The organism is Algibacter luteus (assembly GCF_900141715.1).
Lineage (GTDB): Bacteria > Bacteroidota > Bacteroidia > Flavobacteriales > Flavobacteriaceae > Arenitalea > Arenitalea lutea.
The window spans coordinates 341,852-399,522 of sequence record NZ_FQYK01000002.1; the positions used below are offsets into that span (position 1 = coordinate 341,852).

Consider the following 57,671-nt stretch of genomic DNA (forward strand, 5'->3'; position numbering starts at 1 on the left):
CAAAGAATTGCGTTAGCATTAAGCCAGATTATGGTTATTTCATCAAACTCAAACGTTGGTGATTATGGTGTAGGCTTAGGCGATTATTATGATGTTTTAAAAGATAATGCCTTCGGGAATTTCAAAAATCTTTTGAAAGACATGATTTTACACCCAATGATGGGTATTTACCTAAGCCATTACAACAACCCAAAAAGTATCCCAGAGCAAAACATTCATCCTGATGAAAATTTTGCTCGAGAAATCATGCAATTATTTACCATAGGACTTTACGAATTAAATCAAGATGGAAGTTATGTTTTAGACGGCAACGGAGACAGAATCCCAACATACGATAACGATGACATTAAAGAATTTGCAAAAATCTTTACTGGTCTTGGAGCTGCCGAAGTTATGGATAATCCGTGGGGAGTAACTGCTGAATTTGGCGTAAACCATTATTTAGCCATGAAAAATGTGCCTATGGATATGTATGACGAATGGCATGAACCTGGAGCAAAATATTTACTAAACGGTGTTGTGGTGCCAAATGGACAATCGGGCATGCAAGATATTGAGTCTGCCATTGATAATTTATTTAATCATCAAAATGTAGGTCCGTTTATAGCCATTCGGTTAATTCAACAACTCGTAAAATCAAACCCCTCGCCTGCTTATATCTCTAGAGTTAGTGCAGCTTTTAATAATACTAAAGGTGTTCGAGGCGATATGAAAGCAGTGATAAAAGCAATTCTTTTAGATGAAGAAGCAAGAAGTTGCAGTTGGATTGAAAATCCGTCGAGCGGTAAATTAATTGAACCTATGCTTCGATATTTTAATGTAGTCAGACAACTTGATTTAAACAACGACACCAGCGAAAATTGGAATGTTGGCTATAACTTTTATCAAGCTACAGGCCAGTTGCCTTTAAGTGCACCGCACGTGTTTAATTTCTTTCTACCAGCATATGTGCCTAACTCAGAGTTTGCTGCGGCTCATTTGGTTGGTCCTGAATTTGAAATTCATAATTCAGCTTCAAGTATAGATTATATAAACGAAGTGGATTTGATGACATTTCCTCAGTATTATTCAGTACTCACTACATGGGATTTAGAAATGGAGGGGCGCGCTTTAGATTTTGAAGCCTTAAACTATTACGCCAAAGACAGTGAGGTTCTTGTAAATCAATTGGATAAGTTATTTACACGAGGTCAACTATCTGCAGAAACCAAACAAATTATAATTGATACTATAGACCCCATTGTGAATGGATGGAATGAAGATTTTGAATACACCGATTTAAGAGTAAAATTAGCATTGTATCTCATTTTAATAAGTCCGGATTACACTATCTTAAAATAACCCCAAATGACGAAACATAAAAATCATATATCAAGAAGAAAGTTTATAGGAGATACCTGTGCGGCTTTGGGTTATACAACTTTATTTTCTTCTTTAATAAACCTGAAAGCTATGGCAGCATCAGCTATGGATAATTCAGCTCTAGCTTTTGGTGGCGATTATAAAGCTTTAGTTTGTGTTTTACTTGGTGGCGGTAACGATTCGTTTAATATGCTTATACCAAAAGGCGACAGCGAATACGGTGAATACGCAACTTCGCGATCGAATTTAGCTATTCCTCAAAATGATATTTTACAGATAAACCCTAATACAACTGATGGCAGAGTTTTTGGTTTACACCCATCAATTCCAGATATGCAACAATTATTTGAGAGTGGTAATTTAGCTTTTCTTGCAAATGTAGGGACGCTCATTGAGCCTTCTTCAAAGACTGATGTTTTGAATGGCGTTGTAAAAACGCCGCTTGGTTTATTCTCACATGCCGACCAAATTCAGCAATGGCAAACAGGAAGACCACACGAAAGGACCAATACAGGTTGGGGTGGTAAAATAGCCGATTTGGTGCAATCCATGAATTCCAACCAGAATATTTCTATGAATATTTCCTTGCAAGGAAGTAACATTTTTCAACGAGGCGATCAAATAACACCTTATACCATAAGTAATAACGGTAGTATTGGTATTAATGGCTACGGAGAATCTGGTTACTTTAACGAGCTAAAAACCGCGGCTTTGAACTCCATGCTAGAAAGAGATTATCAAGATATTTTTAAAAATGCCTACAAGGAAACCATAAAAACATCAAACGATGCCAATTTAGAATTTCAAGCTGCTATCGATAATATTTTAGAATTTAGTACACCACGGCCTGAATTAAATAATTTGGCTTCGCAGTTAAGAATGGTTGCAAAAACCATTGCTTCAAGAGATACTTTAGGTTTTTCAAGACAAATATTTTTTGTTCAAATTGGAGGTTGGGATCATCATGATGAACTTCTAATCAATCAAAGCAATAAACTAGAACAGGTAAATCAGGCATTAAAATATTTTAATGACGTGATGACCGAACTTAATGTGAGTGATTGTGTAACCACTTTCAGTATTTCAGATTTTGCAAGAACCTTAACCTCTAACGGTAATGGAACAGACCATGCTTGGGGAGGAAATGCCTTTATGATGGGAGGTGCAGTAAACGGTAAAGAAATTTATGGTAATTACCCTTCACTTGCACTCAACAGCGATGATACCATTCAAGATGGTGTGATGATACCAACAACCGCAGCAGATTCATATATGGCCGAACTTGCACTTTGGTTTGGGGTGCCAGCATCAGAATTACAAACCGTTTTACCAAACATTTCAAATTTTTACGATACAACGTCTAACGTGCCGCCAATCGGTTTTATGAATATGCTATAATGAAGACGAAAAACACATACCTATTGCTACTCGCCGTATTATGCTTCAATGTCTTGATATCGCAATGCTACCCAGACCGCCATAGTACCACATGGTATGATGGTTGGGTGTCTTGTGAAAAATCGCCAAATCCTAAAGTATCATACGGTGAAACTCACTGGATTATGTACGACTTAGGATTTGAATATGTTTTAAACGAAACTAAATTCTGGAATGCGAACGAACCCAAGCATTTAGATTATGGTATCAATGAGTTTAATCTCGATATTTCAACCGACGGAGTTACATGGACAAATTTAGGTGTCTTTAATTTGGATCGCGCTTCAGGATTATCGACCTATGAAGGTGATGAAGGACCCGATTTCAATTCCGCGAAAGCGAGATATGTATTAATAACTCCAAACTCTAACCACGGGGGCGATTGCTACGGATTAAGTGAATTAAAAATAACGATAACAGATCCATTCTTAGTAATAGATGATAAAGAAGGCTTCAATGCTTCGGTATATCCCAATCCTTTTGTGAATGATTTATCGCTAAGAATAGTAACTTTAGATGAAAGTTTACCAATTAAATATGCCCTTTATGATATTTTGGGTCGTTCCGTATTAGCAAACACATTAACTATGACAGAAGATAACGAAACTTATAGCTTACCGTTAAACGGTAACGTATTATCAGTTGGAATCTATATATTAAAAATAAGACAAGATGGGAAAGAGCGTACTTTTAAATTGATTAAGAATGAATAAAATTTAAATTACGTACAAGAAAATCATAAAGAAGTGACAAATGGCTCCTGCCAACACAAATAAGTGCCATATAACATGATTGAATGGTATTTTATGAATAGCGTAAAAAACGATGCCCACCGTATAAGCTAAACCACCTGCAAATAAAAAAAGCACACCGCCATCTCCTACAGTATCTGATAAATTAGGGAAATCGAATACAATTAACCAGCCCATAACGAGATAGAGCAACGTTGAAAATATCTCGAATCTGCCAGTAAAAAACAATTTCAAAATAACACCGAAAACGGCAATACCCCAAACTACAAAAAAGAGAGTCCAGCCCAAACTTTGTTCTAAAGAAATTAAACAAACAGGCGAATAGGTTCCGGCAATTAGAAAGTAAATACTAATGTGGTCTACAATTCTAAAATAATGCTTGCGTTTCTCCCCTTTTACTGCATGGTAAAATGTTGAAGCCGTAAATAAAATAATGATTGAAATCCCGTAAACAATTACACTAAATAAACTCCAATCGCTTTTTTGTGTATTGTAAACAATGAGTAAAACCAAGGCAACTATTCCAAATAATGCGCCAATGGCATGCGTTATTGCATTTAGTCGTTCTTCAAAAGGCGATTGTATACGCATTTACTCAGGAGTTTTGTTATAAATCCACTTTTCGGTTAAGTCGTAAAAGTCAATTTTAAAAGCTGATTTTTGTCTTTCTAATACACCACTCTGGAAATTGCGCTGCAAGATATCTTCAATTAAGTAATCTTCTTTCTCATTCAGCGGGTCGAACTCACGTTTTAATGAAATATCAAACATACTTGCCGTAGTATTGTACCAAAAAGCACGCCAACCACTACGGAGTTCTTTTATTAAATCAAAAGCCGTGGTTCCTGTTTGTCGATGTATGAGTTTGACTAGTATTTGGCCTTCAGTACGGGTTAGTTTTTTAAGTTCATCTGAAAATTCACCTTCAATGTATTTTTGAACACGCTTAGTATATCGCTTCTTATCACGGGCTCTTTTCAAAGTTGCCATGCGTTGATTCATAGAATCTAATCGATCAGCAGCAAGTTTTGCATAAGGATACACTTTTATGGTTTTTCGTCTTAAAATCAAATAACGAATGCGTTGTTGCTTACTATCAAATTTGAGCCTATGCAGTAGCATCACTTCATCCAAATCAATAGTTACTCGAGGTACAGAATCGCCTTCAATTATAAGATATTCCCTAGGTATTGAATCCTTTACCGTTTCCAATTCTTGCGCAAGCAATACCAAAGGAAATAATAGAAATATGTACTTTAAATAGTTCATTAAAATATACTGGAGCATTTAACATGCCAAAATTACTAATTTACATCCTGTTTAACCTTAAAATAAGGCGAATATTGTTATTTTAGTTGAAAATTTTAAAACATGGCAAAAAAGAGCATACTGAACAAAAAGTCGATGGACTTTTTAGCAAAATACTTAAATAACGCATCTCCAACTGGCTACGAATGGGACGGACAAAAATTATGGATGAATTATTTAAAACCCTATGTAGATGAGTTTATAACAGATACTTACGGAACCGCTGTTGGGGTTATAAACCCAAAAGCAAAATACAAAGTTGTTATTGAAGGACATGCCGATGAAATTTCATGGTATGTTAATTATATTTCAGATAACGGATTGATTTATGTGATTCGTAATGGCGGAAGCGACCATCAAATAGCGCCTAGTAAAATAGTGAACATCCACACCAAAAAAGGCATTGTAAAAGGTGTTTTTGGATGGCCAGCCATTCATACCCGAAACAAGTCAAAAGAAGAGCCCCCTAAACTTGATAATATTTTTATCGATTGTGGCTGTGCAACCAAAGAAGAAGTAGAAAAATTAGGTGTACATGTTGGTTGTGTTATTACCTACCCAGACGAGTTTCATATTTTAAATGGAGATAAATTTGTTTGTCGTGCTATAGACAACAGAATGGGCGGTTTTATGATTGCTGAAGTGGCACGATTGCTTAAAGAAAACAAAAAAGAATTACCGTTTGGATTATACATAACCAATGCCGTACAAGAAGAAATTGGCTTACGTGGTGCCGAAATGATCACCCAAACCATAAAACCTAACGTAGCTATTGTTACCGATGTCACTCATGATACCACAACACCAATGATTGAAAAGAAAACTGCCGGACATCTGGAAATTGGCAAAGGCCCTGTGGTGGCCTATGCCCCTGCCGTTCAGCAAAAACTGAGAGATTTAATTACCGACACTGCCGATAGCAAAAAAATACCTTTCCAGCGTTCTGCCTTATCAAGAGCAACTGGAACAGATACCGATGCATTTGCTTACAGCAACGGTGGTGTAGCTTCAGCCTTAATTTCATTGCCGCTTCGATATATGCATACCACTGTAGAAATGGTGCATAGAGATGATGTAGAGAATGTTATTAAACTAATATACGAAACACTTCTTAACATAAAAGAAGGCGAATCGTTTAGTTACTTTAAATAAAATTTAAGCCTTCAGTTTCGAGGGCTTTTTTGGGCATTACCACGCCTTTATGGCGTGGTCGGGCTTTTCGCGCTACACGGTAGCTTGCTGCAATCCCTAATGCAAATTCACCAATTTTAATCATGCAAGAAGAATATATCGACATTGTAGATTCAAAAGGAAAACCCATCGGGAAATCCGAATTAAAATCAATAATCCACCAAAAAGGGTATTACCATCACACGGCACATCTTTGGCTTTATACAAAACAGGGCGAGATTTTACTATCACAACGTTCTGCTAAAAAGAGTATATGCCCATTAATGTGGGACGTCTCGGTGGCAGGACATATTGATGCTGGTGAAACACCAAAACAAGCCGCTATTAGAGAAACCAAAGAAGAAATTGGCTTAACACTTATCGAATCCGATTTAAATCCAATTGGTGTTTTTGAATGTTTCCAATCTTACAAAAATGGTATTGTAGACAATGAATTCCATAACACATTCATAGCGCATTTAAAGGAGCCGCTTTCAAAATTACAGCCGCAAGAGGAAGAGGTTGAAGCTTTAAAATTAGTAACACTTCAACATTTTGAATCCCTCATAAAAAGCATAGGCAATAACGGCAACCATTTTGTACCGTCAAACAAAATGTATTACGAGCTCATTTTTGAAAAAATTAAGAACGCCATTGATTAAATGAATTTATTTCTTGTAGCAGTCGCCCCCGTTTTTGTTATTATATTATATATATATTTTAAAGATAAATATGAGAAAGAACCAAAGCATCTCCTCGTCTATAATTTTATTTTAGGCGCTATAGTTAGTATAATCATTACTTCTATTTTATATTATGTTTTCGATTTTGTTTTACCGCTCCCTAATAAAACAAGTGTATTCCAACAATTTTTAAAAGCCTTTTTTGTTGTAGGTTTAATTGAAGAATTTAGTAAATACGTAATTATTAGATATTATTCCCAAACTAAAAATGCATTTAACGAACCCTTCGATGGTATTGTTTATGCAGTTATGGTTTCTATGGGTTTTGCTGCCACCGAGAATATCTTTTATGTCTTAGAAGGCGGTTACCAAACCGCATTGCTAAGAGCATTTACTGCAGTTCCTGCTCATGCTACTTTTGGTGTATTAATGGGGTATTTTATGGGAAAAGCTAAATTTGCAAAAAATAGAATAATTTTAAATCTATTCGGATTATTTCTCGCGATTGTATTTCATGGTACATATGATTTTTTCTTGTTTATAGACTTTATTCCTGGTATTTGGGTGGGAGCCTTCTTATCCTTATTTGTAGGGATTATGTTATCAAGAAAAGCCATAAAAAAGCATCAGGAGAATTCGTTATTTAAAACGTAAATAAATTAAGTATTTCAAAATGTAATTGTGTTTTTCGAGATTGAAATACCTTTATAAATTCCCTATATTTACTACATTCAAATTATAAACTATGAGCAAAAGTTTTAAAGTTTTAGTAAATAGTAATTCTGAATTTAAGATTACGGAACCCGATGTTTCCAACTTAGATGCACTTCAAACTTCAAACAACAATTACCATATTCTTCACAACAACAAATCGTATCAAGCTCAAATTACCGAAGCAAATTTCAACACGAAACAATATCAAGTAAACGTTAATAATAATACTTACAATGTTAATATTTTCAATGCTTTAGATGTGCTCATAAACGACATGGGATTTGAAGTTGGAAAAGCAAAACAAATCAATTCTATTAAAGCACCCATGCCTGGTTTAATTCTTGAAATTAGTGTAAAACCCGGACAAGAAGTTAATGAAAATGACCCCTTATTTATTCTTGAAGCCATGAAAATGGAGAATAGCATTACATCTCCAAGACAAGGTGTTATTAAATCTGTTAATGTAAAAAATGGTGATGCCGTTGAAAAAAACCAACTTTTAATTGAGTTCGAATAAGATGAAAAAACTTTTAGTCGCTAACCGAGGTGAGATTGCCATTCGAGTAATGAAAACTGCACACAAAATGGGCATTAAAACAGTTGCTGTGTTCTCCACTGCCGATAGAAATGCACCACACGTAAAATATGCAAATGAAGCTGTTTGCATTGGTGAAGCCCCATCAAGTCAATCGTATTTACGTGGCGACAAAATTATTGAGGTCGCTAAAAACTTAAAGGTAGATGCTATTCATCCAGGATACGGATTTTTAAGTGAAAATGCTAGTTTTGCCGAATTATGTGAAGATAATAACATCATTTTTGTTGGTCCAAAATCCAAAGCCATAAAAATTATGGGAAGTAAACTAGCAGCAAAAGAAGCCGTTAAAGCATATGATATACCTATGGTTCCTGGCATTGATGAAGCTATTACCGATATAAAAAAAGCCCTTGAAATTGCCAAAGAAATTGGATTTCCTATTTTAATAAAGGCATCCGCTGGTGGTGGTGGAAAAGGTATGCGTGTTGTTGAAAAAGAAAGCGATTTAGAATCTCAAATGAACCGCGCCATAAGTGAAGCTACTTCGGCCTTTGGCGATGGCTCTGTTTTTATTGAGAAATATGTCACTTCGCCCAGACATATCGAAATTCAAGTTATGGCAGATAGTCATGGTAATGTGTTACACTTTTTTGAGCGCGAATGTAGTATTCAAAGACGTCATCAAAAGGTTGTAGAAGAAGCACCCTCTTGTGTTTTAACACCTGACATCAGACAAAAAATGGGTGATGCCGCTATTAAAGTGGCTAAATCTTGTGATTATTTAGGTGCAGGTACTGTTGAGTTTTTATTGGATGCCGATCATAATTTTTACTTCCTTGAAATGAATACAAGATTACAAGTAGAACATCCTGTTACAGAATTGATTTCAGGCGTCGATTTGGTAGAACTGCAAATTAAAGTGGCTCGAGGTGAAGCACTCCCCATGCAACAAGACGAATTAAAAATTAACGGGCATGCTTTAGAACTCAGAGTTTATGCAGAAGACCCATTGAATGATTTTCTGCCAAGTGTTGGGCATTTAAAAAATTATAAAATTCCTGTTGGTGAAGGTATTCGTGTAGATAATGGTTTCGAAGAAGGTATGGATATTCCTATTTATTACGACCCGATGCTTTCTAAATTAATCACTTACGGAAAAACTCGAGAGGAAGCCATTCAACTTATGATTAAGGCTATAGAGAATTACCAAGTTAAAGGCGTAGAAACCACCTTACCTTTTGGTAAATATGTGTGCGAGCATGACGCTTTTCGGTCTGGGAATTTCGACACCCATTTTGTGAAAAACTATTATTCACCAGAAGCGTTAAAACAAGAAGCCGATAACGAAGCCAAATTAGCAGCACTAATTGCAGTTAAACAATATATTGAAGACCAAAAACTCTTAAGATTACCTGTTAAGTAATTTATTTTTAAATAATTATAACTTCTTAACGCTACACAATTAAATATGGATTCAAAGCAAGATAAGATCGACAAACTCAATAAGCACATTGCACTTTCAAAATTAGGGGGCGGTGAAAAACGCATCGCAAAGCAACATGCCAATAAAAAACTAACTGCAAGAGAACGCATTGATTATCTTTTAGACGAAGGCTCATTTGAAGAAATTGGTGCTTTAGTAACACACCGAACCACAGATTTCGGTATGGAAAACCAAATATATTATGGCGATGGAGTAGTTACTGGTTACGGTACCATTAACGGACGATTAGTTTATACTTATGCCCAAGATTTTACGGTTTTTGGGGGCTCACTTTCCGAAACACATGCTGAAAAAATCTGTAAAATTATGGATATGGCCGTTAAAGTTGGAGCACCTATTATTGGTTTGAATGACTCTGGAGGTGCGCGTATTCAAGAAGGTGTACGTTCACTTGGTGGTTATGCCGATATCTTTTATAGAAATGTTCAAGCTTCTGGGGTAATACCACAGATATCCGCTATTATGGGTCCCTGTGCCGGTGGAGCTGTGTATTCCCCTGCCATGACCGATTTCACATTAATGGTAGAAAATACTAGCTACATGTTTGTTACAGGGCCTAATGTTGTAAAAACAGTAACTAACGAAGAAGTTACTAGCGAAGAGTTGGGAGGCGCTCAAACCCATGCTTCAAAATCAGGTGTTGCACATAAAACATCCGAAAATGATGTAGAATGTCTTGAAGATGTTAAAAAGTTATTGAGCTATCTACCACAAAACAATACGGAAGCTCCAAAAAAAATTGAGTTTAAAATAGAAGATGAAATAAGAGATGTTTTATCTAATATCGTTCCAGATTCTCCGAACAAGCCATACGATATGCACGATGTTATTTCTGGAATTATTGACGAAGACTCTTTCTATGAAATACATAAAGAATTTGCAGGAAGTATTATTGTTGGTTTTGCAAGACTTGGAGGAAGAAGTATAGGCATTATAGCGAACCAGCCAATGGCTTTTGCTGGTGTTTTAGGAGTTAACAGTTCTAGAAAAGCAGCAAGATTTACACGATTCTGCGATTGTTTTAATATACCACTATTAGTTCTGGTAGATGTTCCAGGATTTTTACCAGGAACCGATCAAGAATGGAATGGTATTATTGTTCATGGTGCAAAATTATTATACGCCTTAAGTGAAGCCACGGTTCCAAGAGTTACTGTTATTACTAGAAAAGCTTACGGTGGAGCTTATGATGTGATGAACTCGAAACACATTGGCGCCGATTTAAACTACGCATGGCCAGGTGCAGAAATAGCTGTTATGGGTGCCAAAGGTGCGAGTGAAATTATATTCAGAAAAGAAATTTCGGAAGCTGAAAATCCTGAAGAGAAATTAGCCGAAAAAGAAGCAGAATATGCCGAAAAATTCGCTAATCCATATAGGGCAGCACGCCGAGGGTTTATAGACGAAGTTATATTACCAGAAACGACCAGACGTAAGTTGATTAAGGCTTTTGCTATGCTTGAAGATAAAAAGGTTGAACGACCTAAACGTAAGCATGGAAATATTCCTTTATAAAAAAAAGGAGTCAGAAAATTTCCGACTCCTAATTTTACTTCAAAATTTTGAACTTAAACAAGTTCTTAACTAATCACCGCAAAACTTGTTGAATAATAAAATTTATTTGAGATACAACCAACCCAAGTATATCAAATAATGTTTTTATAACCTTAATAACATTTAGTTTTTTTGGTAACTAATATAATTGATAATAGCTACTCCAAATATCACTAAATTTTCTAGATTACAAATAAATCGCACTACTCAATCACTACGCAAGTCATAAAAAGTCGATAAAAAGCATTATAAGGGTAAATTTAAATTCAAAGTATCAGAAAACTTTTCATGTAAATGTTCAAGTAGTGAGGTTTCTTTTGAATTAATATGAATTTTTTTTGCGATACGATAGCGTCTACTTTCTACAGATCTTAACGTCGTATTTAAGAAAAGCGCTATTTCTTTATTAGTAAATCTCATAAACAAATAATAACAAATAATAATTTCAGACTTATTTAATTGTGGATATGCATCTTGAATATTTTTAAAAAAATCAATATTCAAATTATTTATGATATCTAAATGACTATCACTTTTATCAAGTAATGTGGAAGAGTTTATGTGTAAATTTTTATATAATTCTTTTATCTTATTCTTTTGCTTATCAACAGATTCTGTTCTGGATATATGCTTTACCTCGTCTTTTAATTCCTTTATATAGGCTTCCAAACCATGCACCTTAACATTTAGTTGTTGATTATTAGATTTCAAATAATTAAGGCTATTAATGGCTTCACTATTAAAAGTACTGAATTTGTTTTTCTGTTTATGATAATAAAGGTAACTGAGCAGACCAAAGAGTAACAATACAAATACTAAAATTCCAAATAAGCTACTTAAGAATGATTGTTCTTTATTTTCAAAAATTAGTTCATTTTCAGCTTCAAGAAGCGCTTCGTTAATTTCAAAACTAGCTTCAACTGTATTTTTATGCATCTTGTTTTGAAATAGTAAGAGCGAGTCTACATAAGCTTTTGATATTTTTATTTCACCTTTATATTTATGAACATCCGCATAAATTTTGTAATAATCTTTTAATGCGTCTTCTGCCATATAGGCTTTTAGTTTGGCAGCATTTTCTAATTGAATGAGTGCGCGTTCTATATTCTTGTCTTCAAAAAACACATCGGCAAAACAAAGATTAATATTAGCTTCAAAAGAGAAGAAATTGTATTTTACAATAGTCGCGTTATTTTTTAATTTTTTAAACTCTTCATAATAAAACTGGGCTTGATCTAAATTACCCAAATAGATATGATTTGAGGTAAGCATATACAAGGCAAACATATAATAATATGCATCATCTTTAATAGCTTTATAGTTTTCTAAACTTTGTGCTAAAAGTGCGTTACAGGATTCATATTCGCCATCTAAAAATTTGGCATACGCTAGGTGTTGTTCTATTATTATTGGACCATTTACATCGTCACATTTAGTGTAATAGGTTTTTGCTTCTTCTAAATATTTGAAAGCTAGAGAGTCTTTTTTAATGTAATATAAATTTGAAAAAATAGCGATACATGCTTCACCTGCAACACAATAATTATTTTCCTTTAAAGCGTATTTATGTGCTAAAATATTGCATTGATATTGTTTGGCATACTCATTAAAATCGTCATGAATGAGCGATTTAATAATGTAATAATCGGCAACCCTTCCTTTTATGTTATCTTCTATGGGATCCGGTATTGCGTTAAGAAAAGTTAACGCTTTATGCGAATTGTCGTCAATATAAGCATCAGCAGAATCAACTAAATGATGATACTGATTTTTAGACTGTGAAAATCCAGTTAAATTTAATGCAAAAAGACAAATGCATACGCACATGCTTTTAAGTGAGACGTAAATTTTTAGCATGGATAAATCCTAAATAGTTTAATAATAGCACAGTAAAAATATGCAATTAAAAATAGAATGTGTAAAGGATTACAATTAATTTGCTAAAATACTATAGCTTAAATAAAACTGAAAACTCAGTATTAGTGGTATTATGTCCCCCATTGGGTTGCTTCATTTCTAGATTGGAAGTATGCCTTAAGGAATACCTAAAATCTAATTGAATTTTATTCATTTCAAAAGAAAGCCCTAAACCTAAAATATCTGAGAATGCAAATCCCTTAGCAAGTCTTTCGGTTTCTTTATTAGAAATCATAGGGCCAACACTTCCTATGGCATATGTACTTAAAGCATCATAAATTTTATATCTGGCAATCAAACCACAGTTTAGAACGTATTCCTTTATAGTTCGTTCCTGCATGTAAAACTCGTTTTGCTCACGATAATCGTCCGCATCACTAGGTTTTACATAATATTTATTCAATAATTGATGTTTGGCAACATTAAAACTAGGCTCTAGATTGACTTCAAATGCCCATTTCGTATTGTTTTTGAATCTGTAATTTAAAACAACTTTATAAAACGAAACTTCATGTTTATAATCGGGTAAATCAAAAGGAAACCTATCTTGAGCGCCCATTCCAAAGGAGACACCCCATTTCAAATTTTCTGTTTTTATTTGAGCGTATCCATCTAACCCGCCTAAAAGTACGATGTTAGTAATAACAAATAGTAAACTCCATTTTAACTCTCTTATCATTTTTATTTAAAATTTCTAACTAGCGAAACAGTCTTAAATATTCTTCAAATCTCTGTCAAATATAAATTAAAAATTCTAGCCAGTTTTTAGCTAATTTATTAACACTAGTGTAGGGATAAGGTTAAAAAAAGGTAAAGTTAATTGGTATAGATGTTTACAATAATATGATTGTATTATTAAATGAAGGTTGCATTGCATTCGAAATTAAATCGTCTACTTTTGCACCATGGAAGAAAACCAAAAATTTAAACCAGAGTTTGTAGCACTTATGGCATCGTTAATGTCTATCGTCGCCCTGTCGATTGATGCTTTATTACCGGCGATACCACAAATTAGTAGTGCCTTGGGAGTTACAAATCCAAACGACAATCAACTACTTATTACGATGATTTTTTTAGGTTTAGGGTTTGGGCAACTTCTTTTTGGTCCGCTATCAGATAGCTTTGGGCGTAAACCCATAGTTTATATTGGCTTTATTGTATTTATTATAGCCAGCATCGTTTGTGTTAGTACTAGAAATTTCGAGGTTATGATTGTTGCAAGAGTATTTCAAGGCATTGGTTTATCATCTCCCAGAAGTTTGGCACTCTCTATGATTCGTGATTCTTATAGCGGTAATTATATGGCGAAAATTATTTCAATTGTAGTCATGTTTTTCATTTTAGTACCTGTTATTGCACCAACTTTAGGGCAAGCTTTAATAACCTTTTTTAATTGGGAATCTATCTTTTATTTTAATTTACTCTTTGGAGTAATCATTATGCTTTGGTTTTGGAAACGTCAGCCAGAAACCTTAGCAAAACATAATAGAATTAAATTCTCATCACATCTTTTTATTGATGGAACCATTGAGTTTTTTAAGCATAAACAAGCCGTAGCATTTACATTTGTTTCAGGGTTTATAACAGGCTCGTTTATGGTGTATTTAAGTACATCACAACAAATTTTTCAAGAGCAATATCAATTAGCAGAAATGTTCCCTTATATTTTTGCAAGTTTAGCAATATCTGTTGGACTTGCTACATATTTAAACAGTCGATTAGTTGTTAAATATGGCATGCTCCAAATCGCTTATAAAGCATGTATCGCATACGCTATAATTTCCGTATTGTATGTTGTTATGTTTTGGTCTGGAAATAATCCAAGTATTTATGTGTTGCTCGGTTTTTTCTCTCTACAATTTTTTGCAGTTGGATTTTTGTTTGGAAACTTAAGGGCCATTGCAATGCAACCTCTGGGGCATATTGCAGGTATTGGTGCAGCAATAAATGGTTTTATCTCTACAGTTATGGCAGTTCCTATTGCGAATTTTATTGGCAATTATGTAAACACATCGGTGTTACCTTTATTTATTGGCTTTTCGGTTTTTGGTATCCTTTCGTTTTTAGTATTCTTCTTGATGAAAGAAAAAACGAAAACAATAAATGCTTAATTTAATAAGTTATAGATAGCGGTTTTTTATAACCTCTATATGATGAATTTCATGGCCCAGAATTATAAATGCAGCTGCTCTTGCAGACAATGGGTTACCACTTGCATGACCAAGACATTGCAAATCAACGTTATTTAAACTTTTAAGTAACACTATAAAACTTTGTCTCACAGATTGATACTCTTCAATTAATAATTTAAGCGATTTTTCATCAGCTCGTGAAGGTTTGATAAAATCGTCCTGTTCGAATCCAACTAAAGGTGTGCTATCATGTCTCGCTATTCTAAAACAGCGATACATAAAAACACGTTCGGTATCAATAATGTGCTGAAGTACCTCCTTGATGCTCCATTTATCTTTGGCGTAGCGATACCCTAATTTATCTTCAGGAATGTCTTTAAAAAATTTTAGAATATTGTTTTGTCCGTTGATAAATCCATCCATTAAATTAACTTCTTTTGAAACCTTATCAATATAGGTTTTATAATAGATGTTGTATTCTGAAGGGTTTAAATCTGAAACTTTCATTTGGTTTTAAATTTTTGCTTGGTAAGTATATAAATCATAATATCTGCCACCAAGATTGATTAACTCGTCGTGGGTACCACGTTCTACAATACGTCCACTTTCAATAACTAAAATTTGATTTGCTTTTCTGATAGTACTCAATCTGTGTGCAATAACAATGGTAGTACGGTCTTTTACTAAGGTATTCAAACTTTTTTGAATAAGCGCTTCACTTTCGGTATCTAAATTTGAAGTGGCTTCGTCTAATATGATGATTTTAGGGTTTGCTAAAATGGCACGCGCGATTGCTAAACGCTGACGCTGGCCTCCTGATAATTTTACACCACGTTCTCCAATTAGCGTGTCTAAACCATGATCAAATCTATCAGTAAATTCGTTAACATAGGCGGCATTAACCGCGTTTTGTAATTCTTCTTCGGTAGCATCTGGTCTGGGAAACATGATGTTCTCTCTAATGGTCCCCTCGAATAAAAATTCGTCTTGCAACACAACACCCAAATACTTTCGGTAACTATTTAATTTCACTTTCGATAAATCTTGATTATCGATAGTAACTTTTCCAGATTTAGGATTTAAAAAAGTTGCCGATAACCCAGCAATGGTTGATTTACCAGATCCCGAACTACCTACTAAAGCCGTTACAGAACCTGCAGGCGCTTTAAAACTAATATTATGTAACACCTCTTTATCTTCTTCGTAGGCAAAAGACACATCGTGAAATTCTATATCTCCATTCAATTTTTCAAGAGTGATATTTCGATTTTTATCATCCTCTTCGGCAGCCATATTCATTAGTTCTTCGGTTCTATCTAAACCAGCTAGTGCTTCTGTGAGTTGACTTCCAATATTACTCATTTGAACAATGGGTGCTATCATAAAGCCAAGTATGAGGGTAAAAAACAAGAAATCTCCTGTGGTCATCTGTTCTTGAATCATATAGTAACCACCAATGCCCATAATACCAGTGGTGGCAACCCCAATTAAAAAAGTTGAAGAACTTGTCATTAAAGCCGTAGCTGTTAAACTCTTTTTAACGTTTTGAAACAATTTATCGACACCTTTTTCGAAAATTTCATGTTCTTGCTCTTCAGCGTTAAACGCTTTTATAACGCGAACACCTGCTAAAGTTTCTGTGAGTCGCCCCTTAACTTCGGCATTTATTTTTCCTCGAACTCTAAAAATAGGCCTTATGTATTTAAACGCACGTAACGCGATATAACCAAATATGGAAATAGGAACAAACACAAAAAGTGTCATCCATGGATTGAGTTTTATTAATATAATTAAAGAAACTATGCCTGTAAACGACCCGCCTACTAACTGCACCAAACCAGTTCCAATTAGGTTTCTTACCCCTTCTACATCGCTCATGATTCTTGATACTAAAGCGCCCGATTTGGTGTTATCGAAAAAACTAATGGGTAACGATAATACCTTTTTTTGAACTTGTGCCCTTAATTCACTTATTAAATACTGTGCCTGTACACTTAGAATTCTGGTGAGTGAAAACGATGTAACTGCTTGTATTAAAATAGCAATTAACACAATGGTAATTAAAGTATAAATTTGTGAAATATCTTTACTTGGCACCACCTCATCTAACAATACTTTACTTTGCCACGGTAACACTAAGCCCGCTAAACTGCGAATAACAATTAATATTAAGCCAATAAATACCAGATTGCGCCTTGGCCAAATAATGGTTTTAAAGGCTTGAGCCATAGTTACTTTTGGCTTTGTTTTCTTCTTGTTTTTAGGAGTTTCTTTAAGGTGCTGCATAGTATCTTTTTCAAGATTGAAAGGTACATGTTTTTATTGAAAATTATTTTGTGAAATGTGTAAAGAAAAAGCTTAATGTAACCTGCATTAGTGATTGCAACGGTTAGCTTTTGGCGAGCGGATGCATCGAGCCAAAACTAAAAGTGGAAAGCACGACCGCGCCCAAGCGCGGTAATGCCCAAAAAAACTTGACAATTATCATATTTAAATTTCTGGTATTTACTACTTTTAGGGCTTGAAAAATGAACCATAAAAACAAAACAAACACATGAAATTAATTGGTATTGGTAAGAATTATGTAGATGATAAAAGTGAGATTGCTGCACTTAAAACTGGGGCACAACTTATTTTTATAAAAGCAGAAAGCACAATAGTTACAGGTAACAAAGACATTGAGTTTCCTGCTATTACAAATGAGTTAGCTTACGAGGTTGAACTTGTTGCAAAAATAGGTAAAAGAGGTAAAAATATTACTGAGGCTGATGCAGCATCTTACATTAGTGAGATTGGTATTGGCATTGATTATACTGCAAAAGATGTTTTGGCAGCGAGCAGAGCGAATAAAGGGCCTTGGGCTTTAGCTAAAGGGTTTGATGGTGCGTCTCCAATAAACGGATTTAAGCCAGTTGCGAACTTTCCAGACTTGAATAATATTAATTTTAGCTTGACCATTAATGGTGAACAAAAGCAAGTTGGCAATACCGATTATATGATTTATAATTTTGTTGAAATTATAGCCTATGTTTCGAAATTTATGACCTTAGAACCTGGAGATATGATTTTTACAGGAACACCGGCAAGTGGAGTAGGTCTTAACGTAAAGGGCGACCACCTACAAGCTTTTATTGAAGGCGAATTGCTTTTGGATTTTAAATTGATATAAGGTCATTTAAGCCAAGAACTTTTATAATTAGAAAGTCTAGGTGTTTTAGTGTTAGCTAAAGTATCTGGGCTTTTTTTGTTAGCTATATCTATTTACCAAATAGATAGCTGATTTTAGATATTTTCCTGCTAATTTTCTATATTTTAGTAAGATGAAGAACACCATTGCAGAACGCATTCTTGATTTTTTAAAGCACTTCCCGCCTTTTGATACTTTAAATACCGAGGAACTCTTTGCGATATCTAAAGAAGTGATTGTTTTGCATTTTGAAAAAGATGCCTATATTTTTAGGCAAAACAACGCCATAAACGATTGTTTTTATGTGGTAAAAGATGGTGCTGTTGGTATTTACCATGATGATAATCTAGTTGACCAATGTGATGAAGGCGATATTTTTGGACTTAGAGCACTTATCAGAAAAGACAATTACATGCTTGACGCCAAAGCTTTGGAAGAAAGCATTATTTATGCAGTATCTTCTAAATTATTAGAAAACATCATTATTAACAACAACGAGGCGAACCAGTTTTTGATAACAAGTTTTGCGACCAATACACGAAATCCGTATGCTGAAACCGATAAAGGGGCCCTTTTTGCTTATGACACTCAAGCTCAAAAAAGCAGTTCGAATTTTACCGAGGTACAATCGGCTTCGTTTTCTAAAAACCCCATAACCTGTAAAGCCAAAATTAGCATAAAAGAAGCTGCTTTGATAATGAGTGAAAACAAAGTAGGCTCGATAGTTATTACACAACAAAAGAAACCTGTTGGTATTATTACAGATAAAGATTTGCGCTATAAGATAGCCACCGGAATACATACAATAGACGAAGCTGTGGAAACCATTATGTCTTCGCCAGTCATTACTTTTCCACCTAAAATTACGGTTGCAGAAGCCCAAATTGCGATGCTAAAACACAGTATATCGCATTTATGTATTACGCAAGATGGTACTGTAGATTCTGAACTGATTGGTATTTTATCTGAACATGATATTATTGTGATTCATGGTAATAACCCTTCGGTTTTAATTAAAGAAATAAAACATGCTACAAGCGCTAAGCGCTTGCAAGAGATTCGAGAAAAGGCGCATAACTTATTAGCGAATTACATAGAACAACATATTCCTATAGCGTTTATTACCAATGTTATTTCGGCCATTAATGAAGCTATTACCAAACGCATTATCGATTTGAGTATAGCTGAAATGAGCACGATACCGCCAGCTACCTTCGCGTGGTTAGCATTGGGTAGTCAAGGGAGAAAAGAGCAATTGTTACTCACCGATCAAGACAATGCTCTAGTTTACGAAGATGTTAAAAATAGTAATGATGTAAAACATTATTTTTTAAAACTCGCTAAAGCCATTAACGATAAACTAAACACTGTTGGGTTTGAATTATGTCCTGCCAATATGATGGGAAGCAACCCTAAATGGTGTTTATCGGTTACCGAATGGAAACAGCAGTTTGAAGATTGGATAACACGACCTGATGAAGATAAAATGATGCTGTGTAATATCTTTTTTGATTTTGATAACGTTTATGGAAATCAACACTTGGTTGATGATATGTCTAAAAGCATCTTTGAAGCTATAGAGCAGTACGAAATCTTTTTAAATTTTATGGCTCGAAATGCACTGAAAAACCCACCACCTTTAAGCTTTTTTAGAAATTTTTTAGTTGAAGATTCTGGTGAACATAAAAACCAATTTGATATTAAAGCTAGAGCCATCATGCCTTTAGTTGATGCAGCCCGCGTATTGACGCTCTCCAAAAACATAAAACATACCAATAGCACTTTAGAGCGTTACCAAAAACTAGCAGATTTAGAACAGCAAAACAAAGACACTTATGAAGCCTGTGCTAATGCCTTTAATATTTTACTGCGATTTCGAACCCAACAAGGTTTAAAACATAACGATTCTGGAAGGTTTATAGACGTAAACCATTTGAGTAAGGCTGAAAGGTTGAAACTAAAAAGTTGTTTTAAGCCAATTAAAGAGATTCAGGAGGTTTTGCGTGTACGATTTCAACTTTCACAGTTAATGTAATATGAGATGGTTTAAGAATCATACAGACTTTCCAGAATTTTACAATAGATATCTCGACACGTTTAAACATAAATCAAAAGATGTAGAGTCGGTACGATTTGTAGTTTTTGATACCGAAACCACAGGTTTGGATGTTATAAGTGATAGAATTCTATCTATAGGCGCTGTTGGCGTTACTAAATTCCAGATTCATGTAGCTGATACTTTTGAATGTTATTTAAATCAAGACACTTTTAATACAGAAACCGTTAAAATTCATGGTTTATTAAAAGAAGGGCATATCTCAAAGATTGAAGAGCGTCAAGCTATTGAATCTTTTTTAAATTATCTGGGAAATGCTGTTATTGTGGCGCATCATGCCGCATTTGATGTGGCGATGATTAACGCCTCGTTAAAACGAATGAACTTACCAAAACTGAAAAATAAAGTGATTGATACTGGCGAACTTTACAAAAAAACAAAGTACGTAAAAGACCAAAAAAATTACGGTTTAGACGAATTAAGCGACCTTTTTAAAATTACTAAACACGACCGCCATACGTCTTCAGGTGACGCTTATATCACGGCACTACTTTTCGTAAAAATTGCTTCCTTATTGCGAAAAAAGAAAAAGGGTTTGAAATTGCGTTATTTTTTTGATTTTAATGGTTGGTTTTGAAAAATGACGTGCACAACTTAAGCTCAAAACTAAAAACACCAAAGCCATTGCCTTGAGGGATACAGTCCAACAGGAACTAAACTTTGGTGATACTAGTGGTTAAACTAGATTTTATTTATTATTTTAATCGTAGTTGATACGTTCGCGAATGCCGCCACTAGCGCGATGAATAATTACATCTGCCTTACGTCGTTTAGCAATGGTTTTCGCTTTGTTTATGGCTGTACTTTGCTTTCTGTGTTTTGAGGTAATGCGTTTGTTGCCCTCGCGACGCACTGCCCAACCTTCTTCGTAGGGCACAACGTGTTGATGCCATGTTCTAGATTTCTTGTTTGAGCTTTTAAAATAAGCTTCTACAAGTTCCTTTAAAATTTGAATCCAAGATGTTGAGTTGCTTGATTTTGTCATGAGCTAACATTTGCGATTCGAAGATAGTATTTTTTAATAAAATGATATTAAACACCAAAATTATATGATTTAAAAAGATCTATAATTGCTACTAAATCTATTTTTAATCTTTAACCAAAGTCTTGATAACTAATGATCCTGATTAACTATCGAAATTTATTATGCATCGACTTTTAAGCGACTTATTTAAGTTGATGAAACAGAAAACTATAAATATAATTGTATTCCTTTATTTGAACACTTCTTGTATTGGCACCGGAATGTCCTGTTTTATCTTTTGCCCATAACAAAATTGGATTTTTTTGAGAAGGCACATTCTGCAATTTGGCTGCAAACTTATAGGAATGAAATGGCGGCACACGGTTATCATCCGTACCTGTTACCAATAATGTAGGCGGATAATTTATCGTGTTGTTAATATTATGATATGGAGAATACGACAATATATTATTAAAATCTGCTAAATTTTTGGTGCTACCAAATTCTTGAATATTAGTTACTGCTGATCCTATAGTGAAGTTTTCAAAACGAATCATATCTAATGCCCCCACATTTATAACGGCACTTCCAAATAAATCTGGTCTTTGAGTTAATGCAGCGCCTGTGATAAGACCACCATGTGAAGCTCCTGTAATTGCTATTTTTTTTGGTGCTGTATAGTTGTTTTCAATTAAATACTCAGCGGCTGATATAAAATCGGCGATTCCGTTTTTCTTATTTAAACGCTGTCCATCAGTAACCCATTTCTTTCCAAAACCCCCACTTCCTCTTATGTGCGTATAAGCAAAAGCTCCACCATTTTCTATAAAATATATAATTCCAGGATTGTAGCTAGGAATATTTGTTTTACCATAGCCACCATAAGTTTTAAGAAGAAATGGCGTTGATTTATCCTGTTTTAAAGAATCCTTATACACAATAAAAATAGGCACTTTTGTACCATCGCTTGAGGTATAATAATCTTGTTTGAATTTATAATTTTTGAAATCGAAATTTACATTGGTTTCACTTACTAATTCATACTTAAAAGTTTCTAAATTTAATCTATACCTAACTTCAGGTATTGTGTAGGATGATAAATAAAAGAAGAATGCTTCATAGTTATTACTATAATACATATCTGTTACCGATAAACCTTTAGGCAATACACATTCGTTTAAGACCTTGCCTTGATAATCAAATTTCACCAAAAAGGAACCATTGAAGCTATGGTATGAAGCCACAATAAAGTCTTCTAAAAACTCATAATTTTGTAATTCATAGTTATCATAACTTGGAGATATTAATTTAAACTTGGTAGGTTCTTCTTTATCAATAGAAATAAGTTGTTGTTTATCATTAATCTCTGTTGTAGCATATAACAATGAATCTGTTGCTTTATAAAAATTAAGATCGTATTTCGTATTTATTAAAAAAGGACTAAATCCAAGTTTTATGTTTTCTCTTAAAGGGTTAAATAAATAATAATTATAAATTTCAGTTTTGGTATTTTCTCTTTTTACCATATAAAAACTTTCATCTTTAGTTCCTACAACTGAAATATCCTCATCATCACTATAAGATTTAAACATGATTTGGTCATCCTCTTGTTTTGTATCAACTTTATGATACATAATTGTTGGCTTTTTGTAGGTAGCGTTAATTGAATCAAAAGGATATTTTTTATAGAAGAACCCATCATTCCACCAGTATATTCCAGAGTTCAATGTGTGTTTTAATACATTAAGGTAATGCCTTTTCTTATCGATTTTCACAACTCTTATTTCATGCCAATCACTACCGTTTCTATTATATTTATAAGCTAGCCATGTATTATTTTTAGAAATTTTATAGTAATCAATGTCAATTTTATCCTTTCTTGAAATTGATGTTGAATTTACTAGCATATAATATCTTGAATGCACACCTTTTTTATAAAATAAAGACGGTGTTGTACTGCCACTAGTTATGAAATAACTAAAAAAATAATCGTCATCTATATTTCGCTTAAGTTTACCGTCGAAGTCACCGAAAGAACTGTACAAATACTTATTCATGTATTCGTCTGTATGGTGTTGCGCCACTTGCCGTTTTAAATATTTCTCTGATATTTTATTCTGACTTTCAATCCAATCAACTACTGATTCGTTTTCTTGTGTTTCTAACCATATATATTCATCAACTATATCAAACCCGTGGTAATTACTCACCACGGGTTTTTCATAAGATATAGGATATTCGATTTGAGCTGACGAATGTTTTACTTGAACAAGCACCAACAAAAGTACAATGATAAACTTCATTAATTATTTATTATATGCTTACGAACCGTTAAATTACAAAACATTATCCATAATTTCCTGAACTACTTCTGGATTTAATAGCGTACTGGTATCGCCTAAATTACTGGTTTCGTTACTTGCAATTTTTCTCAAGATACGACGCATAATTTTACCTGAACGTGTTTTTGGTAATCCGTTGGTAAACTGTATTTTGTCCAGTTTAGCAATAGGCCCAATTTGTTCTGTAATGATTTGATTAATCTCCTTACGAAGATTGTTATGATCACGACTTTCTCCTGTTTCTTTCAAAGTAACATAACCATACAAGGCATTTCCTTTTATATCGTGTGGGAAGCCAACAATAGCACTTTCTGCAACTGCTGGGTGCTCGTTAATAGCATCTTCAATTGGAGCAGTTCCTAAATTGTGACCAGATACGATAATAACATCATCTACTCTACCTGTTATTCTGTAGTAACCTACTTCATCACGCAAGGCTCCATCTCCTGTAAAATACTTGTTTTCGTATGCTGAAAAATAGGTGTCTTTATAACGCTGATGATTGCCCCAGATGGTTCGTGCCATACTAGGCCACGGGAATTTTATACACAATCTACCATCTACTTGATTCCCCTTAATCTCTTGTCCGTGTTCATCCATTAAAGCCGGTTGAACACCAATAAATGGCAAAGTAGCGTAGGTAGGTTTTGTTGGTGTTGCGAAGGCAATAGGCGTTATCATGATGCCTCCTGTTTCGGTTTGCCACCACGTATCTACAATTGGGGATTTTTTCTTTCCTACGTTATCATCATACCAGTGCCACGCTTCTTCGTTAATAGGTTCACCAACAGTACCTAAAACTTTCAATGACGATAAATCGTGTTTTTCTAAATGCTCAACACCTTCTTTAGCCAATGCACGTATTGCTGTGGGTGCGGTATAAAATTGATTGACTTTATGCTTTGCTACAATTTCCCAGAAACGACCGAAATCAGGGTAACTTGGAACACCTTCAAACATTACAGTAGTAGCCCCATTACATAATGGTCCGTAAACGATATAACTATGTCCTGTAATCCAACCAATATCGGCTGTACACCAATACACATCTTGCTCTCTATACTGAAACACATTTTTAAATGTATAAGCGGTATATACCATATAACCGGCAGTACTATGCACCATGCCTTTTGGCTTTCCTGTTGAACCTGAGGTGTAAAGTATAAAAAGAGGGTCTTCTGCATCCATGATTTCTGGTTCGCAATCGTGATGCGCTTCGTCTAATAAAGGTTGTAGCCATTTATCGCGATCTGCTTTCATATTAATTTCTGAATTGATACGTTTGGCAACCAATACGGTATCAACACCAGGGCAATCTTCCAAAGCATCATCAACAATACCTTTTAAATCGATGGTTTTTGAACCTCTATAAGACCCATCACTTGTTATTACCATTTTACAATCACAATCGTTAATTCTAGTTGCTAAAGCCGTTGATGAGAAACCTGCAAAAACTACCGAATGGATAGCACCAATGCGGGCACATGCCAATACAGAAACTGCTAATTCTGGAATCATAGGCAGATAAATACATACACGGTCCCCTTTTCCAACACCATTGTTTTTTAGCACATTCGCAAAGCGACATACCTTTTCGTGAAGTTCTCGGTAGCTAATGTGTTGCGCTTTTTCTTCAGGGCTATTCGGTTCAAAAATAATAGCTGTTTTATCTCCTCTGGTGTATAAATGTCTGTCGATACAGTTCTCGGTAATGTTTAATTTGGCACCTTCAAACCATTTCACTTCTGGCTTGGTAAAATCCCAACTTAATACGTTATCCCATTTTTTACGCCACATGAAATGCTCTTCTGCTATTTCTTCCCAAAAGGTTTCTGGATTTCTGACTGATTTTCTATAGACTTGGTAGTATTCTTCTAAATGCTTTATGTGATAATTACTCATTTTAGTATTTTTTAATTTTTATGTATTCCTATATTGTTAATTTTATAAACAGCTTCAATTTCATTAATAATAGCAACGTCATCAATAGTTGATGGGATGTTATACTGCCGTTCGTCTGCAATATTTCGCAGTAATTTACGAAGAATTTTTCCACTTCGTGTTTTTGGTAATCGGTTAACAATTAAAACATCTTTAAAAGAAGCTACTGCACCAATTTCATTACGAACATCTTTAATAATTTCCTTCTGAATTTGACTATTATCTGAATCAACATTTGATTTAAGCACAATTAAACCGAGAGGTTTTTGCCCTTTAATTTCACAATGCACTCCAAAAACAGCACACTCAGCAACCACTTTGTTTGAAGCCACAATTTCTTCCATTTCGGCAGTTGATAAACGATGACCTGCGACATTAATAATATCGTCAACACGTCCTGTGATAAACACATAGTCATCTTCATCTTTATAGCCGCCATCACCCGAGAAATAATACCCAGGAAAACGCTCTAAATATCCCGATTTAAAACGCTTTGGGTTTCCCCAAAGATTTGATAATGTTCCTGGAGGCAATGGTAATTTCACAGCAACATAACCTTCTACACTTGCTTCTACTTCTTCGCCTGCTTCGTTTAATATCTTGATGTCGTAACCACATACAGGAAAACTTGCAGAGCCTGGTTTTACCTCTTGCAATTCAACGCCTACCATATTTGCTAGCATAGGCCATCCGCTTTCGGTTTGCCACCAATGATCAATTACAGGAACATTAAGTTTTTCGTGGGTCCAGTTTAAGGTTGCTACATCGCAACGTTCGCCCGCTAAAAACTGATATTTCAAGCAAGACATATCGAATCGCTTTATCATGTGCCCTGTTGGGTCTTCTTTTTTAATGGCACGTATGGCTGTTGGTGCCGTGAACATCACTTTAACATTATGCTCACTAATAACACGCCAGAACGTGGATGCATCAGGTGTTCTAATGGGTTTCCCTTCAAATAAAATGGTTGTATTTCGGTTGAGTAATGGGCCATAAACTATATAACTATGTCCTACAACCCAACCCACATCGCTAGCTGCCCAAAAGGTATCGCCTTCATCAACACCATAAACATATTTCATTGAGAATTTTAAGGCTGTCGCATAACCGCCTGTATCTCTTATAATGCCTTTGGGCGTTCCTGTAGTTCCAGAAGTATATAAAATGTATGAAGGGTGAATGGATTCCACTGAAACAGCGTCGACAGATGGTGAGTTTTCAACCAAAGATTTATAATCGATATCGTAGTTTTTCTTAGGAATTTCAACTCCTAATTGTCTATCAAAAACAACCACATGTTCAGGTTTGTTCTCTGCTTTGGTTATAGCTTCATCAACAAATGGTTTGTAAGGAATAATCTTCTCTATTTCAATTCCATTTGATGCCGTAATAATAGCTTTCGGTTTGCAATCGTCAATACGAATAGCCAATTCGTGAGGTGCAAAACCACCAAAAACTACAGAGTGAATCACCCCAATTCTAACACATGCTAACATGGCATAAATGGCTTGCGGAATCATGGGCATATAAATGATACAAGTGTCTCCTCTCTCGAGACCTAAACTTTGTAATCCGCCCGCTAGTTTTGAAACTTCAAAGTGTAATTGATTGAAGCTTATATGCTTTTTTGCATTGGTAACTGGTGAATCGTAAATGATGGCATCTTGCTCGCCAAAACCGTCTTTAATATGTTTGTCAATGCATAAATAACTCAAGTTTAATTGACCGTCTTCAAACCATTGAAAATAATCATGTTTGTCTTTAGACAGGATGATTTTAGGCGATTTAAACCATTCTAATTCTTGGGCTTGTTGGCTCCAGAATTGTTCAGGATGCTTTAAGCTATTTTGATAAAATTCTTGGTAATTCATGACTACTGTTTTTTAGAATTTAGTAGTCCAAACCAATTTGGATTTAGTACTTTGAGTTTTATAAGCACCCAAATAATAAGCACAAAACAAACCCCCATAACTATAGATAGCATAGGACTTGTATAAGTTTCACTTTCGAATTTAAACCTTAAATAAAGGGTAGCAAGAACGTAGATACTAATTAAAATATCTGACGTTAACGGGTTGATGCGAAATTTCATGTCTTTAATCTTTAATTAAACATTGTTTGTTTGCACACAAAACCAATATTTAATAGCAATAAAGACTATCTTTAAGCTAATAGCTCCAATATTTCTGAAACTATTTTTTTTACTGAAAAAGGTTTGGTTAAATATTTATCCGCTCCAAGTTTTAAACCCTTTTCAATATCTGAAGCTTTATTTTTTGCAGTTAAAAAAACCACTTTAGTATCTTTTAAACTGTCCGTATTTTTTATGTGAGTTAAAGTCTGATAACCATCTACATTAGGCATCATAATATCTAACAACACGACATTTGGTGTTTGATGTTTTAATATCTCTAATGCCTCACTTCCATCTCTTGCAATAAACACTTCAAAGTCTTGTTTTTTGAAGGTATATTCTAACGACATTACGATATTTGGTTCGTCGTCTACAATTAAAATTTTCTTCTTCATACTTTCCGATTACAATTTACTTAAAAGGTATCGTAAAAACAAGCATTGCGCCCTTTTTTATGCCTTTTTTTGCCCAAATTTTACCTTGATGTTTCTCAACAATTTGTTTAGTGATTGCTAAACCCAATCCACTACCCTGTGGCTTGATGGTATTTTGGTGTTGCGATTGATAAAATTTATCGAAAATAAAATCATGGTCTTCTTCCGGAATCCCTTTACCATTGTCGGATACAGAGATTTCAACATACTCATTCCCCAACTTATAATCAACAGTAATTTTTCCTTTTTTTGGCTCGCAAAACTTTATGGCGTTGGATAGCAAATTAGTTAACACTTGCAAGATCCTGTCTTCGTCGTAATTTGTTTTAAAAGTATGAACGTTTTTATTGACTATCTGAACTTCCTTTTTAGCAGCAATTTGCGAAATACTACTTATGGCTTTTACTATGGTTTTTTGAATATCGTTATATCCTAAATCTAAATTTAAACGACCTGTTTCAAGTTTTTCAAAATCTAAAATATTGTTTATTAAACGTCCTAACCTATCGGAATCTTGAAGAATATTTTTTAAGAATTGTGCTTTCATTTCTTTTGGCATATCATCCTCTTCATCCATCAATAATTCAGTGGCTGCCCGAATTCCTGTAATTGGTGTTTTTAGCTCATGTGCCACAGTGTCTAAAAATTCATCTTTTTGTTTGTCTTTCGAAATGAGTTCTTGATTAGCATCTTTAAGTTTGGCGGATAATTGGGTTAACTCATTCGACTTTTCTAACAAAACCTTATTACTAACAATATTCTCTTTTGATTCTTCCAAAATCTTCAACACTTCAACTAAACTAATTTGTTCTTCTTTAACCACACTAGCAATTAATATTTTAGCTGAGGCAGAACCAATGCTTCCAGTTAATAGTTTTTCAGAAAAATTAATCAATCGTGCATCTGCTAGCTGTGTATTTGCTGGTAGGTTATACTTTTTAAAGAAAATATTTAAAGCACGAGTGGCTCTTTTTTCACCTAAAAAACGCACCAATACATTTTTTATATCGGCAACATAAGCTTCACCTTTCCATACCAATGCGCTATCTTGGAGTGTAACGAAGTTTCTGCTGTCTACAAACATTTCGGCATAATTACGTTCTCTGTAGTTACCTTTTATAACCAAGGAAATGGTGAGATAAGTAAGAATATTAAGAGACATACTCCAGAAAAAAGCATGGGCCGGCGGACTCAAAAAATCAATACCAAATAAAGCGTAAGGTTTTAATGCTCTAATGCCGTTTAATCCGTATTGAATAAAATCATCATTACCCGTATAAGCTTGCAGCGTAAACGGTAAAACTAAAGTGTATATAACCACACTTAATCCTACAATCATACCAAGTATTGCAGCTTTTGACGAACCACGATTCCAAAATAAACCAATGAAAAACGAAGGACCTAACTGTGAAATGATGACGAATGAAATAAGGCCAATTGAATATAAGGACAACTCTTTTGAAAACGATACGTAAAAGAAATAGGCAGATATAATAATGGTAAAAATGGAAATACGACGAATATTTTTAATGTATTTAGAATTACGCTCTGGTTGATTTTGAATGAATTTATCTAGAAAGCCATAAGGAATAATTAAGTTATTACTCACCATTGTTGATAACGCTAAGGTTGAAACAATTACCATTGAAATTACTGCCGAAAAACCTCCCAAAAAAACAAGTGTTGCCAAAAAGGAATTCCCATATTCTAAAGGCAATAGCAAAGTATAATACTCGGCGTTTTGTGTTCCACCAAATGTAAGCTTTCCTGCCCAGGCAATAAAGATGACGAAAAAATTAAACAGCAATAAATACAAAGGAAACAACCAAATAGCCTTTTTTAAATGCTTTTCTCTACTATTTTCTAGAACTGAAACTTGAAATTGTCGAGGTAATAAAAAGATAGCCATAAAAGATAGCGCAATCATAAAAAACCAATTAAAACCACTTTCAACACTACTTAGTGAAGTTAATTGTTTAAAATTTTCAGTTACAGACATTTTGTTATAAATATCAGTAGTGCCATCAAACAGATAAAAAGTTATATAACCTCCTATAATTAAAAAAAATACCAATTTTAATACCGACTCAAAAGCAACCGATACAATAATACCTTTGTGTTTTTCTGAGGCATCCGTACTTTGTGTTCCAAAGAAAGTTGCAAATATGGCTAACAAGAGAGCAACATAAAATGTAGAATCGTCTATAATCGCAGTTGAAATATAACTCGTTTCATCTGACATGATTTCGAAAGTTTCAGAAACTGCTTTCAGCTGTAAGGATATATACGGAATGGTTCCAAACAAACAAATAAGCGTTACAAAAGCTCCTAGAATCCGACTATTTCCGTAGCGTAACGATATAAAATCTGCGATGGATGATATTTTATGTTGTTTTGAAATTCTAATAATTTTCCTAAGCAGAACAATCCACAGTGGTGCCGCAATTACAGGCCCCAGATAAATAGGTAAAAAGTTAATACCTGTATTGGCCGCAATACCAACACTCCCGTAATAGGTCCAAGCTGTACAATAAACTGCTAAGGATAAGGTGTAAACATAAGGGTTATTTACCCATTTGCTTCGTCGATTTTTTTCAGCAAGAAATGCAATGTAAAATAACACTGCGAGGTAAATTATGATTATTATAATTAATGCATAATTATTCATAATACTTCTTTAGAACGATATAGGAGATTACAATAGACAATAACCAAATGGAAAAGACTGAAAAGTAAAATGTTGGGATGCCAAAAATGGCACCTTCCAAATTAAAAATAAGTACAAAAGGAATATTAAAAATAAGAAACAACGCTATAGATAAGACAACTAGCTTTTGTTCATGGCGCTTTTTCATATAAAATAAATGTTTTTGACTACTGCGATAACTTATTTTGATAAATATAAGAAATCAGCATTACAAAATAGTAATGCTGATTTTCTAACTAACTAATTAAAATTATGTTCTATAACGAACAATCATTTAATGACTAGAAGCTTCACCTGCTCCTGAAGGTATTCTAATGCTCTCTACCATATCTTGTACATCTTGAGGTGGAGCTGCTGTTATTCGAGATACCACTAACGATATCACTATATTGACACACATAGCGATAGTACCGAATCCTTCTGGAGACGTACCAAACCACCAATCTGCGCTTGTGCCACCACCGAACATGTTTAGTTTAAATTTCATCATGTAAAACAACATAAGTATAATACCTACAACCATTCCCCAAATAGCACCTTGACTATTCATGCGTTTATCAAAAATTCCTAAAATAATCGCTGGAAAAAATGATGCTGCGGCTAATCCGAATGCTAAGGCAACTACCGCTGCCACAAACCCTGGCGGATTAATACCGAAGTACCCTGCTATTAAAATTGCCACAAAAATTGAAATTCTTGCTGCAGTTAATTCACCTTTATCCGAAATGTCTGGTTTTAATTGTTTTTTAATTAAATCGTGAGAAATAGATGTCGAAATCACCAGTAATAATCCCGCTGCTGTTGATAAAGCCGCTGCAAGTCCACCTGCTGCAACTAAAGCAATCACCCAATTAGGAAGGTTGGCAATTTCAGGATTTGCCAATACCATGATATCTCTATCTACATACAATTCGTTTTCAGCTGTGTTTGCATTCGAGATTAAACGCTCACCGTATGCTCCTCTAGCATCCGTATAAACTGGTTTTTTACCATCTAAAGCACCACCAGCCACATATTGAATTTTGCCATCTCCATTTTTATCAGCCCAAGCTATTAAACCCGTGTTCTCCCAATTTTTGAACCATTCTGGAATATCAGCATAAGATTTATTACTTACAGTTTCAATTAAATTAGTTCTAGAAAATACTGCAATTGCAGGTGCCGTTGTATATAAAATAGCTATAAATAACAAAGCTAATCCCGCCGATTTACGGGCATCTTTCACTTTAGGCACTGTAAAGAAACGCACAATTACATGTGGTAATCCTGCTGTACCCGTCATTAATGCTAAAGTAATTGCAAAAACATCCCAAGTTGATTTTGTTCCGCTTGTATACTCATTAAATCCTAATTCTGTATGTAACGTATCTAATTTATCTAAAAGAAAAGCACCACCTTCAACTTTGCCACCCATTCCAATTTGAGGAATAATGTTACCTGTCATTTGCATAGAGATGAAAAAAGCAGGCACCATAAAAGCAAAGATTAAAACACAGTATTGTGCTACTTGGGTGTATGTGATACCTTTCATTCCTCCTAAAAGAGCAAACGTCAACACTACTGCCATTCCAATAATTACTCCTAAATTAATATCTACTTGTAGAAATTGTGAAAATACAATACCAACACCTCTCATTTGTCCTGCAACGTATGTGAATGAAACGATTAACGCACAAATTACTGCTACTGTTCTTGCTGTGTTTGAATAGTATCTATCGCCAATAAAATCTGGCACCGTGAACTTTCCAAATTTACGCAAATACGGTGCTAGGAGTAAGGCAAGAAGTACGTATCCACCGGTCCATCCCATGAGGTAAACAGAACCATCATAACCAGCAAAGGAAATGATTCCTGCCATACTAATAAATGACGCAGCACTCATCCAGTCGGCTGCTGTAGCCATACCATTTGCTAAGGGAGAAACGCCCCCACCAGCAACATAAAAATCTTTTGTTGAGCCAGCTCTAGCCCAAATTGCAATTCCGAAATATAAGGCAAAAGTAATCCCTACTAATAACCAAGTCCAAGTTTGTACACTCATAATATTTTGTTTTTAAGTTTAGTTAGGGTTACTCGTCGAAACCGTATTTTTTATCTAATTTGTTCATTAATCGTACGTAAACGAAAATGAGAATTACGAATACATAAATAGATCCTTGTTGCGCAAACCAGAAGCCTAGTTTAAAGCCACCAAGTCTAATTTCATTTAATGCTTCTCTGAATAAAATTCCGCATCCATAAGACACTATAAACCATATAGAAAGCAGTATTATTAAATACTTCAGGTTTTCTTTCCAGTACGCCGTAGCGTGTTTTTGTTTTTCTGACATATTGTTTTTTAGTTAGATTAGTTGATTATAGAAAAATATGTGTTTGAAGTCTAAAAATGTTCGTAGATTCAGCACCTATTGCTCCTTTTGAACCAGTGGTGTATTCCGCCGTAATTTTGGCAAAATGTCCATTAATAAAATAGTTAAGACCTATACCCAATTCGTTACTATTATCCGGCGTAAAATCTAGATTTTGAGAATTGTAAGACAGATAAGGCATAAGCTTAGCTTTTCTAAATAATATCCCTACTTGTCCATATAAAATACTTCCAGAAGACGGCACTAATCCGCCAGAGTTAAATCCGTCGGTATCTCCATACTTGTAATTATAATAAGCTCCTAATGCGTTTATTGCTAAATCATCATTTAAAGGTGCGTCATAAAAAGCATCCATCGCAAAATGTGTTACAGATTCTCTAGTTTCAAGATCGCCAACAGCTAATGCATCAGGATGATGGAAGAAACCAGCACCAATACTAAATACTTTCTTTTTCCCTAAATACGTTCCAACTAGATAGGGAAGTTTATCTGATTCTTTATCAAAAAGGTCGTATTTAAAATATCCAGCAAAATTCCAAAGTCCAGCTCCATCAACGTTGTTCACTTGAAAAGAAGGTGTAGCACCCAACGAACCTATATTCGTTCTTGCATTGTTAGCAGCAACTCTATAACTAAAATTACCCAAAGACCCTTTGGCATAAACTCCTAAATGACGAGCAAATTGGTCGCTTGTTGTGATATTATTCCAAGGAAAGAGTCTCCCATCGGCATTACCAGAACCGGCATTATCCAGCGTCATCATGTTTAAAGTACTTTGGTTAGATAGTCTAGAAATACCATTCCAGTAATGTAAACCAGTACCGACATGTAATTTACCCGGTTCTAATGCAAATTCTGCCCAAGCATCATGTAAAAAAAGTAAACTTCTGTTGTTTGCTGTTTGAGAATTAGGGTTTGCTGTTAGGTTACCAGCACCAAGACTATTAAGTCCGAAATGTGTAAGAATTAAAAATTTAGGAGAAATTTGTGCAAAAGCTAGAACACGAGATCTTCTAATTGAATGTCTCAATCCTTTTTGTTCACTTCCAGCTTGTAACCACATTTGATGCCAAGTAATAAATCGTAAATATTTACTACCATCTTCATTTAGCCTAATTTGCATAGGTTTGTAAGAGTGATCTACTTCCTGTGTTTCTTCCTGACTACTTCCTAAAAAAGGGACCATCAGCATTAATACTAAAAGAAGTAAAAACGATTTTTTTTTCATTGTTTAATGGTTTAGTTAGTAATTAATTGGTTTTGTGTGCACTACTAAACTCTAAAAAACAATTCGTTAACTGAAAAGCACTATATTTTTATGTTAAATTAATATATTAATCTTTAAAACGCTCCCATTTTATGAGCATAAACTTATCCCCTAGCTCGGTAACTACAACGCCAGCACCTTTAACATTTTCAACTTTACTGAAGTAATTCGCTAGTTCTGGAGCATTTAATATTTTATAGGTTGGGTGGTAATTTGAATTATAAGGCCTCTTAATATTATATTTCTTAACCCAATTCATAATACTTACATGCGAAATACCTAAAATGCGTTCTATCTCACGATAAGACAAACCCTCTAAATACAGCTGTAGTGATTTGTTAACGTAATAATCATCAATCTTCTTTCCAATCTTGTTAACAGTAAAAAAGTAGCTGCATTTTTTACATTTATAACGCTGCCTATTATTAACAACACCGCTTTTTATATAATGGTCTGATCCGCAATTAGGACATAAATCAACTTTCATATATACTATTTTAGCATAAATATATCAATTTAGCAACAATTAAACAAAATGAAAGAGATTTAATATAAAAAAATTATTGATTTTCTAGAACTCTTTTAACCTTTTGAAGTAACTTTTAGATTCTTTTACAACTTTTGGCGCCAATATGAGGGTAGCAACCATGGTCGGTATAGCCATTAACGCAAAAACACCATCAATTAAATTGAGCATGACACTAAACGGTGTAGTCGCTGCCAGAATAATACTGAGAATATAAATGTAGTTATAGTAATGTTTTTTATCAGCCCCTACTATAAACGAAAGACATTTAGCGCCATAGTAAGCATAAGAAAATAGCGATGATATACTGAAAATAAACACACAAATCATTAGCATATATTTACCATAAACAGGCATAGTATGATTGAAAGCCGAAGCTGTTAAACTCACCCCATTATCGCTTGTAGTTTCCCAGACTCCAGTAACTAAAATAGCTAAAGCGGTTAAAGTGCAAACAATTAATGTATCAATTGCCGGACCTAACATGGCGACTAAACCTTCACGTACTGGTTCATCGGTTTTTGCAGCCCCATGCGCCATAGGAGCCGTTCCAATTCCCGCTTCGTTAGAAAATGCACCTCTTCTAATTCCTAATAAAATTAACGCCCCTAGAACACCGCCCATAAATGCATTGCCTTCATAATAATTTGCCGAAAATGCATCTGTAAACATCAATATAAAATACTTTGGAACGACACTATAATTCGAAATTAAAATATAAAGCACTAAAACAAAATACAATAGCACCATGGAAGGCACCATTTTAGAAGCGGCATGACTAATTCGATTTAACCCACCTAAAATAATAACCGACGTTAAAGACACCAATACAAAAGCTAAAATGAGATTAGATTTTAAACCTACTTCAACCCCGTTTGGAGTTAAAACTATATCGTTAAATGCCTGCGTTAATTGATTAACGTTTACAACTGGTAAAGCACCAATCATTCCAAATAGACTAAACATGATTGCCAGTGGTTTCCATGACTTTCCTAAGCCTTCGATAATGAAATACATAGGACCACCTTGAATTTCTCCAGCACTATCTTTACCACGATACATCACAGCTAAACTACAGGTAAAAAACTTTGTAGACATCCCCACAATAGCGCTTACCCACATCCAAAACATGGCTCCTGGACCTCCTACAGAAATTGCGACTGCCACTCCTGCAATATTACCCATACCAATGGTTGAGGATAAGGCTGTGGTTAAGGCTTTAAAATGAGAAATTTGCCCAGGATCATTTGGATCGTCATATTTTCCTCTTAAAACTTGAATGGCATGCCCTAAGTATCTAAAAGGCAAAAACTTTGATAAAATTAGCAGATAACATCCACCTCCTATTAATAAAATCACCAACGGTAATCCCCAGGCATAATCAGAAAAAGTCTTTATAATTTGCTCCATAAAAGCTATAAGTATTTTATAAATATATCACTTTACAAACGTTCTACTTTAATTATTTAAAAGTATATTTATCCTTGTAAACCAACTTATGGCTCAATCTAGTCGCTTATATTTTATAGATGCTGTTAGGGCATTTGCTATTTTAATGATGCTCCAAGGTCATTTTATAGACACCTTGTTAGCCCCTGTTTATAAAGACAAGTCTGACATTGCGTTTACCATTTGGTCTTATTTCAGAGGCATTACTGCGCCAACCTTTTTTACTATTTCAGGTTTGGTCTTTACCTATTTATTGCTTCGCGCCTACGCTAAAGGTGATGATAAACCAAGAATAAAAAAAGGCTTATTTAGAGGGGTGCTTTTACTTGCCATTGGATACAGCCTACGTGTTAATATATTTCATTGGTTATCAGGCTATTTTAATTCTTATTTTTTAGTTATTGATGTTTTACAATGCATCGGGTTATCCTTAATATTTTTAGTGGTTTTACATATCATTCTTAAAAAATATAGCTACCTTTTCTCAGTTATATTATTTACAATTGGTTGCATTTGCTTTGTAACCGAGCCACTTTATCGCAACATCAATTTAAATCATATTCCCAATGTAATCGCAAATTACATGACAACGTCCAACGGATCTGTTTTTACAATATTACCTTGGTTTGGATATTCAGCATTTGGGGCATTCATATCTACTGTTTTCTTTAGGCACGTGCATCGTGAACGATTTAAACTCATTACTATTTTTACATTCTTTATTGTTGGAATCTTCTTAATGCTTTACTCGTCTTGGTTTTTAATCGGACTTTACAACATTACCAATATTGAACTTTTTAAAATGAGTGCGAACTACAATTATCTATTTTCCAGATTAGGCAATGTTTTAATACTATTTGGTGTTTTTTACATGGTAGAACAATTTTTAAAACACTCCATTATTGCAAGAATAGGCGAAAAAACTTTATCTATTTATGTGATACATTTTATATTGCTTTATGGAAGTTTTACAGGCTATGGTTTAAAGCGATATTTAAAACAATCATTAGAACCTGAAACTGCCATTTTAGGAGCCCTATTGTTTATGATAGTGGTTTGCTTTATCTCATTTCATTATGCAAAAACCAACCATTTTGTTTATAATTTGATCCGTAAAATGGTAGACAAATTTAAAAACTAACTTATGGCTTATGATGAATTTTTAGCAGACCGAATTAGGCGTCAATTAAAAGATAAACACATTATTTTTTCTGAATTAAAAATGATGGGTGGTTTATGCTTTAAGGTGGACGATAAAATGCTTTGCGGCATCCATATCGATAAAAAATATGGCGATAGTTTGCTTATGGCAAGAATAGGCGAAATGGTTTATCAAGCCGAATTAAAAAAACCAGAATGTTTGCCTATGGATTTAACTGGAAGACCCATGAAAGGCTACATTTTCGTAACACCAGATGGTTTTGAAAACGAACAAGATTTATCATATTGGTTAGATTTGTGTTTAAAATTCAACCCTCTTGCAAAATCAAGCAAAAAGAAAAAATAATTTAGCTTTTAAACTTATATTTGTAGTAAAACACTTGTACCACATCTACACATGTCTCATAAATTTATTTTAACATTCCTATTAGTATTCACATTCGGTTGTATATCAGCCCAAAATGCACCAATTCTTATAAAAGGAAAAGTATTAGAAAGCAACAATAATCTACCTATAGAGTACGCTACAATTTCAATTTTAAATAAAAACTCAAATCAACCCCTAACTGGCACTATTTCTGGTCAAGACGGTACATTTCAACTCAAAACCAACGAAACCAATTTTTTAATAGAAGTCAGCTTTATGGGTTTTAAATCCAAAACGATTTCTGAATTTGAAATTATTAAAAACACTATCGATTTAAATACCATAATTCTATCTGAAGACAGTCAAGCTTTAGATGAAATAGTGGTTCGTGCTGAAAAATCTCAAACCGAATTCAAACTTGATAAACGTGTGTTTAATGTCGGGTTAGATTTGAGTTCTACAGGCGCTAGTTCTTTAGAAGTGCTTAACAGCATCCCTTCGGTAAATGTAAATATTGAAGGTGAAATTAGTTTAAGAGGTAGTCAGGGTGTACAAATTCTCATTAACGGGAAACCATCTGTTTTAGCCAGTGCCGATGGTAACGCACTTGGAAGCATTACTGCAGATATGATTGAACAAGTAGAAGTTATTACCAATCCATCGGCCAAATATGATGCTGAAGGGACTTCTGGAATCATCAACATCATCATTAAAAAGTCTGAAAAACGAGGTATAAATGGTTCGGCAACCTTAAATTTTGGCGTCCCAAATAGCAATAGTTTTGGACTTAGTGTTAATAAAAGAACTGAAAAGTTTAACCTTTTTAGTCAATTAGGTTTTGGTATTCGCACCTTCCCTGACGAGCGTAAATCAATCAATCAAGATTTGATAAATAATACGACCATTAGAAGTATTGGCGAGAGTGAATTTGATGAAAAGTTTGCCAACATATTGATTGGTACCGATTATCATATTAACGATAGAAATGTGATTACACTATCAGGTTCTTACGCCTATGAATTTGAAGACCAATATTCGAATACAAATTTTACTGAAACCGATGCTTCTAATGCAACCACCAACAGCTGGATAAGAGATGAAGTTACAGAAGCAGACAACCCGAAACTTCGATATGAACTACAATACAAGAAGAACTTTAAAAGACATGAAGACCAAAACTTGCTATTTAGTGCTTTAGGCAGTTCTTTTCGTAAAGATCAATTTTCAGATTTTGAAAACACTGTTATTATGGGAGATGACGATGATTTTCAACAAAAAACAAGAACCGATTATAAGTTAGAAGATTATACTTTTAAATTGGATTATACCCACCCGTTTTTAGAGAAATATACCATTGAAACTGGCTCGCAATATGTTATAAATAGTGTTTCTAATGATTTTGCGGTGAGCAATTTAGAAAATGGTATTTGGGTAAATAACCCAGATTTAACTAATGTGTTTGATTTTGATCAAAAAGTACTTGGTATTTATACTACGGCAGCTTACGAAGGTGATATTTGGGGGCTTAAACTCGGACTTAGATTTGAACATACCGATTTAAGCACCTTACTAGAAACCACCAACGAAAGTAACGGTAACAACTACAGTAACCTATTCCCTAGTATACATTCTTCATATAAAATTAGCGATAACTTTTCCATACAAGCTGGGTACTCAAAACGTATTAAAAGACCAGGTTTACGAGAATTAAATCCGTTTTCAAACATCCGAAACAACTTTAATATTTCCACCGGAAACCCCGATTTGCAGCCAGAATACACAGATTCTTATGAAATTACAAGCATCCATAAAATAGGCAAAGCATCCTTAAATTTTAGTTTGTACAACAGATACACTATTGATGTTGTAGATCGTATTTCAACTTTCGAGAATAATGTTAGTACATCAAGGCCAGAAAATGTGGGTACAAATTCCACAACAGGTTTCGAGGCCAACGGAAAATACGCACCAACTGATTGGTTCTCCTTTAATGGTGATTTTAATATTAATTATTTTACTAGAAAAGGTGTATTTGAAGCAACGAATTTCGATTTTAAAGGCAATCAATGGTCGTCCAGTCTAACTACCAAGTTCAAACTACCTTCGCAATTTGATTTAGAAATATCAGGAAATTATAATTCTAAATTTAAAACCTTGCAAAATGATATTTCAGAAAATTATTTTGCAGATTTTGGATTGAGAAAAAAAATACTCAAAGGAAAAGTTATATTAAACCTAAGTATTCGCGACGTTTTTGCAACAAGAATCAATGAAACCATTACATCTCAATCCGATTTCTATTTATTTAATAGCAGGCAACGCGGGCGTTTTGTAACATTTGGTATTAGTTATGGATTTGGTAAAGGGGAGGCTATGCAGTTTTCTGGTCAAAGACGCTGAAAAAAATCTCTATTTGGTAAAAAAATTTCAAAACATGACAAATGTAAGCTTTTAGGTACATGATATTAGTAATTTTGTAGCTTCAGTTTTATCAAAACACTAAATTATGAACACGAAACTTAGTCTTATTATTTGCACCACTTTATTAGCTTTGGTATCATGTAAGCATGAGCCTAAATTAACCCTAGCAGCCGATAGTAAGCACAAACACCAATGGAGTTATTCTGGTGAAACTTCTCCTGAACATTGGATAGAAATTGAAAAAAACTCTGATTGTGATGGTAAGCAACAATCACCCATAAACATCATTAATATCAATGCAGACTCCATTCCCGCAAAAGGAAAATTAGACATTTTATATACACCTACAACACTTATTAGCAAGGTTGAAAATAACGGACATTCCATTCAATTTGATTTTGAATCTGGCGATTCTATAACCTATAAAAACGAAACATTTTACTTAAAACAAATCCATTTTCACGAACCCTCAGAACATAAAATAAACGGTGTTATATATCCCATAGAGATGCATCTGGTGCATGTTAGTAAATCTGGAAGTATTACCGTTTTAGGTATTTTGGGTGAAGAAGGCGAAGAAAGTCAGCTTTTTGAATTTTTCGAGAGTTTTTTACCACTTGAAAATGGCGCTGTTAAAGACATCCATCAAAAAATTGATTTATCGAGCCTATTTCTTGAAGAAAAACATTACTACTCGTATGGTGGCTCATTAACCACACCACCATGTACTGAAGGTGTTAATTGGATTGTATTTAAAGAGCCTATTATTTTATCGGTTGAAGAAGTTTTAAAGCTTAGAAATAATATGCCTATTAATAATTATCGAAATGAGCAACCTTTGAATGACAGGGTTGTAAAACTAAATTATTAAGACTTACTTTTTTAATACTTATGAATTTTAAAGCCGTTATATTTGATTTAGATGGAACACTTGTAAACTCCATTGAAGATTTAGGTGATTCGTTGAATGAGGTGCTTCGCAATTACAATTACCCAACACATAGTTACGAAGCTTACGAGAATTTTATTGGCAGCGGTATAAGAAGTCTCGTTGTAAAAGCCTTACCAGAAAACCAGCGCGATGAAGCACAAATTAACAGGAGTTTTGATGATATGATGCATGTTTATCGCAGCCAATGTACCAATAAAACAAAGCCTTACGAAGGTATCATCGAATTGCTTGATCAATTAAAAGCACGTCAATTAAAACTTTGTGTTCTATCTAATAAAGCAGATGAGTTTACTAAGAAAATTGTGCAAAATATATTTCCAGGTTATTTTGATTCTATTCATGGATTAAGTCTTGAAGCTCATAAAAAACCAAATCCAATAAAGGCAATTGAGATAAGCAAAAACTTAAACATTAAACCCGAAGAAATCATTTATATAGGCGATACAGGTATTGACATGCAAACGGCAACTAACGCTAATATGTATGCTGTTGGTGTTTTATGGGGATTTAGAAGCAAAGACGAATTAAAAAATACTGGTGCTAAATACATACTAGAGCACCCCTTGGATTTAATGAAGATATTATGATTGAAAACTAAAAAGACCTTGTCTACACAAGGTCTTTTTTTTATTCTAGCTAGATGTTTCTACTTTAAATACGATAAAACATTAGCTTCAATTCGCTTTTGGATGTTACTAACATCTGCCTTAACAAATGTTTCTCCTGTAATGTTTTCGTATAATTCAATATAGCGTTCTGAAACAGATTCAATATACTCATCGCTCATAAAAGGAACGGTTTGCCCTTCTAAACCTTGAAAGTTATTAGCAATTAACCATTGACGAACAAACTCTTTAGACAGTTGTTTTTGTGCTTCGCCTTTATCTTGACGCTCTTGGTAACCATCAGCATAAAAATAACGCGACGAATCTGGTGTATGAATTTCATCTATTAAAACAATTTTACCCTCTTTAGTTTTTCCAAATTCATATTTGGTATCGACTAAAATTAAGCCACGAGACGCCGCAATTTCAGACCCGCGTTGAAATAACTTTCTAGTATAATCTTCTAGAATTACATAATCTTCTTCTGAAACGATACCACGTTTTAGAATATCTTCACGAGAAATATCTTCATCATGGTCTCCCATTTCTGCTTTGGTGGCAGGTGTGATGATAGGATCTGGAAACTTATCGTTTTCTTTCATACCCTCTGGCATAGGTACACCACAAAGCATTCGTTTTCCTGCTTTATACTCTCGCGCAGCGTGTCCAGACATGTACCCCCGAATAACCATTTCTACTTTAAAAGGCTCACACAAATGCCCTACTGCTACGTTAGGGTCTGGTGTTGCTGTTAACCAATTTGGCACTAAATCTTGCGTAGCTGCCATCATTTTAGTAGCAATTTGATTGAGTATTTGCCCTTTATACGGAATGCCTTTTGGCATAACCACATCGAACGCTGAAAGACGGTCTGTGGCAATCATGATTAATTCTTGATCGTTTATATTATATACTTCTCTTACTTTTCCTTTGTAGACGCTTTTTTGTCCTGGAAAATTAAAATTGGTGTCGATTATAGTGTTACTCATTAGTACAGTACTGCTTTTGGCTTCCAGCATTTTGCTATAGGCCTATTTTATTATTTGTTTTATACTTTTCTAAAAAGCCCTAGCCCAGATTGAGGCATTTGTTGGAGCTCCTCGAAGAGAGCGACTGCCGAAAGCTGGAATTAGCTTCAAAAAAAATCACTCTGTGTTTTCTATATTTTTATAAGCGGCAATAACTTTTTTAACGAGTTTGTGACGGATGACATCTTTATCGTCTAGAAAAATCATGCCAACGCCTTCTACATTTTTTAAAATTAATAGCGCTTCTTTAAGCCCTGAAATGGTGCGACGTGGTAAATCTATTTGTCCTGGATCGCCAGTTAAAAGGAACTTTGCGTTTTTACCCATACGCGTTAAAAACATTTTCATTTGGGCGTGAGTGGTGTTTTGTCCTTCGTCTAAAATCACGAACGCATTATCGAGGGTACGCCCACGCATAAAGGCCAATGGCGCAATTTGAATGGTACCATTCTCAATGTAATGAGCCAGTTTTTCTGGTGCTATCATATCGCGCAGCGCATCGTAAAGCGGTTGCATGTATGGGTCTAGTTTTTCTTTTAAATCGCCAGGTAAAAACCCAAGATTTTCTCCTGCTTCAACTGCCGGACGTGTTAAAATAATACGTTTTACTTCTTTATTTTTTAAGGCTTGAACCGCCAATGCAACACCGGTATAGGTTTTACCTGTTCCTGCAGGACCGATAGCAAAAACCATATCGTTTTTACGCATACTTTCTACCAGTTTGCGCTGGTTTGCCGTTTGTGCTTTTATTAGTTTTCCGCCAACGCCATGAACAATAACCTCTCCGCTTTGCTTTGATGTTGTATAGTCGTCGCTACTTTGGCTTGTTAAAACGCGCTCTATAACGTTTTCATCCAATTTGTTATACTTTGCAAAATGCTTTAATAGCATTGAAATACGGCGGTCGAATTCTTCTAATAAATCTTCATCGCCAAAAGCTTTTAGTTTATTTCCGCGAGCAACAATTTTTAATTTAGGGAAATACTTTTTAAGAAGTTCAATGTTAGTGTTTTGAGGACCAAAAAATTCTTTTGGTGATATTTCTTCAAGTTCGATAATAATTTCGTTCAAAAGCGTGTTATTAGTTTAAAGATTTACGATTATAATATATTGAAATAATGTTTACTTAGATGAAATGATTTATTAGTTTTGTAATACAATCATGTGAAACTCAAAAATACATAATTTTGGGTGAGTTAACATTAAAAACATATCAACAATTTGCCCATGGCAATTATAACATTAACAACCGATTTTGGTGAAAAAGATTACTTTGCTGGCGCTACAAAAGGCGCTATTTACAGTGAGCTACCCGATGTTAAAATTGTTGATATCTCGCATTCAGTTTCGCCGTTTAATATTCCCGAAGCGGCTTACATTATTCAAAATGCATATAAAAGTTTCCCGAAAGGCAGCATTCATATTATTGGAATAGATTCTGAGATAAATCCTGAAAATAAACATATTGCCATTAAGTTAGACGAGCACTATTTTATTTGCGCTAACAATGGTATTATGAGTATGATTTGTTCTGAAATAGCACCAGAAAAAATTGTTGAAATAAATATACACGATAAGATTCAAACCAGTTTTCCGGTATTGGATGTATTTGTTAAAGTGGCTTGCCATATTGCACGTGGTGGCACTTTAGAAGTTATAGGTAAATCGATTTCTGAAATTAAGCCTATTAAAAACATTGTGCCTTATGTAAATGATGACAAAACACAGATCATAGGAAGCATCATATACATTGATAACTACGGCAATGTGGTTACCAATATAAAACGTGGTTTTTTTGAAACGGTACAGAAGGGACGTAAGTTTGAAATTTCGGCACGAAACTATACATTTAAGAAAATTTATAATAAATACAGTGATATTGTAAACTTCGAAATTCCTGAAAATAAACGAAACGATGAAGGTAGAAAACTTGTTGTTTTTAATTCGGGAGATTTTTTAGAAATAGCGGTTTATAAGAGTAATAGTGCAACGGTTGGTAGTGCCTCAACGCTTTTAGGTTTAGGCTTAATGGATACCGTTAGTGTTAACTTTATACCAGAACCTGTGTTACCAAAAGGTATTGAAATTCCTGAAAATATAACCAAAGCCGCCGATTATTAATTTAATAAAAATATATGCTAGTAAGAATAGTGAAAATGGGGTATTACAAACAAAATATTGAGGTATTCCTTGAAAATTTTGAAAATACCAAATCTCAAATTAGAGGTTTTGAAGGTTGCCAATTTTTAGAATTATATCGCGATAAAAAAGACCCAACTATATTTTTTACTTATAGCCATTGGGAATCTGAAGAAGCTTTAGAAAACTACAGAAAATCTGAACTTTTTAAAAGAGTATGGAGTAAAATAAAACCGCTTTTTAGTATGAGACCTGAAGCTTGGAGCGTTGATAAATTGGAAACTCTGGAATAAATAGTCTCATAGTATTCAATGACCATATACAGTAAAATAGGATTGATATCATAGTCAAGAAATAAATTTTACATTTGTGAATTCATAGTAAAAAAACTTAATGTTAGCTATACTAAAAAAAGAAATAAACTCATTTTTTGCATCGCCCATAGGCTATTTAGTTATTGGTATTTTTTTAGTGCTAAACGGCTTGTTTCTTTGGTTTTTTAAAGGCGAGTTTAATATTTTAGATTATGGTTTCGCAGATTTGTCGTCCTTCTTTTTATTAACACCTTGGATTTTAATTTTCTTAACTCCTGCCGTAACCATGCGTAGCTTTTCCGACGAGAAAAAACAAGGCACTCTAGAACTATTACTCACTAAACCCATTTCTCATTTCAATATCGTTTTAGGAAAGTATTTTGGGGCTTTTATTTTAATTTTAATGGCGCTTATTCCAACATTTCTATATGTATACACTGTTTATCAATTGGGAAATCCAGTTGGGAACATCGATATGGGCAGCACAATAGGCTCTTATTTTGGATTACTTTTTTTAGTAGCGAGCTATACCGCTATAGGAGTTTTTGCTTCTACACTATCAGATAATCAAATTGTAGCTTTTATTGCTGCTGTTTTTATTTGCTTTGTTTTTTATATTGGATTTGAAGGACTTGCGGAATTTTTATCTAGCGATTTTGTTGAACATTTAGGCATGAGTAGTCATTTTAAAAGTATGAGCCGTGGCGTATTAGATACGCGTGATATCATCTATTTTTTAAGCGTTACCTTTTTCTTTTTATGGCTTACCAAAATAAATATTAATAAAGCAAACTAAATGATTGTAACGCCTTTATTTGTTGTTTTTTTAATTATTGTTTTTGTTGGTGTTTGGCTATTTTTAAATACCATCGATAAACGTAAATGGCTTACGTTTTTAGTAAGTTTAATATTAAGCCCCATAGTGTATTTCTATATGTTTTACCCCATGCTAAATATTATTAGCAGCTATCATCATCAAAAATATTTTGATGCCGAAGCTTGGGAAGAAAAACCAGCATTACGCTATGAAATGGCTAACCAAATGCTAAAAGACAGCCTATTAATTGGGAAAAATAAAGATGACATTGAAACCCTTTTAGGCGAACCAGAGTGGTTGGGATGGGATGAAAATATTAAAGCCATTTCACCAGAAAAATGGAATTACAACATGGGTTTTGTTCCGGGCGCTTTTAATAATATGCAAGAATGTATTGAGCTTCAATTTGAAAATAATAATGTCACATCGGTAAGACCATATCAATTAGAAAAGACTTTTGAATAAAACAATAAAACATATAGTCATTCTTATCATCGCTATAATTGCGATTAATCTACTAAGCAGTAAATTGTTTAAACGTTTCGATTTAACTGCCGATAATCGTTATACTTTAAGTGCATCTGCTACCGAAATTATAAAAGATTTAGATTCGCCAATCGTTATTGATGTGTTTTTAGAAGGCGAAGATTTTCCATCGGAATTCAGACGTCTTCAAAAGGAAACAAAACAGTTATTGGAGGAGTTTGCAACGATAAACAACAATATTGTTTTTAACTTTTTAAATCCGCTTGAAAATGAATCCACACGAGAGCGCAACATACAGCAACTTACCCAACGTGGATTAACTCCAATGCAACTCAGCGTCCAAGAAAATGGTAAAGCTACACAAGCTGTTATTTTTCCTTGGGCTTTAGCTAGTTATAACGAACAAACGGTTATTATTCCTTTGGTAAAAAACAAAATTGGCGCCTCGCAACAAGAATTGGTTTCCAATTCTGTGCAACATTTAGAGTATGCTTTTGCGGATGGGTTTAGTAAACTTATCAACCCTAAACGGCGCAAGATTGCCATTTTAAAAGGCAACGACCAATTACAAGACAGATACATAGCCAACTTTGTTAAAAAACTAGGCGAGTATTATTACATCGCGCCTTTTACTCTTGATAGTGTGGCAACTAATCCGCAAAACACGCTTAACGCGATTAAAGATTTCGATTTAATAATTTCAGCTAAACCTACAGAAGCCTTTTCTGAAGACGAAAAATTTGTACTGGACCAATTCACCATGAACGGAGGTAAAAGTTTGTGGCTCATTGATGCTGTTGTTATGGAAAAAGACAGTTTGTACAACGACACTGGGAAAAACTATGCCGTTTCAAGAGAATTAAACCTCACTGATTTCTTCTTTAAATATGGCGTTCGCATAAATCCATACATGGTAAGTACGCTATACTCTGCTCCTATTACCTTGGCTATGGGCGAAGGAAGTCAGTCGCAATTTCAGCATTTAAAATGGCCTTATTCACCTTTGGCAAATACCAACAGTAATCACCCAATAGTTAACAATTTAAATTTAGTCAAATTCGATTTTGCTAATCCCATCGATACTTTAAAAAACAGCCTAAAAAAAACCATACTTCTTGAAACAGCAACACTTACTAAACTAGAAGGCACACCAAGAGAAGTGAGTTTAAGGTTGGTAACGCAAGAGCAAAATCCGCAATCGTTTAACAAAGGCAACCAAAATTTGGCGGTTTTAATTGAAGGTGAATTCCAATCGGTTTACAGCAACCGCATACCTCCTTTTAATATTCAAAAAGCGTTAAACAAAAGCATTCCAACAAAAATGATTGTGATAGCCGATGGCGATGTAATTAAAAATGATGTGATTAGAAATGTGCCTCAAGAATTAGGTTTTGACCGTTGGACAGGACAAACTTATGGCAACAAAGAATTTTTACTGAATGCCGTGAATTATTTATTAGACGATAACGGACTTATAAACATTCGCTCCAAAGAAATTGCTGTAGCCTTCTTAAATCAGCAAAAAATAGCTTCAGAAAAAACCAAGTGGCAACTTATAAACATCTTACTACCACTTGTTTTACTACTTGTTTTCGGATTTATATTTAACTACTTCAGAAAGAAAAAATACGCTTCTTAAATGTTAATAAGTTTGTTTCGAAATATAGACTGTATGGAATATATTTGTAAGTAGCGATTTTATAAACTAACACGTATTTTACATAGATGAAATTTATAGTATCAAGTACTTATTTATTAAAACAATTACAGGTTTTAGGCGGTGTAATTAATAGCTCGAACACCCTACCGATTTTAGACAACTTTTTATTTGAATTAGATAATAACCATTTAACGGTTTCTGCAAGCGATTTAGAAACTACAATGGCGTCGACTTTAGATGTTGAAAGCGAAAGCAAAGGAAGTGTTGCTATACCTGCACGATTATTATTAGATACTTTAAAAACCTTTCCTGAGCAACCCTTAACTTTTGTTGTTGAAGACAATAACACCATTGAGATTAGCTCAAATCATGGTAAATATGCTTTAGCTTACGCTGATGGCAACGAATTCCCAAAAGCTGTGGCTTTGGAAGATCCGAGTAAAACAGTGATTACTGGCGATATTTTAGCGACTGCCATTAGCAAGACTATTTTTGCTGCTGGTAACGACGATTTACGCCCTGTAATGAGTGGTGTATTTTTTCAGTTTTCTACTGAAGGTTTAACTTTTGTAGCTACCGATGCGCACAAATTGGTAAAATACACGCGTGAAGATGTAAAAGCAAATCAAGTTGCAGAATTTATTATGCCTAAAAAACCTTTGAATTTATTAAAAGGAATTTTAGCCGCTAGTGACGATGAGATTGCTATTGAATATAACGACAGTAATGCCAAATTCACGTTTGAAAACTCGGTATTAATTTGTCGATTGATAGACGGGAAATATCCAAATTACGAAGCAGTAATTCCAAAAGAGAACCCGAATAGATTGGTAATAGATAGAAACCAATTTTTAAATTCGGTACGTCGTGTTAGTATTTTTTCTAACAAAACGACACATCAAATACGATTGAAAATTGCTGGTGCCGAACTTAATATTTCTGCAGAAGATATTGATTACAGCAACAAAGCAGAAGAACGTTTAACCTGTGATTATCAAGGTGATGATATGCAAATCGGGTTTAACTCACGCTTTTTAACTGAAATGCTGAATAACTTAAATTCTGATGAAGTACAATTAGAAATGAGTATGCCAAATAGAGCAGGTATTTTAACCCCTGTTGATGGTTTGGATCCTGGTGAACAAGTAACTATGCTTGTAATGCCTGTAATGTTGAATAATTAATTTATTCCCACGAAGGTGGGAATCTCATGATATTTAAGCAGTAATCTTTAATGAGGTTGCTGCTTTTTTTGTAACCTAAAGGTAAGCACTTGACTTTGTCAGAAAAATTATTAACTTCGTTTAATAATTGATAAAGTTTATTGAAACGGAACTTTATCTTTGCGTTGTGCATAATTAAAAAATGACCTTACTTCCAATGCAATTTCGTACAAAAATAAAGTATAGCAAGTTCAACAAGCTTGATAAAGCTGACATTTTTAATGTAATAGAAAGATATCTGAATGAAGAAAGATTTAATTATAGCGTTAGAAAAAAGAACAAGATAATATTTCATAAATCTGATGGATGGACATCTTTTAACGCAAAATCTTTTTTGGTAAGCGGAATAGTCAAGGTAACAGAGAAAGATGACGGATTTGAAATTATTAATGGAAATTGGATGGTTTTTCTAATTGCAATACCATTCCTTCTAATTATATTTTTAGCCGATTCTGACTTTTCAACTATTGACGAAAATGATATAAGAATTATTAAATATTTTTTTACGGTAATCTTCGGAGGAAACCTGATTATTCGATTTTTTGCGCATCTGACTTTTAAAACAAAAATAAAAGAACTGATAAAAACTATGCACAACACCGTATAAAAATAATTGCTAAATTAGTGCTTAACCAAAGGTCGTTGCAATTTTGTTACGTCTGATTTTCCTTCGGAAAATCTTCGCACACAAACACGCAACTTTCCATATACATTAACGTTAAACGAACCTCCCCAAAAGCAAACCAACATTTTATTTATAAATTAATTTTGCAAATACCCGCATTAAGGATTGCAGTGGAAAGCCCACAGCGAGGTACGAGCGAGGACTTGTAACGGAAAGCCTGACCCGACAGGGGAATGCCCAAATTATAAATAAAAAAAACGCCCACTAAAAAGTGAGCGCTTAATTATCTCGGTTAACTAAACTAACTAATAAAATTAAGAGATAATGGGTATGTTGGTGCTTCTCCTCTGCTTGCTTTTATGGCATTTACTATGGGAAATACGATGGAAATAATACCTAAACCAATAAATCCTAAAAGGCCTAAACCAAAGAGTAATATTAAAGGTATGCAGATAATGCAATACAGAATTAAACTTAACTGGAAGTTAATAATGTTTTTACCGTGCGTATCCATTTGATACACTTTTTCTTTTTGTGTAAGCCACAGCACTAAGGGTAATATTAAGCTCCCAAAACCAGTTACTAAACTTATTAACTGACTTAAATGTGTGATGACTAATAATTGATTGTCTTGTCTCATGATGATTAATGTTTTGATTGATACTTATTTGACGAAAATCAACATGAAATGTTACACCCAAGATGCTATTTTAACAAAGTATTAATGCTTTACTTATGCTGCATAACCAATAGCGGGATATCTATTTTAAAGGCATAACGTTCTACGGCATGGGTTTTAAACAAGCGTTCTAGAAAGGAGTGCTTTTTATTCATAATGGCCAGCATATTAACGCCGTTTTTATGAATATAATCGCTTACGACGCTAAACATTTCGTTACTTGGTGTATCGATATATTCGTGCTCTGCATCACTGAAGTTGGTTGCGAAAAAATCGATATTATCATAAGCATCATAGGCCAAATGGTTTTGATCTGCCAAATGAAGAATTTGCAATGAGGCGTTATTGGTGGTTATAATTTTGTTTAAAATTTCAAGTTCTTCTTTTTGAAACCGTTTAGAGTTTGTCGTGGCAAAGGCCACATGATTAATTTTATTGAACTTATACTTATCTGGGATAGCCAATGCTGGTGTATTACAACGTTGCATAACCCGAACGGTATTACTCCCAAAAAGTACTTTTTCTAGTCCGGAAGCACCCTTAGTACCCATGATTATTAAATCGATTTGATGTTTGTCGCATACTTGATTTACGGAATCTATAAAATTATCATAATCGACAATGGCATGAAATTCATGTTTATTATTATAAAATTCTTCTTTTAGCGTAGTAATGATGTTGTCTATAGATTTTTTAGCGGCATTAATAAGGGTTTTATAGATGGTAGTAGATGAGTTGACCACCATCATATCATCTGTAATAAAAGACGATGCTTTTTGTACATTCAGGATATAAAACTGACACTTTTTGTCTTTTAAAAACTCTAAAGCATAATAAATAGCATTTATTGAGTTTTTTGAAAAGTCTGTTGGTAAAAGTATATTTTTCATGAGTACAACAAATTAATTACCTAGTAAACTTATTACGAAAACCTTGTAAAAACTATGATATAAGTCAGTTAACCCATGCTATGATATTATCTTTAATAAATTAGTATAATAATTTTAAGGATTGTATTTTCGGCACAATAAATGATTAATTGTACGTTATAATCTAAATCATAATTTATGACACGTATTGCCCTATTATTTTTGTTTCTAGTTTCTTTGACACTACATGCACAAAATACTGCCATTGGTTTTAATGAAAAATTAACTTACACGGCTTCATATAACATGTCTGGTATTTTAACCGATTTGGCTGAAGTAACTATGGAAACCACTCCCGTGCAAACCTCGAAAGCCAAATTGTTACGTTTAAAATGTAAAGCCACCACATACAGCAAATGGGATAACTTTTTTAAAATTAGAGACTTATACGAAAGTTACGTTAACCCAAATTCGTTAAGGCCATATTTATACAATCGAGATATTAATGAAGGTGGCTACCACAAAAACATGAAGTACACCTTTAGTCATAAAACCAAAACAGTAAAAACGGTTCAGACTAAAAAAAGCGGTTGGCAAGAGAAAAAAACAGTTTCTATTGGTACGGACACAAAAGATATTATTTCAACGTTGTATACCATCAGAACCTTCGATTTAACTAATTTAAGCCCTGGCACAAGTAAAATATTTACCATCTTATTTGACCGAGAGGAGATAAAAGCAAAAGTAACATATCTAGGCAAAGAAACTATTCCTACGGCTATTGGCAGCAAAACGTGTTACAAAATATCGTTAGGTTCTGCAAGTTCAAATACGGTAACTGGCACGCTTTGGTTAACTGCAGACGAGAATAAAATTCCAGTTTATGGGAAATTTAAAATTCCTGTAGGTACAGGTGAGTTAAAAATAAAATCGGCATCAGGACTAAAAAATTAATTGAATAGACAATGAAAAAACTCTTTACAATTCTAGCCTTTATAGCTTCGTTATTTGCTATTATTTTTTCGGTATTACCAATTTCAAATCTTGCTGTTATGCCTGCAGTAGCAGCCATATTCTTTGGATTAATTGCCTATTTCTTATCAAAAAAAGCAGGAAAAGTTAAAAAGATTATTCAGTTTACTTTCCTTTTAACCATAATTGCGCTGGCAATAACAACCTATAAATCTGTTTTCAATACTACAGAAGTTGCAAACACTGAGGCTATTGAAGCCACAGAAAACAAATTGGAAGAGGAATCTATGGAGGAATTAGAGAACCTTGAAATTGACTTAGATGAGTCAGAATTAGAAGATATTCTAATTGAATAGTAAGGTTTTTCTTTGTATAAATTTGTATCTTTGAACGCATCAAAGAGTGATACTCGCATACAAATTATTCACTTTCCCTAAGAGCAATAATTGATTGTAAGTGGCATGTTTTTGGTAATTGCTTATTATAATACATGAAAACTTTTTTTATTCTCTCAATATTTTTGTTAGTTGGTGCATGCGCTACCAAAAAATACACGGCTAAAATTGAAGATCTTAAAAACAGCATTGAGCTTGTTGATAGTACATCTGTAATTAAATATACCCAAACCATTACTGCTGATGAGCTAAAAACACATCTTTATAAATTTTCTTCGAACGAATTTGAAGGCAGACGCGTTGGAGAGCCAGGACAGAAATTAGCTGCTGAATTTTTAAAGACGTATTATCTAAACCAAAATATAAAATCGCCGTTAGGTGATACTAATTATTATCAATCAATTCCGTCAAGTTTTTTTAATGGAAAGTACAACGATTCTGAAAACGTATTAGCCTATATAGAAGGCTCTCATTTTCCTCAAGAAGTGATAATTATTTCGGCACATCTAGACCATTTAGGTATAACCAAAGATGGGCTCGTAAACAATGGTGCAGACGATGATGGCTCTGGCACCGTGGCATTAATGGAAATGGCACAAGCCTTTCAATTGGCAAAGAAAGAAGGTTTAGCGCCTAAACGCAGTATTTTATTTCTGCATTTAACTGGTGAAGAAATTGGTAAAAAAGGGTCTGAATTTTATACACAATACCCTGTGTTTCCGCTTGAAAATACGGTAACTAATTTAAATATTGATATGATTGGAAGGGTTGATAAATACCATACCAACAATAAAGATTATTTGTATTTAATTGGAGCGGACAGACTAAGTAAAGAGCTTCATTATATTTCAGAAAAAGTTAACAAAAGCTATTTTAATATTAATCTCGATTATCGATTTAATATTGAAGGTGAGGCACATGATTATTATGACAGGTCTGACCATTACAATTTTGCCTATAAAGGCATTCCAGTAATATTTTATTTTAACGGCGAACACGACGATTATCACAGAGCTACTGATACACCTGATAAAATTGATTATCCGTTATTAGAAAAACGCACAAGACTCATTTTTGCTACCGCGTGGCAAATTGCGAATCAAGACACCCGATTGGTTATTGATGAGCATAATGAACTGTTAAAATAGACTGAAATTAACAAGTCATTTAATTGATTTTCGTAATATAGCTTACTAAACTATTTATATTTCATATGAAAAAGCTACTCATTCTTTTTTTGGCTGCAGTTTTCTTAACGTCATGTAGTTCGTCACAAAATAAAACAAAAACCGAAAAAACAGTTAATCCTGAAACGTATTCTGCTACTATAACTTCTGCTGAACTTAAAGACATGCTTTACACCTATGCTTCTGATGAGTTTGAAGGCAGAAAAACAGGAGAACCAGGACAGAAAAAAGCCATTGAGTTTATTAAAAGTCATTACGTGGCTAATGGTATTCCGTCTCCAATTTCTGAAGGTGATTATTTTCAAGAAATTCCAGCAAGTTACTTTGGCAGTGGTATTAAAGATTCTGAAAACGTTATAGCATACATAAAGGGCAGTGATAAACCAGAAGAAGTCATTGTGATTTCTGCACATTTAGACCATATTGGCATTGAGAGGGATGGCGACATAAATAATGGCGCCGATGATGATGGTTCTGGAACAGTTGCCATATTAGAAATTGCTGAAGCTTTTAAAGCTGCTGAAAAAGCAGGAAATGGCCCTAAGCGCACCATTGTATTTTTACATGTTACAGGTGAAGAAATAGGACTTTACGGTTCTCGTTATTATGCCAATGAAGACCCTATCTTTCCGTTAGCCAATACCGTTGCTAATTTAAATATAGATATGATTGGTCGTGTAGACCCAAAACATGAAGATTCAGGTAAAAACTATTTATACCTAATTGGTTCTGATAAATTGAGTAAAGAGTTACATAATGTATCTGAAGAAGTTAATAAAAAATACTTCAACTTAGAATTTGATTATACCTATAATGATGACAACGACCCAAATCGTTTTTATTACCGTTCTGATCATTATAATTTTGCAAAAAATAATATTCCGGTAATTTTCTATTTCAATGGTACTCATGCCGATTATCATAGACCATCAGATACGCCAGATAAAATTAATTATGACTTTTTAGAAACACGATCAAAACTTATATTTCATACTGCTTGGGAAATTGCCAATAGAGAAGAACGTTTAAAAACTAGATTAAAAAAATATTAAGCCACAAAAAAAGCCTTTCAAATATTTGAAAGGCTTTTACTTTTTGGGTGGATGATGGGATTCGAACCCACGACCCTTGGTACCACAAACCAATGCTCTAACCAACTGAGCTACAACCACCATTTAAGCGCATTTTGCAATGCGTGTGCAAATGTAAATGATTTCCATCTTTATTACAAAGACTTTTTTAATATTTTAATTAAGTTTTTTTATTTTAAATCAAATAAACTATCTACCGCGGCATAACGTTCTGTAGTAAAACCTTCTGCATGATCTACCCCAACTAATCTGCCTAAATCTTTTGCTCTATAAATAATACTATCTGTAAAGTTTTTACTCGAAATAGGTGTTTCTGGAGCTTTACTTTTTGCATCGTAAAACTGCGTTTTGTAAGCTAATACCGCTTCCATTTTTTTATCAATAAAGCCAGATACATCAACAGCAACATCAGGTTCTAAATTTTTCCATTGCATATAATGATACACTTGCTTTGGGCGCCATGGATTCTGTATTTCACCTTCATCTAAGGTTTGAATTTTTAGCAACCCACTTAAAAAACAAGCATCACTAACTAGTTTACTACCTTTTCCGTGGTCAATATGTCTATCATCAATAGCATTACATATTACAATTTCAGGTTGGTATTTTCTAATCATGGTAATAATAGCTAACTGGTGTTCTTTATTATTAACAAAAAACCCATCAGCAAACTCCATATTGGTGCGCATGATAACACCTAATATTTTAGCAGCATTAAAGGCCTCTTCATCTCTGGTTTCGGCAGTGCCGCGAGTACCTAATTCTCCCCTTGTTAAATCTATAATACCTACTTTTTTACCTTTTGAAACTTCCTTTGCCAAAGTTGCACCACAACCTAATTCTACGTCGTCTGGATGTGCTCCAAAGGCTAAAATGTCTAATTTCATAACTCAATTTGTTTTTTATTTCACCGTTTAGCCTTAAAACTAAATCATTTTATTTACTTAAAATATAGAATTTCGTAAAACTCAATATCACGAAAACGTATTCGCTAATGTTTTATTCATTTTATACCCACTAAAAATAGCAATAATTGAAAAATAACACCTTCAAGTAAAGCATGACATTCGTCATAATTATTAGTTCGTATCCACAGTAATTTTACCCCATAATTAATTAGCACTACTTAATCTGTGCTAAAACTAATAAAGAAATTTAAGATATGATCTATTTAATGCTCACCATTTTAGTAATTACTATTGGTCTGTTTGTTTGGGGAAAGTTTACACCAGATATTGTTGCTTTAATTTCTATGTTAAGTTTGTTTTTAACAGGCATTCTTGATGCAACGGAAACGCTAAGCGGATTTAGTAATCCAACTGTAATTATGATTGCTGCACTTTTTATAATTGGTGAAGGGATTGCACAAACGGGCTGGACAGCACTTGCTGGTAAAAAGTTTGTAGAATGGGCAGGAAAAAGTGTACCTAAATTATTGGTCATAGTTTCTTTAGGAGCAGGAGTTCTTTCAGGATTTGTGAGTAATACAGGTACAGTAGCTACATTAATGCCATTAACCATATCTTCAGCTTGGAGCATTGGAACATTACCTTCTAAAATGTTAATGCCTGTAGCATTTGGTTCAAATACTGGTGGCTTACTAACATTAACCGGTACGCCTCCAAACATCATAGCAAGTAATGCCTTAATTGAAGCTGGTTTTGATGGATTTTCATTTTTTGAGTTCAGCTTAATAGGCCTACCTCTTTTAGTTATTGCACTGCTCTATTTTAGATATGTAGGTTATAAATTATTGCCCAAGAATAAAACTAATAATAAACCTGTTAATATTGAGTCTACGCTTCACAATTGGATTGAAGCCTACAAAATAGATAACGGTTATTACAGATTACGTGTAAGATCTATTTCACCTTTATTAAACACTCAAATAAAAGATTGGCAATTTGAAAAAAATTATAATGCTTCTATTATTCGTATAAGAAGAAGACATCCTAATTTATTGAAGAAAGTACCAACTTTTATTGAGTTTCCAGATCCGAATACAGAATTCATGTATCACGATATAATAACTGTAAAAGGAGACACTGAGGCCATTAACAAGATGATGATAACCTTCAGATTAGGACTTTTACCTCTAGATCCTATAACTGATGAACTTAAAAACAACCTAATAAATCAAGAGGTTGGTATGACAGAAGTCATTGTTAACCCT

53 protein-coding genes and 1 tRNA gene (2 of these 54 running past the window's edge) are annotated in these 57,671 nt (G+C 34.0%); 30 read left to right on the forward strand and 24 right to left on the reverse strand.

What is annotated here, in order from left to right; translation table 11 throughout:
* The 3 genes in view from BUA46_RS05035 to BUA46_RS05045 are tightly spaced (at most 6 nt apart) and all read left to right on the forward strand, a layout consistent with a single transcriptional unit that may run on beyond the window.
* Positions 1 to 1,341, forward strand: partial view of a DUF1800 domain-containing protein gene (locus BUA46_RS05035; RefSeq protein ID WP_019387206.1) — the 3' portion only. 468 nt of this gene lie to the left of the window's left edge; the window shows 1,341 of its 1,809 coding nt (coding positions 469-1,809); its start codon lies off the left edge, out of view; the stop codon is at positions 1,339 to 1,341.
* Positions 1,342 to 1,347: 6 nt separating this feature from the next.
* On the forward strand, positions 1,348 to 2,760 hold the full coding sequence (locus tag BUA46_RS05040; RefSeq protein ID WP_019387207.1) for a DUF1501 domain-containing protein: 1,413 nt from the start codon (positions 1,348 to 1,350) through the stop codon (positions 2,758 to 2,760).
* Positions 2,760 to 3,512, forward strand: coding sequence for a T9SS type A sorting domain-containing protein (locus BUA46_RS05045; protein ID WP_081496181.1), 753 nt, complete (start codon positions 2,760 to 2,762; stop codon positions 3,510 to 3,512). Before BUA46_RS05040 ends, BUA46_RS05045 begins: the two co-directional genes overlap by 1 nt.
* Positions 3,513 to 3,515: 3 nt before the next feature.
* Here BUA46_RS05045 and trhA read toward each other — a convergent pair whose 3' ends face one another.
* Both trhA and BUA46_RS05055 read right to left on the reverse strand, forming a co-directional pair.
* A complete protein-coding gene (trhA, locus tag BUA46_RS05050; protein WP_019387209.1) occupies positions 3,516 to 4,142 on the reverse strand; it encodes a PAQR family membrane homeostasis protein TrhA in 627 nt (208 codons plus the stop codon).
* Entirely contained in the window at positions 4,143 to 4,820 is a 678-nt protein-coding gene (locus tag BUA46_RS05055; RefSeq protein ID WP_019387210.1) for a DUF4294 domain-containing protein, read from the reverse strand. It abuts the gene before it with no gap.
* A gap of 102 nt (positions 4,821 to 4,922) precedes the next feature.
* Here BUA46_RS05055 and BUA46_RS05060 point away from each other — a divergent pair, with 102 nt between their 5' ends.
* The 6 genes from BUA46_RS05060 (at position 4,923) to BUA46_RS05085 (ending at position 10,983) form a co-directional block, all read left to right on the forward strand.
* Positions 4,923 to 6,011: a M42 family metallopeptidase gene (locus BUA46_RS05060; RefSeq protein WP_019387211.1), complete on the forward strand. Its 1,089-nt coding sequence runs from the start codon at positions 4,923 to 4,925 to the stop codon at positions 6,009 to 6,011.
* Between the two features lie 122 nt (positions 6,012 to 6,133).
* Positions 6,134 to 6,691: an NUDIX hydrolase gene (locus BUA46_RS05065; RefSeq protein ID WP_019387213.1), complete on the forward strand. Its 558-nt coding sequence runs from the start codon at positions 6,134 to 6,136 to the stop codon at positions 6,689 to 6,691.
* A complete protein-coding gene (locus tag BUA46_RS05070; RefSeq protein WP_019387214.1) occupies positions 6,692 to 7,366 on the forward strand; it encodes a PrsW family intramembrane metalloprotease in 675 nt (224 codons plus the stop codon).
* A 91-nt stretch (positions 7,367 to 7,457) separates the two neighbouring features.
* Positions 7,458 to 7,943, forward strand: a complete 486-nt coding sequence (locus tag BUA46_RS05075; protein ID WP_019387215.1) for an acyl-CoA carboxylase biotin carboxyl carrier protein subunit — start codon at positions 7,458 to 7,460, stop codon at positions 7,941 to 7,943.
* A gap of 1 nt (position 7,944) precedes the next feature.
* On the forward strand, positions 7,945 to 9,387 hold the full coding sequence (gene accC, locus BUA46_RS05080) for an acetyl-CoA carboxylase biotin carboxylase subunit (protein ID WP_019387216.1): 1,443 nt from the start codon (positions 7,945 to 7,947) through the stop codon (positions 9,385 to 9,387).
* 45 nt (positions 9,388 to 9,432) lie between these two features.
* Positions 9,433 to 10,983 (forward strand): acyl-CoA carboxylase subunit beta, encoded by a 1,551-nt coding sequence (locus BUA46_RS05085; protein WP_019387217.1) that lies wholly within the window; start codon positions 9,433 to 9,435, stop codon positions 10,981 to 10,983.
* Between the two features lie 285 nt (positions 10,984 to 11,268).
* Here the strand turns inward: BUA46_RS05085 and BUA46_RS05090 are convergent, their stop codons facing one another.
* Together BUA46_RS05090 and BUA46_RS05095 are read right to left on the reverse strand one after the other, a co-directional pair.
* Entirely contained in the window at positions 11,269 to 12,849 is a 1,581-nt protein-coding gene (locus BUA46_RS05090; protein WP_019387218.1) for a helix-turn-helix transcriptional regulator, read from the reverse strand.
* Between the two features lie 121 nt (positions 12,850 to 12,970).
* Positions 12,971 to 13,618, reverse strand: a complete 648-nt coding sequence (locus BUA46_RS05095; protein ID WP_019387219.1) for an acyloxyacyl hydrolase — start codon at positions 13,616 to 13,618, stop codon at positions 12,971 to 12,973.
* A 226-nt stretch (positions 13,619 to 13,844) separates the two neighbouring features.
* On the opposite strand from BUA46_RS05095, the gene BUA46_RS05100 reads away from it, so the two are divergent.
* Positions 13,845 to 15,050: a multidrug effflux MFS transporter gene (locus tag BUA46_RS05100; RefSeq protein WP_019387220.1), complete on the forward strand. Its 1,206-nt coding sequence runs from the start codon at positions 13,845 to 13,847 to the stop codon at positions 15,048 to 15,050.
* Between the two features lie 9 nt (positions 15,051 to 15,059).
* Here the strand turns inward: BUA46_RS05100 and BUA46_RS05105 are convergent, their stop codons facing one another.
* Together BUA46_RS05105 and BUA46_RS05110 are read right to left on the reverse strand one after the other, a co-directional pair.
* Positions 15,060 to 15,578 carry a DinB family protein gene (locus BUA46_RS05105; RefSeq protein ID WP_019387221.1) on the reverse strand — a complete coding sequence of 173 codons (519 nt, stop codon included), beginning with the start codon at positions 15,576 to 15,578 and terminating at the stop codon, positions 15,060 to 15,062.
* Positions 15,579 to 15,584: 6 nt separating this feature from the next.
* Entirely contained in the window at positions 15,585 to 17,357 is a 1,773-nt protein-coding gene (locus BUA46_RS05110) for an ABC transporter ATP-binding protein (protein WP_019387222.1), read from the reverse strand.
* A 268-nt stretch (positions 17,358 to 17,625) separates the two neighbouring features.
* Between BUA46_RS05110 and BUA46_RS05115 the strand changes: the two genes are divergently transcribed.
* The 3 genes from BUA46_RS05115 to BUA46_RS05125 all read left to right on the forward strand — a co-directional run bounded on the left by BUA46_RS05115 (position 17,626) and on the right by BUA46_RS05125 (position 20,951).
* Positions 17,626 to 18,240, forward strand: coding sequence for a fumarylacetoacetate hydrolase family protein (locus BUA46_RS05115; RefSeq protein WP_019387223.1), 615 nt, complete (start codon positions 17,626 to 17,628; stop codon positions 18,238 to 18,240).
* Between the two features lie 151 nt (positions 18,241 to 18,391).
* Complete coding sequence (locus BUA46_RS05120; protein ID WP_019387224.1) at positions 18,392 to 20,293, forward strand: DUF294 nucleotidyltransferase-like domain-containing protein; 1,902 nt, start codon at positions 18,392 to 18,394, stop codon at positions 20,291 to 20,293.
* A 1-nt stretch (position 20,294) separates the two neighbouring features.
* On the forward strand, positions 20,295 to 20,951 hold the full coding sequence (locus BUA46_RS05125; RefSeq protein ID WP_019387225.1) for a 3'-5' exonuclease: 657 nt from the start codon (positions 20,295 to 20,297) through the stop codon (positions 20,949 to 20,951).
* Between the two features lie 123 nt (positions 20,952 to 21,074).
* Here the strand turns inward: BUA46_RS05125 and BUA46_RS05130 are convergent, their stop codons facing one another.
* The 12 genes from BUA46_RS05130 to BUA46_RS05190 form a co-directional block, all read right to left on the reverse strand.
* On the reverse strand, positions 21,075 to 21,359 hold the full coding sequence (locus tag BUA46_RS05130) for a DUF2188 domain-containing protein (protein ID WP_019387226.1): 285 nt from the start codon (positions 21,357 to 21,359) through the stop codon (positions 21,075 to 21,077).
* 182 nt (positions 21,360 to 21,541) lie between these two features.
* Complete coding sequence (locus tag BUA46_RS05135; protein ID WP_019387227.1) at positions 21,542 to 23,641, reverse strand: prolyl oligopeptidase family serine peptidase; 2,100 nt, start codon at positions 23,639 to 23,641, stop codon at positions 21,542 to 21,544.
* 33 nt (positions 23,642 to 23,674) lie between these two features.
* Positions 23,675 to 25,582, reverse strand: coding sequence for an acetate--CoA ligase (acs, locus tag BUA46_RS05140; protein ID WP_019387228.1), 1,908 nt, complete (start codon positions 25,580 to 25,582; stop codon positions 23,675 to 23,677).
* 11 nt (positions 25,583 to 25,593) lie between these two features.
* Positions 25,594 to 27,492, reverse strand: a complete 1,899-nt coding sequence (locus BUA46_RS05145; protein WP_019387229.1) for an acetate--CoA ligase — start codon at positions 27,490 to 27,492, stop codon at positions 25,594 to 25,596.
* A 292-nt stretch (positions 27,493 to 27,784) separates the two neighbouring features.
* On the reverse strand, positions 27,785 to 28,150 hold the full coding sequence (locus tag BUA46_RS05155; protein ID WP_019387231.1) for a response regulator transcription factor: 366 nt from the start codon (positions 28,148 to 28,150) through the stop codon (positions 27,785 to 27,787).
* A gap of 16 nt (positions 28,151 to 28,166) precedes the next feature.
* Positions 28,167 to 30,857, reverse strand: a complete 2,691-nt coding sequence (locus tag BUA46_RS05160) for a sensor histidine kinase (protein WP_019387232.1) — start codon at positions 30,855 to 30,857, stop codon at positions 28,167 to 28,169.
* Entirely contained in the window at positions 30,850 to 31,044 is a 195-nt protein-coding gene (locus BUA46_RS05165; RefSeq protein ID WP_072794731.1) for a hypothetical protein, read from the reverse strand. Before BUA46_RS05165 ends, BUA46_RS05160 begins: the two co-directional genes overlap by 8 nt.
* Before the next feature lie 126 nt (positions 31,045 to 31,170).
* Complete coding sequence (locus tag BUA46_RS05170) at positions 31,171 to 32,937, reverse strand: sodium:solute symporter family protein (protein WP_019387233.1); 1,767 nt, start codon at positions 32,935 to 32,937, stop codon at positions 31,171 to 31,173.
* Positions 32,938 to 32,965: 28 nt separating this feature from the next.
* The gene (locus BUA46_RS05175) at positions 32,966 to 33,226 is read right to left on the reverse strand and encodes a DUF4212 domain-containing protein (protein WP_019387234.1); all 261 of its coding nucleotides are present in this window, start codon (positions 33,224 to 33,226) and stop codon (positions 32,966 to 32,968) included.
* 25 nt (positions 33,227 to 33,251) lie between these two features.
* A complete protein-coding gene (locus BUA46_RS05180) occupies positions 33,252 to 34,493 on the reverse strand; it encodes a hypothetical protein (RefSeq protein ID WP_026010005.1) in 1,242 nt (413 codons plus the stop codon).
* Positions 34,494 to 34,599: 106 nt separating this feature from the next.
* Entirely contained in the window at positions 34,600 to 35,019 is a 420-nt protein-coding gene (locus tag BUA46_RS05185; RefSeq protein WP_019387236.1) for a transposase-like zinc-binding domain-containing protein, read from the reverse strand.
* Between the two features lie 84 nt (positions 35,020 to 35,103).
* Complete coding sequence (locus BUA46_RS05190; RefSeq protein ID WP_019387237.1) at positions 35,104 to 36,468, reverse strand: alanine/glycine:cation symporter family protein; 1,365 nt, start codon at positions 36,466 to 36,468, stop codon at positions 35,104 to 35,106.
* A gap of 88 nt (positions 36,469 to 36,556) precedes the next feature.
* Between BUA46_RS05190 and BUA46_RS05195 the strand changes: the two genes are divergently transcribed.
* The 5 genes from BUA46_RS05195 to BUA46_RS05215 all read left to right on the forward strand — a co-directional run bounded on the left by BUA46_RS05195 (position 36,557) and on the right by BUA46_RS05215 (position 41,995).
* Positions 36,557 to 37,648, forward strand: a complete 1,092-nt coding sequence (locus BUA46_RS05195) for a heparan-alpha-glucosaminide N-acetyltransferase domain-containing protein (RefSeq protein WP_019387238.1) — start codon at positions 36,557 to 36,559, stop codon at positions 37,646 to 37,648.
* A 3-nt stretch (positions 37,649 to 37,651) separates the two neighbouring features.
* On the forward strand, positions 37,652 to 38,014 hold the full coding sequence (locus BUA46_RS05200) for a TfoX/Sxy family protein (RefSeq protein WP_019387239.1): 363 nt from the start codon (positions 37,652 to 37,654) through the stop codon (positions 38,012 to 38,014).
* Between the two features lie 51 nt (positions 38,015 to 38,065).
* Positions 38,066 to 40,435 carry a TonB-dependent receptor gene (locus BUA46_RS05205; RefSeq protein WP_019387240.1) on the forward strand — a complete coding sequence of 790 codons (2,370 nt, stop codon included), beginning with the start codon at positions 38,066 to 38,068 and terminating at the stop codon, positions 40,433 to 40,435.
* Positions 40,436 to 40,541: 106 nt separating this feature from the next.
* Entirely contained in the window at positions 40,542 to 41,327 is a 786-nt protein-coding gene (locus BUA46_RS05210; protein ID WP_019387241.1) for a carbonic anhydrase, read from the forward strand.
* Between the two features lie 20 nt (positions 41,328 to 41,347).
* A complete protein-coding gene (locus BUA46_RS05215) occupies positions 41,348 to 41,995 on the forward strand; it encodes an HAD family hydrolase (RefSeq protein WP_019387242.1) in 648 nt (215 codons plus the stop codon).
* A gap of 59 nt (positions 41,996 to 42,054) precedes the next feature.
* Here the strand turns inward: BUA46_RS05215 and BUA46_RS05220 are convergent, their stop codons facing one another.
* Entirely contained in the window at positions 42,055 to 43,002 is a 948-nt protein-coding gene (locus tag BUA46_RS05220; RefSeq protein WP_026010007.1) for a phosphoribosylaminoimidazolesuccinocarboxamide synthase, read from the reverse strand.
* Between the two features lie 156 nt (positions 43,003 to 43,158).
* Positions 43,159 to 44,112 (reverse strand): PhoH family protein, encoded by a 954-nt coding sequence (locus BUA46_RS05225; protein WP_019387244.1) that lies wholly within the window; start codon positions 44,110 to 44,112, stop codon positions 43,159 to 43,161.
* Between the two features lie 156 nt (positions 44,113 to 44,268).
* Between BUA46_RS05225 and BUA46_RS05230 the strand changes: the two genes are divergently transcribed.
* The 7 genes from BUA46_RS05230 (at position 44,269) to BUA46_RS05260 (ending at position 50,287) form a co-directional block, all read left to right on the forward strand.
* Positions 44,269 to 45,162 (forward strand): SAM hydrolase/SAM-dependent halogenase family protein, encoded by an 894-nt coding sequence (locus tag BUA46_RS05230; protein WP_019387245.1) that lies wholly within the window; start codon positions 44,269 to 44,271, stop codon positions 45,160 to 45,162.
* Positions 45,163 to 45,176: 14 nt separating this feature from the next.
* Positions 45,177 to 45,473 carry a putative quinol monooxygenase gene (locus BUA46_RS05235; protein WP_026010008.1) on the forward strand — a complete coding sequence of 99 codons (297 nt, stop codon included), beginning with the start codon at positions 45,177 to 45,179 and terminating at the stop codon, positions 45,471 to 45,473.
* A gap of 100 nt (positions 45,474 to 45,573) precedes the next feature.
* Complete coding sequence (gene gldF, locus BUA46_RS05240) at positions 45,574 to 46,290, forward strand: gliding motility-associated ABC transporter permease subunit GldF (RefSeq protein WP_019387247.1); 717 nt, start codon at positions 45,574 to 45,576, stop codon at positions 46,288 to 46,290.
* Positions 46,291 to 46,776: a hypothetical protein gene (locus BUA46_RS05245; RefSeq protein ID WP_019387248.1), complete on the forward strand. Its 486-nt coding sequence runs from the start codon at positions 46,291 to 46,293 to the stop codon at positions 46,774 to 46,776.
* On the forward strand, positions 46,769 to 48,436 hold the full coding sequence (gene gldG, locus BUA46_RS05250; protein WP_026010009.1) for a gliding motility-associated ABC transporter substrate-binding protein GldG: 1,668 nt from the start codon (positions 46,769 to 46,771) through the stop codon (positions 48,434 to 48,436). Before BUA46_RS05245 ends, gldG begins: the two co-directional genes overlap by 8 nt.
* A gap of 86 nt (positions 48,437 to 48,522) precedes the next feature.
* The gene (gene dnaN, locus BUA46_RS05255) at positions 48,523 to 49,641 is read left to right on the forward strand and encodes a DNA polymerase III subunit beta (RefSeq protein WP_019387250.1); all 1,119 of its coding nucleotides are present in this window, start codon (positions 48,523 to 48,525) and stop codon (positions 49,639 to 49,641) included.
* Positions 49,642 to 49,822: 181 nt separating this feature from the next.
* Complete coding sequence (locus tag BUA46_RS05260; RefSeq protein WP_019387251.1) at positions 49,823 to 50,287, forward strand: hypothetical protein; 465 nt, start codon at positions 49,823 to 49,825, stop codon at positions 50,285 to 50,287.
* Between the two features lie 319 nt (positions 50,288 to 50,606).
* On the opposite strand, the gene BUA46_RS05265 is transcribed toward BUA46_RS05260, so the two are convergent.
* Both BUA46_RS05265 and BUA46_RS05270 read right to left on the reverse strand, forming a co-directional pair.
* Positions 50,607 to 50,945 (reverse strand): DUF4870 domain-containing protein, encoded by a 339-nt coding sequence (locus BUA46_RS05265; RefSeq protein ID WP_019387253.1) that lies wholly within the window; start codon positions 50,943 to 50,945, stop codon positions 50,607 to 50,609.
* Positions 50,946 to 51,034: 89 nt separating this feature from the next.
* On the reverse strand, positions 51,035 to 51,874 hold the full coding sequence (locus BUA46_RS05270) for a universal stress protein (RefSeq protein WP_019387254.1): 840 nt from the start codon (positions 51,872 to 51,874) through the stop codon (positions 51,035 to 51,037).
* Between the two features lie 177 nt (positions 51,875 to 52,051).
* Between BUA46_RS05270 and BUA46_RS05275 the strand changes: the two genes are divergently transcribed.
* The 4 genes from BUA46_RS05275 (at position 52,052) to BUA46_RS05290 (ending at position 55,459) form a co-directional block, all read left to right on the forward strand.
* Positions 52,052 to 52,807: a DUF3108 domain-containing protein gene (locus BUA46_RS05275; RefSeq protein WP_019387255.1), complete on the forward strand. Its 756-nt coding sequence runs from the start codon at positions 52,052 to 52,054 to the stop codon at positions 52,805 to 52,807.
* An 11-nt stretch (positions 52,808 to 52,818) separates the two neighbouring features.
* Positions 52,819 to 53,181, forward strand: a complete 363-nt coding sequence (locus BUA46_RS05280) for a hypothetical protein (RefSeq protein ID WP_019387256.1) — start codon at positions 52,819 to 52,821, stop codon at positions 53,179 to 53,181.
* 134 nt (positions 53,182 to 53,315) lie between these two features.
* A complete protein-coding gene (locus BUA46_RS05285; RefSeq protein WP_019387257.1) occupies positions 53,316 to 54,368 on the forward strand; it encodes a M28 family peptidase in 1,053 nt (350 codons plus the stop codon).
* Between the two features lie 65 nt (positions 54,369 to 54,433).
* Entirely contained in the window at positions 54,434 to 55,459 is a 1,026-nt protein-coding gene (locus tag BUA46_RS05290; RefSeq protein ID WP_019387258.1) for a M28 family metallopeptidase, read from the forward strand.
* Positions 55,460 to 55,505: 46 nt separating this feature from the next.
* Here BUA46_RS05290 and BUA46_RS05295 read toward each other — a convergent pair.
* Both BUA46_RS05295 and bshB1 read right to left on the reverse strand, forming a co-directional pair.
* A tRNA-His gene (locus BUA46_RS05295) sits at positions 55,506 to 55,579 on the reverse strand.
* Positions 55,580 to 55,668: 89 nt separating this feature from the next.
* Positions 55,669 to 56,385, reverse strand: a complete 717-nt coding sequence (gene bshB1 / locus BUA46_RS05300) for a bacillithiol biosynthesis deacetylase BshB1 (RefSeq protein WP_019387259.1) — start codon at positions 56,383 to 56,385, stop codon at positions 55,669 to 55,671.
* Positions 56,386 to 56,672: 287 nt separating this feature from the next.
* Between bshB1 and BUA46_RS05305 the strand changes: the two genes are divergently transcribed.
* On the forward strand, positions 56,673 to 57,671 hold the 5' portion of the coding sequence (locus BUA46_RS05305; protein WP_019387260.1) for an SLC13 family permease. It continues 831 nt past the right edge of the window; 999 of the gene's 1,830 nt are visible here — the first part of the coding sequence; the start codon lies at positions 56,673 to 56,675; its stop codon lies beyond the right edge, outside the window.

What these genes read in the sequence shown, in the direction of transcription:
- BUA46_RS05245 (WP_019387248.1), top strand. Translation starts at nt 46,291, where the DNA reads ATGATTGTAACGCCTTTATTTGTTGTTTTTTTAATTATTGTTTTTGTT.
- BUA46_RS05160 (WP_019387232.1), bottom strand. Translation starts at nt 30,857, where the DNA reads ATGAATAATTATGCATTAATTATAATAATCATAATTTACCTCGCAGTG.
- BUA46_RS05110 (WP_019387222.1), bottom strand. Translation starts at nt 17,357, where the DNA reads ATGCAGCACCTTAAAGAAACTCCTAAAAACAAGAAGAAAACAAAGCCA.
- BUA46_RS05185 (WP_019387236.1), bottom strand. Translation starts at nt 35,019, where the DNA reads ATGAAAGTTGATTTATGTCCTAATTGCGGATCAGACCATTATATAAAA.
- BUA46_RS05220 (WP_026010007.1), bottom strand. Translation starts at nt 43,002, where the DNA reads ATGAGTAACACTATAATCGACACCAATTTTAATTTTCCAGGACAAAAA.
- BUA46_RS05055 (WP_019387210.1), bottom strand. Translation starts at nt 4,820, where the DNA reads ATGAACTATTTAAAGTACATATTTCTATTATTTCCTTTGGTATTGCTT.
- BUA46_RS05165 (WP_072794731.1), bottom strand. Translation starts at nt 31,044, where the DNA reads ATGAAAAAGCGCCATGAACAAAAGCTAGTTGTCTTATCTATAGCGTTG.
- BUA46_RS05070 (WP_019387214.1), top strand. Translation starts at nt 6,692, where the DNA reads ATGAATTTATTTCTTGTAGCAGTCGCCCCCGTTTTTGTTATTATATTA.
- BUA46_RS05285 (WP_019387257.1), top strand. Translation starts at nt 53,316, where the DNA reads ATGAAAACTTTTTTTATTCTCTCAATATTTTTGTTAGTTGGTGCATGC.
- BUA46_RS05105 (WP_019387221.1), bottom strand. Translation starts at nt 15,578, where the DNA reads ATGAAAGTTTCAGATTTAAACCCTTCAGAATACAACATCTATTATAAA.
- trhA (WP_019387209.1), bottom strand. Translation starts at nt 4,142, where the DNA reads ATGCGTATACAATCGCCTTTTGAAGAACGACTAAATGCAATAACGCAT.
- gldF (WP_019387247.1), top strand. Translation starts at nt 45,574, where the DNA reads ATGTTAGCTATACTAAAAAAAGAAATAAACTCATTTTTTGCATCGCCC.
- bshB1 (WP_019387259.1), bottom strand. Translation starts at nt 56,385, where the DNA reads ATGAAATTAGACATTTTAGCCTTTGGAGCACATCCAGACGACGTAGAA.
- BUA46_RS05230 (WP_019387245.1), top strand. Translation starts at nt 44,269, where the DNA reads ATGGCAATTATAACATTAACAACCGATTTTGGTGAAAAAGATTACTTT.
- BUA46_RS05060 (WP_019387211.1), top strand. Translation starts at nt 4,923, where the DNA reads ATGGCAAAAAAGAGCATACTGAACAAAAAGTCGATGGACTTTTTAGCA.
- BUA46_RS05075 (WP_019387215.1), top strand. Translation starts at nt 7,458, where the DNA reads ATGAGCAAAAGTTTTAAAGTTTTAGTAAATAGTAATTCTGAATTTAAG.
- dnaN (WP_019387250.1), top strand. Translation starts at nt 48,523, where the DNA reads ATGAAATTTATAGTATCAAGTACTTATTTATTAAAACAATTACAGGTT.
- BUA46_RS05235 (WP_026010008.1), top strand. Translation starts at nt 45,177, where the DNA reads ATGCTAGTAAGAATAGTGAAAATGGGGTATTACAAACAAAATATTGAG.
- BUA46_RS05170 (WP_019387233.1), bottom strand. Translation starts at nt 32,937, where the DNA reads ATGAGTGTACAAACTTGGACTTGGTTATTAGTAGGGATTACTTTTGCC.
- BUA46_RS05090 (WP_019387218.1), bottom strand. Translation starts at nt 12,849, where the DNA reads ATGTGCGTATGCATTTGTCTTTTTGCATTAAATTTAACTGGATTTTCA.
- BUA46_RS05200 (WP_019387239.1), top strand. Translation starts at nt 37,652, where the DNA reads ATGGCTTATGATGAATTTTTAGCAGACCGAATTAGGCGTCAATTAAAA.
- BUA46_RS05180 (WP_026010005.1), bottom strand. Translation starts at nt 34,493, where the DNA reads ATGAAAAAAAAATCGTTTTTACTTCTTTTAGTATTAATGCTGATGGTC.
- BUA46_RS05175 (WP_019387234.1), bottom strand. Translation starts at nt 33,226, where the DNA reads ATGTCAGAAAAACAAAAACACGCTACGGCGTACTGGAAAGAAAACCTG.
- BUA46_RS05270 (WP_019387254.1), bottom strand. Translation starts at nt 51,874, where the DNA reads ATGAAAAATATACTTTTACCAACAGACTTTTCAAAAAACTCAATAAAT.
- BUA46_RS05155 (WP_019387231.1), bottom strand. Translation starts at nt 28,150, where the DNA reads ATGAAGAAGAAAATTTTAATTGTAGACGACGAACCAAATATCGTAATG.
- BUA46_RS05260 (WP_019387251.1), top strand. Translation starts at nt 49,823, where the DNA reads ATGACCTTACTTCCAATGCAATTTCGTACAAAAATAAAGTATAGCAAG.
- BUA46_RS05275 (WP_019387255.1), top strand. Translation starts at nt 52,052, where the DNA reads ATGACACGTATTGCCCTATTATTTTTGTTTCTAGTTTCTTTGACACTA.
- BUA46_RS05135 (WP_019387227.1), bottom strand. Translation starts at nt 23,641, where the DNA reads ATGAAGTTTATCATTGTACTTTTGTTGGTGCTTGTTCAAGTAAAACAT.
- BUA46_RS05045 (WP_081496181.1), top strand. Translation starts at nt 2,760, where the DNA reads ATGAAGACGAAAAACACATACCTATTGCTACTCGCCGTATTATGCTTC.
- BUA46_RS05095 (WP_019387219.1), bottom strand. Translation starts at nt 13,618, where the DNA reads ATGATAAGAGAGTTAAAATGGAGTTTACTATTTGTTATTACTAACATC.
- BUA46_RS05205 (WP_019387240.1), top strand. Translation starts at nt 38,066, where the DNA reads ATGTCTCATAAATTTATTTTAACATTCCTATTAGTATTCACATTCGGT.
- BUA46_RS05195 (WP_019387238.1), top strand. Translation starts at nt 36,557, where the DNA reads ATGGCTCAATCTAGTCGCTTATATTTTATAGATGCTGTTAGGGCATTT.
- BUA46_RS05040 (WP_019387207.1), top strand. Translation starts at nt 1,348, where the DNA reads ATGACGAAACATAAAAATCATATATCAAGAAGAAAGTTTATAGGAGAT.
- BUA46_RS05145 (WP_019387229.1), bottom strand. Translation starts at nt 27,492, where the DNA reads ATGAATTACCAAGAATTTTATCAAAATAGCTTAAAGCATCCTGAACAA.
- BUA46_RS05120 (WP_019387224.1), top strand. Translation starts at nt 18,392, where the DNA reads ATGAAGAACACCATTGCAGAACGCATTCTTGATTTTTTAAAGCACTTC.
- BUA46_RS05130 (WP_019387226.1), bottom strand. Translation starts at nt 21,359, where the DNA reads ATGACAAAATCAAGCAACTCAACATCTTGGATTCAAATTTTAAAGGAA.
- BUA46_RS05280 (WP_019387256.1), top strand. Translation starts at nt 52,819, where the DNA reads ATGAAAAAACTCTTTACAATTCTAGCCTTTATAGCTTCGTTATTTGCT.
- accC (WP_019387216.1), top strand. Translation starts at nt 7,945, where the DNA reads ATGAAAAAACTTTTAGTCGCTAACCGAGGTGAGATTGCCATTCGAGTA.
- BUA46_RS05210 (WP_019387241.1), top strand. Translation starts at nt 40,542, where the DNA reads ATGAACACGAAACTTAGTCTTATTATTTGCACCACTTTATTAGCTTTG.
- BUA46_RS05265 (WP_019387253.1), bottom strand. Translation starts at nt 50,945, where the DNA reads ATGAGACAAGACAATCAATTATTAGTCATCACACATTTAAGTCAGTTA.
- BUA46_RS05085 (WP_019387217.1), top strand. Translation starts at nt 9,433, where the DNA reads ATGGATTCAAAGCAAGATAAGATCGACAAACTCAATAAGCACATTGCA.
- BUA46_RS05190 (WP_019387237.1), bottom strand. Translation starts at nt 36,468, where the DNA reads ATGGAGCAAATTATAAAGACTTTTTCTGATTATGCCTGGGGATTACCG.
- BUA46_RS05290 (WP_019387258.1), top strand. Translation starts at nt 54,434, where the DNA reads ATGAAAAAGCTACTCATTCTTTTTTTGGCTGCAGTTTTCTTAACGTCA.
- BUA46_RS05115 (WP_019387223.1), top strand. Translation starts at nt 17,626, where the DNA reads ATGAAATTAATTGGTATTGGTAAGAATTATGTAGATGATAAAAGTGAG.
- acs (WP_019387228.1), bottom strand. Translation starts at nt 25,582, where the DNA reads ATGAGTAATTATCACATAAAGCATTTAGAAGAATACTACCAAGTCTAT.
- BUA46_RS05215 (WP_019387242.1), top strand. Translation starts at nt 41,348, where the DNA reads ATGAATTTTAAAGCCGTTATATTTGATTTAGATGGAACACTTGTAAAC.
- BUA46_RS05100 (WP_019387220.1), top strand. Translation starts at nt 13,845, where the DNA reads ATGGAAGAAAACCAAAAATTTAAACCAGAGTTTGTAGCACTTATGGCA.
- BUA46_RS05125 (WP_019387225.1), top strand. Translation starts at nt 20,295, where the DNA reads ATGAGATGGTTTAAGAATCATACAGACTTTCCAGAATTTTACAATAGA.
- BUA46_RS05065 (WP_019387213.1), top strand. Translation starts at nt 6,134, where the DNA reads ATGCAAGAAGAATATATCGACATTGTAGATTCAAAAGGAAAACCCATC.